The 57,244-nt window shown below is 67.7% G+C and carries 51 protein-coding genes (2 of these 51 cut by a window edge); 31 read left to right on the top strand and 20 right to left on the bottom strand.

Annotated features, from left to right (window positions below):
* The 4 genes from ACYQML_RS01210 to ACYQML_RS01195 all read left to right on the top strand — a co-directional run.
* Positions 1-594, top strand: the 3' portion of a protein-coding gene (locus ACYQML_RS01210; protein WP_419951353.1) for an ABC transporter ATP-binding protein. Its footprint begins 1,272 nt before the window's first position; only the last 594 of its 1,866 coding nucleotides appear in the window; its start codon lies off the left edge, out of view; its stop codon occupies positions 592-594.
* A 203-nt stretch (positions 595-797) separates the two neighbouring features.
* Positions 798-1,934 (top strand): S-(hydroxymethyl)glutathione dehydrogenase/class III alcohol dehydrogenase, encoded by a 1,137-nt coding sequence (locus ACYQML_RS01205; RefSeq protein WP_056454333.1) that lies wholly within the window; start codon positions 798-800, stop codon positions 1,932-1,934.
* Positions 1,935-2,127: 193 nt separating this feature from the next.
* On the top strand, positions 2,128-2,961 hold the full coding sequence (gene fghA, locus ACYQML_RS01200) for an S-formylglutathione hydrolase (protein WP_461234440.1): 834 nt from the start codon (positions 2,128-2,130) through the stop codon (positions 2,959-2,961).
* Positions 2,962-3,386: 425 nt separating this feature from the next.
* Complete coding sequence (locus ACYQML_RS01195; protein WP_461234439.1) at positions 3,387-5,576, top strand: TonB-dependent siderophore receptor; 2,190 nt, start codon at positions 3,387-3,389, stop codon at positions 5,574-5,576.
* A gap of 72 nt (positions 5,577-5,648) precedes the next feature.
* On the opposite strand, the gene ACYQML_RS01190 is transcribed toward ACYQML_RS01195, so the two are convergent.
* The 9 genes from ACYQML_RS01190 to ACYQML_RS01150 form a co-directional block, all read right to left on the bottom strand.
* Positions 5,649-6,611, bottom strand: coding sequence for an aliphatic sulfonate ABC transporter substrate-binding protein (locus ACYQML_RS01190; protein WP_056454323.1), 963 nt, complete (start codon positions 6,609-6,611; stop codon positions 5,649-5,651).
* 29 nt (positions 6,612-6,640) lie between these two features.
* Positions 6,641-7,180 (bottom strand): cupin domain-containing protein, encoded by a 540-nt coding sequence (locus ACYQML_RS01185; RefSeq protein ID WP_056434591.1) that lies wholly within the window; start codon positions 7,178-7,180, stop codon positions 6,641-6,643.
* A 26-nt stretch (positions 7,181-7,206) separates the two neighbouring features.
* Positions 7,207-8,148, bottom strand: a complete 942-nt coding sequence (locus tag ACYQML_RS01180; protein WP_156467945.1) for an ABC transporter substrate-binding protein — start codon at positions 8,146-8,148, stop codon at positions 7,207-7,209.
* The gene (locus tag ACYQML_RS01175) at positions 8,148-9,251 is read right to left on the bottom strand and encodes an LLM class flavin-dependent oxidoreductase (RefSeq protein WP_056434586.1); all 1,104 of its coding nucleotides are present in this window, start codon (positions 9,249-9,251) and stop codon (positions 8,148-8,150) included. The genes ACYQML_RS01180 and ACYQML_RS01175 overlap by 1 nt, the downstream gene beginning before the upstream one ends.
* A 33-nt stretch (positions 9,252-9,284) precedes the next feature.
* Complete coding sequence (locus ACYQML_RS01170; protein WP_056434583.1) at positions 9,285-10,442, bottom strand: acyl-CoA dehydrogenase family protein; 1,158 nt, start codon at positions 10,440-10,442, stop codon at positions 9,285-9,287.
* A gap of 222 nt (positions 10,443-10,664) precedes the next feature.
* Positions 10,665-10,937, bottom strand: coding sequence for a hypothetical protein (locus tag ACYQML_RS01165; RefSeq protein ID WP_461234438.1), 273 nt, complete (start codon positions 10,935-10,937; stop codon positions 10,665-10,667).
* Positions 10,938-11,038: 101 nt separating this feature from the next.
* A complete protein-coding gene (ada, locus tag ACYQML_RS01160; protein WP_461235634.1) occupies positions 11,039-12,136 on the bottom strand; it encodes a bifunctional DNA-binding transcriptional regulator/O6-methylguanine-DNA methyltransferase Ada in 1,098 nt (365 codons plus the stop codon).
* 134 nt (positions 12,137-12,270) lie between these two features.
* Positions 12,271-13,833: a PepSY-associated TM helix domain-containing protein gene (locus ACYQML_RS01155; protein WP_056434574.1), complete on the bottom strand. Its 1,563-nt coding sequence runs from the start codon at positions 13,831-13,833 to the stop codon at positions 12,271-12,273.
* A 71-nt stretch (positions 13,834-13,904) separates the two neighbouring features.
* Positions 13,905-16,205 (bottom strand): TonB-dependent siderophore receptor, encoded by a 2,301-nt coding sequence (locus ACYQML_RS01150; RefSeq protein ID WP_461234437.1) that lies wholly within the window; start codon positions 16,203-16,205, stop codon positions 13,905-13,907.
* Positions 16,206-16,715: 510 nt separating this feature from the next.
* Between ACYQML_RS01150 and oxlT the strand changes: the two genes are divergently transcribed.
* Together oxlT and ACYQML_RS01140 are read left to right on the top strand one after the other, a co-directional pair.
* The gene (gene oxlT / locus ACYQML_RS01145; protein ID WP_461234436.1) at positions 16,716-18,023 is read left to right on the top strand and encodes an oxalate/formate MFS antiporter; all 1,308 of its coding nucleotides are present in this window, start codon (positions 16,716-16,718) and stop codon (positions 18,021-18,023) included.
* Between the two features lie 90 nt (positions 18,024-18,113).
* Positions 18,114-18,299, top strand: coding sequence for a hypothetical protein (locus ACYQML_RS01140; RefSeq protein WP_461234435.1), 186 nt, complete (start codon positions 18,114-18,116; stop codon positions 18,297-18,299).
* A gap of 78 nt (positions 18,300-18,377) precedes the next feature.
* On the opposite strand, the gene ACYQML_RS01135 is transcribed toward ACYQML_RS01140, so the two are convergent.
* The 7 genes from ACYQML_RS01135 to ACYQML_RS01105 form a co-directional block, all read right to left on the bottom strand.
* Positions 18,378-20,051, bottom strand: a complete 1,674-nt coding sequence (locus ACYQML_RS01135) for a methyl-accepting chemotaxis protein (protein ID WP_461234434.1) — start codon at positions 20,049-20,051, stop codon at positions 18,378-18,380.
* Positions 20,052-20,423: 372 nt separating this feature from the next.
* Positions 20,424-21,248 carry a 3-methyl-2-oxobutanoate hydroxymethyltransferase gene (gene panB, locus ACYQML_RS01130; protein WP_207413419.1) on the bottom strand — a complete coding sequence of 275 codons (825 nt, stop codon included), beginning with the start codon at positions 21,246-21,248 and terminating at the stop codon, positions 20,424-20,426.
* Positions 21,249-21,590: 342 nt separating this feature from the next.
* On the bottom strand, positions 21,591-22,310 hold the full coding sequence (locus ACYQML_RS01125) for a cytochrome c biogenesis CcdA family protein (RefSeq protein WP_461234433.1): 720 nt from the start codon (positions 22,308-22,310) through the stop codon (positions 21,591-21,593).
* 67 nt (positions 22,311-22,377) lie between these two features.
* Positions 22,378-22,758, bottom strand: coding sequence for a thioredoxin family protein (locus tag ACYQML_RS01120; RefSeq protein ID WP_461234432.1), 381 nt, complete (start codon positions 22,756-22,758; stop codon positions 22,378-22,380).
* Between the two features lie 266 nt (positions 22,759-23,024).
* Positions 23,025-23,630, bottom strand: coding sequence for a rhodanese-like domain-containing protein (locus ACYQML_RS01115; RefSeq protein WP_311276631.1), 606 nt, complete (start codon positions 23,628-23,630; stop codon positions 23,025-23,027).
* A gap of 8 nt (positions 23,631-23,638) precedes the next feature.
* Entirely contained in the window at positions 23,639-24,484 is an 846-nt protein-coding gene (locus ACYQML_RS01110) for a quinoprotein dehydrogenase-associated SoxYZ-like carrier (RefSeq protein WP_419951366.1), read from the bottom strand.
* Between the two features lie 35 nt (positions 24,485-24,519).
* Positions 24,520-25,467 (bottom strand): quinoprotein relay system zinc metallohydrolase 2, encoded by a 948-nt coding sequence (locus ACYQML_RS01105; protein ID WP_461234430.1) that lies wholly within the window; start codon positions 25,465-25,467, stop codon positions 24,520-24,522.
* A 189-nt stretch (positions 25,468-25,656) separates the two neighbouring features.
* Here ACYQML_RS01105 and ACYQML_RS01100 point away from each other — a divergent pair, with 189 nt between their 5' ends.
* From ACYQML_RS01100 to ACYQML_RS01020, 17 genes are all read left to right on the top strand, one after another.
* The gene (locus ACYQML_RS01100) at positions 25,657-26,232 is read left to right on the top strand and encodes a TetR/AcrR family transcriptional regulator (protein WP_419951368.1); all 576 of its coding nucleotides are present in this window, start codon (positions 25,657-25,659) and stop codon (positions 26,230-26,232) included.
* A 90-nt stretch (positions 26,233-26,322) separates the two neighbouring features.
* On the top strand, positions 26,323-27,309 hold the full coding sequence (locus ACYQML_RS01095; RefSeq protein ID WP_461234429.1) for a CobW family GTP-binding protein: 987 nt from the start codon (positions 26,323-26,325) through the stop codon (positions 27,307-27,309).
* Between the two features lie 74 nt (positions 27,310-27,383).
* The gene (locus ACYQML_RS01090; protein WP_461234428.1) at positions 27,384-27,620 is read left to right on the top strand and encodes a hypothetical protein; all 237 of its coding nucleotides are present in this window, start codon (positions 27,384-27,386) and stop codon (positions 27,618-27,620) included.
* 89 nt (positions 27,621-27,709) lie between these two features.
* Entirely contained in the window at positions 27,710-27,937 is a 228-nt protein-coding gene (locus ACYQML_RS01085; protein WP_461234427.1) for a hypothetical protein, read from the top strand.
* A gap of 178 nt (positions 27,938-28,115) precedes the next feature.
* Positions 28,116-29,282: an FtsW/RodA/SpoVE family cell cycle protein gene (locus tag ACYQML_RS01080; RefSeq protein WP_056434546.1), complete on the top strand. Its 1,167-nt coding sequence runs from the start codon at positions 28,116-28,118 to the stop codon at positions 29,280-29,282.
* Entirely contained in the window at positions 29,279-30,388 is a 1,110-nt protein-coding gene (gene murG, locus ACYQML_RS01075) for an undecaprenyldiphospho-muramoylpentapeptide beta-N-acetylglucosaminyltransferase (RefSeq protein ID WP_461234426.1), read from the top strand. The genes ACYQML_RS01080 and murG overlap by 4 nt, the downstream gene beginning before the upstream one ends.
* 55 nt (positions 30,389-30,443) lie before the next feature.
* A complete protein-coding gene (gene murC, locus ACYQML_RS01070; RefSeq protein WP_056434542.1) occupies positions 30,444-31,850 on the top strand; it encodes a UDP-N-acetylmuramate--L-alanine ligase in 1,407 nt (468 codons plus the stop codon).
* 7 nt (positions 31,851-31,857) lie between these two features.
* The gene (locus ACYQML_RS01065; protein WP_419951371.1) at positions 31,858-32,394 is read left to right on the top strand and encodes an endonuclease domain-containing protein; all 537 of its coding nucleotides are present in this window, start codon (positions 31,858-31,860) and stop codon (positions 32,392-32,394) included.
* Positions 32,391-33,326, top strand: coding sequence for a UDP-N-acetylmuramate dehydrogenase (gene murB / locus ACYQML_RS01060; RefSeq protein ID WP_461234425.1), 936 nt, complete (start codon positions 32,391-32,393; stop codon positions 33,324-33,326). The genes ACYQML_RS01065 and murB overlap by 4 nt, the downstream gene beginning before the upstream one ends.
* A gap of 129 nt (positions 33,327-33,455) precedes the next feature.
* The gene (locus ACYQML_RS01055) at positions 33,456-34,379 is read left to right on the top strand and encodes a D-alanine--D-alanine ligase (RefSeq protein WP_419951373.1); all 924 of its coding nucleotides are present in this window, start codon (positions 33,456-33,458) and stop codon (positions 34,377-34,379) included.
* Entirely contained in the window at positions 34,346-35,320 is a 975-nt protein-coding gene (locus tag ACYQML_RS01050; RefSeq protein WP_056434534.1) for a cell division protein FtsQ/DivIB, read from the top strand. Before ACYQML_RS01055 ends, ACYQML_RS01050 begins: the two co-directional genes overlap by 34 nt.
* Positions 35,321-35,392: 72 nt before the next feature.
* Complete coding sequence (gene ftsA, locus ACYQML_RS01045) at positions 35,393-36,715, top strand: cell division protein FtsA (RefSeq protein WP_056434532.1); 1,323 nt, start codon at positions 35,393-35,395, stop codon at positions 36,713-36,715.
* 124 nt (positions 36,716-36,839) lie between these two features.
* The gene (gene ftsZ, locus ACYQML_RS01040) at positions 36,840-38,594 is read left to right on the top strand and encodes a cell division protein FtsZ (protein ID WP_311276642.1); all 1,755 of its coding nucleotides are present in this window, start codon (positions 36,840-36,842) and stop codon (positions 38,592-38,594) included.
* 316 nt (positions 38,595-38,910) lie between these two features.
* Positions 38,911-39,858 (top strand): UDP-3-O-acyl-N-acetylglucosamine deacetylase, encoded by a 948-nt coding sequence (gene lpxC, locus ACYQML_RS01035; RefSeq protein WP_056434528.1) that lies wholly within the window; start codon positions 38,911-38,913, stop codon positions 39,856-39,858.
* A 221-nt stretch (positions 39,859-40,079) separates the two neighbouring features.
* Positions 40,080-40,958, top strand: coding sequence for an outer membrane protein assembly factor BamD (locus ACYQML_RS01030; protein WP_056434527.1), 879 nt, complete (start codon positions 40,080-40,082; stop codon positions 40,956-40,958).
* Between the two features lie 164 nt (positions 40,959-41,122).
* Positions 41,123-42,796, top strand: coding sequence for a DNA repair protein RecN (recN, locus tag ACYQML_RS01025; RefSeq protein ID WP_056434525.1), 1,674 nt, complete (start codon positions 41,123-41,125; stop codon positions 42,794-42,796).
* Positions 42,797-42,894: 98 nt separating this feature from the next.
* The gene (locus ACYQML_RS01020) at positions 42,895-43,104 is read left to right on the top strand and encodes a hypothetical protein (RefSeq protein ID WP_056434523.1); all 210 of its coding nucleotides are present in this window, start codon (positions 42,895-42,897) and stop codon (positions 43,102-43,104) included.
* A 22-nt stretch (positions 43,105-43,126) separates the two neighbouring features.
* Here ACYQML_RS01020 and ACYQML_RS01015 read toward each other — a convergent pair whose 3' ends face one another.
* Positions 43,127-43,360, bottom strand: coding sequence for a hypothetical protein (locus ACYQML_RS01015; protein WP_056434520.1), 234 nt, complete (start codon positions 43,358-43,360; stop codon positions 43,127-43,129).
* Positions 43,361-43,668: 308 nt separating this feature from the next.
* Between ACYQML_RS01015 and pstS the strand changes: the two genes are divergently transcribed.
* The 6 genes from pstS to phoB all read left to right on the top strand — a co-directional run bounded on the left by pstS (position 43,669) and on the right by phoB (position 49,195).
* Entirely contained in the window at positions 43,669-44,703 is a 1,035-nt protein-coding gene (gene pstS, locus ACYQML_RS01010) for a phosphate ABC transporter substrate-binding protein PstS (RefSeq protein ID WP_056434518.1), read from the top strand.
* Positions 44,704-44,842: 139 nt separating this feature from the next.
* Complete coding sequence (gene pstC, locus ACYQML_RS01005; RefSeq protein WP_056434516.1) at positions 44,843-45,817, top strand: phosphate ABC transporter permease subunit PstC; 975 nt, start codon at positions 44,843-44,845, stop codon at positions 45,815-45,817.
* Positions 45,818-45,834: 17 nt separating this feature from the next.
* Positions 45,835-46,728: a phosphate ABC transporter permease PstA gene (pstA, locus tag ACYQML_RS01000; RefSeq protein WP_461234424.1), complete on the top strand. Its 894-nt coding sequence runs from the start codon at positions 45,835-45,837 to the stop codon at positions 46,726-46,728.
* 46 nt (positions 46,729-46,774) lie between these two features.
* Positions 46,775-47,593, top strand: a complete 819-nt coding sequence (pstB, locus tag ACYQML_RS00995) for a phosphate ABC transporter ATP-binding protein PstB (RefSeq protein ID WP_056434512.1) — start codon at positions 46,775-46,777, stop codon at positions 47,591-47,593.
* An 86-nt stretch (positions 47,594-47,679) separates the two neighbouring features.
* A complete protein-coding gene (gene phoU / locus ACYQML_RS00990) occupies positions 47,680-48,405 on the top strand; it encodes a phosphate signaling complex protein PhoU (protein ID WP_056434510.1) in 726 nt (241 codons plus the stop codon).
* An 88-nt stretch (positions 48,406-48,493) separates the two neighbouring features.
* Positions 48,494-49,195 (top strand): phosphate regulon transcriptional regulator PhoB, encoded by a 702-nt coding sequence (gene phoB / locus ACYQML_RS00985; protein ID WP_056434508.1) that lies wholly within the window; start codon positions 48,494-48,496, stop codon positions 49,193-49,195.
* A gap of 470 nt (positions 49,196-49,665) precedes the next feature.
* Here the strand turns inward: phoB and ACYQML_RS00980 are convergent, their stop codons facing one another.
* Complete coding sequence (locus ACYQML_RS00980) at positions 49,666-50,118, bottom strand: winged helix-turn-helix transcriptional regulator (protein WP_461234423.1); 453 nt, start codon at positions 50,116-50,118, stop codon at positions 49,666-49,668.
* 105 nt (positions 50,119-50,223) lie between these two features.
* Here ACYQML_RS00980 and ACYQML_RS00975 point away from each other — a divergent pair, with 105 nt between their 5' ends.
* Positions 50,224-51,441, top strand: coding sequence for an MFS transporter (locus ACYQML_RS00975; RefSeq protein ID WP_461234422.1), 1,218 nt, complete (start codon positions 50,224-50,226; stop codon positions 51,439-51,441).
* A 166-nt stretch (positions 51,442-51,607) separates the two neighbouring features.
* Here the strand turns inward: ACYQML_RS00975 and ACYQML_RS00970 are convergent, their stop codons facing one another.
* A complete protein-coding gene (locus tag ACYQML_RS00970; RefSeq protein WP_461234421.1) occupies positions 51,608-51,853 on the bottom strand; it encodes a hypothetical protein in 246 nt (81 codons plus the stop codon).
* 205 nt (positions 51,854-52,058) lie between these two features.
* Between ACYQML_RS00970 and ACYQML_RS00965 the strand changes: the two genes are divergently transcribed.
* Positions 52,059-52,229: a hypothetical protein gene (locus tag ACYQML_RS00965; protein ID WP_311276291.1), complete on the top strand. Its 171-nt coding sequence runs from the start codon at positions 52,059-52,061 to the stop codon at positions 52,227-52,229.
* A 16-nt stretch (positions 52,230-52,245) separates the two neighbouring features.
* Here the strand turns inward: ACYQML_RS00965 and ACYQML_RS00960 are convergent, their stop codons facing one another.
* Positions 52,246-57,244 carry the 3' portion of a DUF3320 domain-containing protein gene (locus ACYQML_RS00960; protein ID WP_461234420.1) on the bottom strand. 884 nt of this gene lie beyond the right edge of the window, so 4,999 of the gene's 5,883 nt are visible here — the last part of the coding sequence; the start codon falls outside the window, past its right edge; the stop codon is at positions 52,246-52,248.

Below are 57,244 nucleotides of genomic sequence, written 5' to 3'. Positions count from 1 at the left end.
CTCTACGACCCCACCGAGGGCCGCGTGCTGCTCGATGGCCGGCCGCTCTCCGATTACGACCTCGACGACCTGCGCGCCCGAATCGGCGTGATCTTCCAGGATTTCGTCCGCTTCGATTTCACCGCCGCCGAGAACGTCGCCGTCGGGCGCATCGAGGAGCGTGAGGACGCCGCCCGCATCGCCCGCGCCGCCGGGCGCAGCCTCGCCGACGGCGTGATCGAACGCCTGCCGCTGGGCTACGACCAGCCGCTCGGCAAGCGCTTCGCCGACGGTGTCGACCTCTCGGGCGGCCAATGGCAGAAGATCGCGCTCAGCCGGGCCTATATGCGCGAGGCCGAGATCCTGATCCTCGACGAGCCCACCGCCGCCCTCGACGCCCGCGCCGAGTTCGAGGTGTTCCAGCGCTTTCGCGATCTCAGCCGTGGCCGCAGCTGCGTGCTGATCTCGCACCGCTTTTCCACCGTGCGCATGGCCGACCGCATCCTCGTCCTCGACGGGGGCAAGGTCATCGAGGCCGGAACGCACGAGGAACTTCAGGCGAGGGGCGGGCGCTACGCCGAATTGTTCGAACTGCAGGCCGCCGGCTACCGCTGAGGCGCCGGCGGGTATGCTTCCGCGACAACACAGGGGCGACGCGACCTCCCGCGCGGCCCGAGGGCGTTGCATCTCGTCTCCAGAACCATCATTGCACGAAACAGATTTTCGGGCCGTTCGGCTTGCCCTCCCCTGGATGAGGCGAAGTCGAAGAGTCGGCAGTTCGACACCGTCCGTGATCGTCCAGACATGAGAATAGAGATATGAAGACGCGCGCTGCGGTCGCGTGGGAGGCCAAGAAGCCCCTCACCATCGAGACCATCGACATCGAAGGCCCCAAGGCCGGCGAAGTCCTCATCGAGTTGATGGCCACCGGCATCTGCCACACCGATGCCTATACCCTGTCGGGCCTCGATTCCGAGGGCAAGTTCCCGGCGATCCTCGGCCACGAGGGCGCGGGCATCGTCCGCGAGCTCGGCGCCGGGGTCACGGACCTGAAGGTCGGCGACCACGTCATCCCGCTCTACACCCCGGAATGCCGCAGCTGTAAGTCCTGCCTGTCGCAGCGCACCAACCTCTGCACCGCGATCCGCTCCACGCAGGGCCAGGGCGTGATGCCGGACGGCACCTCGCGCTTCTCCTGCGTCTCCACCGGCGGCAGCCCGGGCGGCTCGAACACCCTGTTCCACTACATGGGCTGCTCGACTTTCTCGAACTTCACGGTCCTGCCGGCCATCGCGCTCGCCAAGATCCGCGAAGACGCTCCCTTCGACAAGATCTGCTACATCGGCTGCGGCGTCACCACCGGCATCGGTGCGGTGATCTACACCGCCAAGGTCTGGCCCGGCGCGAACGTCGTGGTGTTCGGCCTCGGCGGCATCGGCCTCAACGTTCTCCAGGCCGCCCGGATGGTCGGTGCCGACAAGATCATCGGCGTCGACATCAACCCGGACAAGCAGGAGATGGCCCGCAAGTTCGGCATGACCCACTTCATCAACCCGAAGGAGGTCGGCAACGATCACGTGGTCGCGGCGATCCTCGACGTCACCGGCGGCGGCGCGGACTTCTCGTTCGACTGCACCGGCAACGTCCACGTCATGCGCCAGGCGCTGGAATGCTGCCATCGCGGCTGGGGCGAATCGATCGTCATCGGCGTGGCCGAGGCCGGCAAGGAGATCTCCACCCGTCCGTTCCAGCTCGTCACCGGCCGCGTCTGGAAGGGCTCGGCCTTCGGCGGCGCCCGCGGCCGCACCGACGTGCCGAAGATTGTCGACTGGTACATGGAGGGCAAGATCAACATCGACGACCTGATCACCCACACCATGCCGCTCGAAGACATCAACCACGGTTTCGACCTGATGCACGAGGGCAAGTCGATCCGCTCGGTGGTGGTTTACTGATCCCATCTAGACGAAACGCCTCGACCCTCCCCCCTCTGCGGGGGAGGGTGCCTGCGGAGCAGGCGGGAGAGGGGCCCCCTCTCCGGATACGGCGCTCCCCTCTCCCGACCCTCGCTGACGCGAGGCCCACCCTCCCCCGCAGAGGGGGGAGGGAAGAGCCCGCACCGACCATCGCCCATCAGGAGATCACCGCATGGAAACCATCTCGAAGGCCCGCGCCCATGGCGGCACGCAGGGCGTCTACAAGCACGATGCCAAGACCACCGGCTGCCCCATGACCTTCGCGGTGTTCGTGCCGCCGCAGGCCGAGAATGGCCCGGTGCCGGTGCTCTGGTACCTGTCCGGCCTCACCTGCACCCATGCCAACGTCATGGACAAGGGCGAGTATCGCCGCGCCGCCGCCGAGCATGGCGTGATCATCGTGGCGCCGGATACCAGCCCGCGCGGCGCGGATATTCCCGACGAGGCCGGCAACTGGCAGTTCGGCTCGGGCGCCGGCTTCTATGTCGACGCGACCGAGGCGCCCTACGCCACCAATTACCGGATGTGGAGCTACGTCACCGAGGAGCTCCCCGCCCTCATCGCCGAGAACTTCCCGGCGGACATGTCCCGCCAGGGCATCTTCGGCCACTCCATGGGCGGCCACGGCGCGCTGACTATCGCGCTCACCTATCCCGACCGTTTCAAGTCCTGCTCGGCCTTCGCACCCATCGCCCAGCCCTCCACGGCCGGATGGTCGAAGCCCGCCTTCGAGAAGTATCTCGGGACCAACGAGGCGGCCTGGCGCGCGCATGACGCCACCGCGCTGATCGAGGACGGCAAGCGCTTTTCGGAGTTCCTCGTGGATCAGGGCACGGCCGACAGCTTCCTCGATGACGGCCTGCGGCCCTGGCTGCTCGAAGAGGCTTGCAAGACAGCCGGCATCCCGCTGACCCTCAACATGCGTGAGGGCTACGATCACTCCTACTTCTTCATCTCCACCTTCATGGACGATCATATCGCCTGGGCCGCCGACCGCCTGAAGTAAGGCCCCAGCCACTCACCCCATCCCCGGCCAACCGCGCCCGGGGATGGGTCCATCCGCCGTCGTCCGAGACGGGCCGCACTCCGCCACGCAAAGCGTCGCGTCGAGAACGGGCCCCGGCCCTCATCCGGTTCCACCGCTTCGATCCGCTGGCTCACGCCCCGATCCCGTAGCATTCCTGCCTGTGACATCTCCGGCAGGCTGAGTGCGCACAAGCATTACAACCTGCGCGGCCTGTGTCGAAGCAGCAACGGCGAACGACGAAGAGTGTTCGGTATCTTGCCACCGACCGAGGCGAAAGCTACGGCGGAAGGGCGAATACATGTTGTATTACAGTAGTTTATCATAATTCTAAAGAGCACTGCAGGCCACGTCTCGCCACTTGCGCGAGCCCGTTCTGCTGCCCGTCATCCGGAGCCAGGCCGTCCATGCCGTCGTCCCCATTCGCCCGTTCCGCCGTCCTCGCGGCCGGGGTGTCGATCACGGTGCTCGCCCTGACGGGAGCCGGTTCGGCACAGGAACGGGCCGTAACCCTCGACACGTTGAGCGTCGAAGGGTCGGGCGCGGGGAACGGCACGGGAGGGGGGAATGGCCGCGGCGCACCCGAGACCGCCCGTGGCCCGGTGGATGGCTACGTCGCCACTCGCAGCGCCACGGCGACCAAGACCGACACGCCGATCATCCGCACGCCGCAATCGATCAGCGTCGTCAGCGCCGATCAGATCAAGGCGCAGGGCTCCCAGACCCTGTCCGAGGCCGTGCGCTACACGCCGGGCATCTACGCCAACCAGTTCGGCCCGGACACGCGCCTCGACTGGTTTCTGATCCGCGGCTTCTCGGCCACGGAATCCGGCCTGTTCCGGGATGGGCTCCAGCTGTTCCAGACCGGCTTCGCCAATTTCCGCATCGACCCGTTCGGCGCCGAACGCATCGAGCTGCTGCGCGGCCCCGCCGCCACCCTTTTCGGCGGCAGCCCCGTGGGCGGTCTCATCAACATCGTCTCGAAGCGGCCGACCTTCACGCCCCTGCGCTATCTCGAGCTCGGCGGCGGCTCGTTCAGCCAGCGCTACGCCGCCTTCGATCTCGGGGGGCCGGTGGACGAGTCCGGCCACTGGTTCTACCGCCTGACCGGCCGTTTCCAGAACGGCGACGCCCAGGTGAATTTCGCGCCGGAGGACCGCTACTACATCGCGCCGAGCTTCACCTATAAGCCCGACGGCGCCACCACCTTCACGGTGCTGACGAGCTTCCAGCGCGACGAGACCGGCGGTGCCGGCCAGTTCCTTCCATATTTCGGGACCGTGCGCACCAACGCTTCCGGTCTCAGGATCGACCGCAAGCTCAACGCCAGCGATCCGCTGGTGGACCGCTACGCCCGTAACCAGGCCAATCTCGGCTACGATTTCGAGCACCATGTCGACGACGTCTGGACCGTGCGCCAGAACTTCCGGTTCTCGTTCACGGAAGTCTCGGATTCCCGCTACGTCGCCAACGGCTACAACAATGCCGCTCAGACGGAGTTGGCCCGCTACGGCTTCCTGACGACGCCCCGCGCCGGCATCTTTACCGTCGACAATCAGGCCGAGGCCCGGTTCAACGACGGGACGTTCGGGCATACCGTGCTGATGGGCGTCGATTACAAGCGCTACAGCTTGTCGGACAACCAGGCTTCGACCTTCCCGGCCCCGCCCCTGAACATCCTCGCTCCGCGATACTTCCAGGCCGCCGCCGCGCCCGCCCCCTATCGCGTGCTGAACCAGCAGCTCCAGCAGGTCGGCCTCTACGCGCAGGATCAGATCGCGCTCACCGAACGCCTGACCTTCCTCATCGGCGGTCGCCAGGACTTCGTCGACAACAACATCGACAGCAAGATCCCGGCCGGGACATCGACCCAGATCAGCGAGAGCGCCTTCACCGGCCGGCTCGGCCTCATCTACAATCTCGACAACGGGCTGGCGCCCTACATCACCTACGGGACATCGTTCAACCCGACGGCGGGCGCCGACGTGAACAACCGTCCGTTCAAGTCGGAGACCGGCGAACAGGTGGAAATCGGAACCAAGTTCCAGCCCGTCGGCTGGAACACGCTCTTCACCTTCGCGGCCTTCGATCTCGTCCGCAACAACACGCTGACGCCGAACCCGGACAACATCTTCACCAACCTGCAGATCGGTTCGGTGCGCTCGCGCGGCTTCGAACTCTCGGCCACGGCGACCCTCGCCGAAGGCCTGAACCTCACGGCCGCCTATACGCTCTACGGTCTGCGCACCATCGAGGGAACGGTCCTCGACCTCGGCAAGGTCCCGGTGGGCATTCCGCAGACCCTCGCCTCGCTCTGGGCCGATTACACGATCCCGGTCGGCACTTTCAAAGGCTTCGGTTTCGGTGGCGGCGTGAACTATGTCGGCCAGTCCTACGCGGACGTCGCCAACACCCTCGTCGTGCCCGAATACGTCACCTTCGACGCGGCGGTGCATTACGATTACGCCGGATGGCGCGCCGCCGTGAACATGATCAATGTCGGCGACAAGCGCTTCGTCTCGTCCTGCTCGTCCGCGACAGCCTGTTTCTACGGCACGCAGCGCAAGATCGTGGCGAGCGTCTCGTACAAGTGGTGAGCCCGCCCCTCCTGCGATGAGGGACGTTTCGATCCCGATGAGCCTGGCTCATCGGGATTTTTCGTTCGCCAATCAGGACTTGGTCGGCGCCCAGATGCCGAGCGTCGAGGCATCGACGGCGCGCGGCAGCAGGCCCTCGGCGCGGAACGCATCCGCGATGGTCTGTTGCTCGGCGAGACCGTCCCGGGTCACCGGCTCCACCGCGTAGGTGCGGCGGGCATTGGCCTTCGCGACGATGGCGGGATCGAGCTTCCACAGCGCGCCGAGGCGGTTCGCGGATTCGTCGGGGTTGGCCTTCACCCAGGTTCCGGTGTCGCGCAGCTTGGCGAAGACGATGTCGAGGATGTCGCCGTGCTTGGCCGCGTACTCGTCCGAGGCGAGGTAGTAGCGCTTGTAGAGCGACAGGCCGGTTCCGTCCTTCAGGACGCGGGCGCCCGTCTGCAGCTCCGCCGCCGAGAGGAACGGGTCCCAGGCGACCCAGGCCTCGACCCCGCCGCTGGCCAGCGCCGTGCGCCCGTCGGCCGGGGTGAGGTAGGCGGGCGTGATCGCCTTGAACGGAAGGCCTTCGGCCTTCAGGGCGGCGAGCAGGAGGTAATGCGCGCCGGCGCCCTTCGTCACCGCGACCTTGCGGCCCTTCAGGTCCGCCACCGTCTTGATGGGTGAATCGGCCCCCACCAGGATGGCCTGCGCGGCGGGGGAGGCGGCCTCCTGCGCCACATAGGTGATCCGCGCATTGGCGGCCTGGGCGAAGATCGGGACCGTGTCGGCCACATCGGCCGACAGGTCGATCTGGCCTGCGTTGAGCGCTTCCATCACCGGCAGGCCGCTGGTGAATTCGTGCCAGGTGAGCCCGACCTTGAGGGGCTCCAGCGCCTTCTCGAGGCTGCCATCCTGCTTCAGCAGGGCGATCAGGGTCGAGGATTTCTGGTAGCCGATGCGCAGCGTCCTCGGCTCGGCGGCGAGCACGCGTCCCGGAGCGAGGGCGAGAAGACTCAGCGCGGCGGCGGCCCGCAGCGCGTGGCGACGATGGATCATGGGACGGCGTCTCTCGGTATGGCGCGGAATCAGGGATGCTTGTGGATCGGGTCGACCCAGTGGACCGTCTCGGGACGCTCTACGGGTTCCACATCGGTGATGTTGACCACCACCGCCTCGTTGTCGGAGCGCACCAGGACGCAGTTCAGCGGCTGGTCCGGATCGGCGTTGATCTCCTGGTGCGGCACGTAGGGCGGCACGAAGATGAAGTCGCCGGGTCCGGCCTCGGCCACGAATTCCAGCTTGTCGCCCCAGCGCATGCGGGCGCGGCCGGAGACCACGTAGATGACGCTCTCCAGCGCGCCGTGATGGTGCACGCCGGTCTTGGCGTCGGGGGCGATCGCCACCGTGCCGGCCCAGATCTTCTGCGCGCCGACGCGGGCATGGTTGATCGCCGCCTGCCGGAACATGCCCGGTGTCTGGGCGGTGTTCGAATCGAGCTTGTCGCCCGGGATCACCCGCACGCCGTCATGCTTCCAGCGTTCGGCGGCGGGCGCCGCCTCGTGGTCATGCGCGTGGTCGTGGTCGGAATGGGCATGATCGTGGCTGTGGTCGGAAGGGTCGTGCATGGGTCCGGTCCTCGGCGGCGGTCTGTTCAACGTACCGCGATCGCGGCCGGTTCGAAGCTCCGATCGAGGATGATGTCGGCGCGCGGCGCCCGCGCGGCGGGGATCAGCCCGGAACGGACGTAGAGGTCGATGTTGCGCTGCTCGTCGGCGATCACCGCGTCGTCGATGGGCACCGCCCGATATTCCGCCCGCGAGAACCAGCGCAGGGGCACCGCCTCCGGCAGGCCGATGAGCTTCGACCAGACCGCTGCGTAGGGCGCGGGATCCTTGAGCGCCCATTCGCGCGCGCTCACGAGGCGCCGACCGAAATCGGCGAGCTGCGCGCGCTTGGTCTTCAGGGCGGCGTCGCTCGCTACCGCGAAGCTCAGGCCCGGCGTGATGCCGTTGCCGTCGCGCACGACTCGGGCGAGGCCGGCGAGTTCGGCCGTGGAGGTGTAGGGCTCCCAGGTCGCCCAGGCATCGACGCTGCCGCCCGCGAGCGCGATCTTGGCATCCGCCGGGGGCAGGAAGCGCAGGGTCACGGCATTGGCCGGCAGGCCCGCCTCTTCCAGCGCGGCCAGCACCACCTGATGGCCGATGGAGCCGCGATTGGTGGCGATGCTCTTGCCCTTCAGGTCGGCCACCGTCTTGAACGGCGAATCCTTGGCGACGAGGATCGCCAGGCCGTCCTGCTTGTTGCGGAAGGCGACGAAGGCCTTCACCGGCACCCCGGCGGCGGCCGCGAAGGTGAAGGGGGCGTCGCCGACGCCGCCGGCATCGATCGCCCCGGCATTGAGGGCTTCGAGAAGAGGGGCTGCGGCGGGAAACTCGCTCCATTCGAGCCGGTAGGGCAGGTCGGCGAGGACGCCGGCCGCCTCCATCAGGGCGCGGGCATTGCCGCGCTGGTCGCCGACGCGAAGCACCGTCTCGTCGGCGCGGGCGATGCCGGCGAACGCCAGCACGGCGAGGAGAGTGATAAGGGCGCGCATCAGGCTGCCTCCGCCCGTGTCCCACGCCGGGCGAGGAGCCGCTTGAAGGTGGGGATCAGGTCACGGCCATACGCGATGGCGTCTTCCAGCGGGTCGAACCCGCGGATCAGGAAGGTCCGCACCCCGAGGTCGTGGTAATCGAGAAGGGCGTCGGCCACCTGCTCCGGCGTGCCGACGAGGGCAGTGGAATTGCCCGAGGCGCCCGTCTCCCTGGCGATGGCGGTGTAGAGCCGCTTGTCGAGGCGCGAGCCCTGGGACGCCGCCGCGAGCAGGCGGCGCGAGCCCTCGTTCTCCGGCACCGGCGCCGGCCCGAGACCCCTGGCGGCGCGGGTGGCGCGGGTGCGGGCCAGGATGTCCTCGGCCCTGGCCCAGGCTTCCTCCTCCGTCGCAGCCAGGATCGGCCGGAACGACAGGCTGAACCGGGGATCGCGGCCATGGGGGGCAGCTGCCGCTCGCACCCTGGAGATGGCCTCCCGGACCTGATCGAGGCTCTCGCCCCACAGGGCGTAGGTGTCGGCGTGACGCCCGGCGACAGTGATGGCGGCCGGGGAGGCCCCGCCGAAGAAGACCGGGATGCCGCGCGGGTCCACCGGCTTCACCTCGGAGAAGCCCCGGTCGATCCGGTAATGCGCGCCGGCGAAATCGAACGGCGCTTCGGCGGTCCAGACCTGCCGGGCGATGGTGAGGAATTCGTCGGTGCGGGCGTAGCGCTCGTCCTTGGTCAGGTGGTCGCCGTCCTGCGCCAGCTCCCTGTCGTCGCCGCCGCTGATGGCGTGGATGGCGACGCGCCCGCCGGTCAGCTGGTCGAGGGTCGCGAATTGGCGCGCGGCCACCGTCGGCGCGGTGAATCCGGTGCGATGGGCGATCATCAGGCCGATCCGGTCGGTCACCGCCGCGATCTGGGCGGAGAGCAGCAGCGCGTCGGGCTGGGTCGCGTAGAAGGCCACCAGGATGCGGTCGAACCCGCCCCATTCATGCGCCTGGGCGAGCAGCCGGAGATAGTCCCGGTCGATGGCGGGGCCCGAGGCCGCATGGGTCTCGGAGGTGTAGCGCGGGGCGGCGAAGCCGATGAATTCGACGGCATCCGGCGACGGAAAGCTCATCGCGATCTCCTTGAGTCCGTAACTGGGAAGGGGTCAGAGGCCGAGGGCGGCGCGCCCGGCGGCGATGCGGACCGCATCGGTCTGCGGCCAGTGGATGCGCCCGCACAGGACGTCGCGCAGGTGTCGTTCCAGCGGGTTCGCCCGCGACAGGCCGGGATTGCCGGCGAGTTCGACGGCGCGCTGCACCAGCTGGATCGCGTTCTCGGTGACGGTGGTCTTGAGGAAGCCGGATTCGGCGACCGAGGGGCAGGCGCCTCCGTCGACATCCGCGGCGAAGCTCCGGATCAGGCGGGCATTCACGGCGAGCAGTCGCTCGTTCTCGCCGATGGCCTCCTGGAAGCGCGGCAAGGTCGCGAGGCTCTGGCCGAGGCTTCCGGGTTTGCGGTCTTTCGCGAAGGCAATGAACCAGGCCTGGGCCGAGCGCGCGACGCCGTCATAGAGGGCGGAGAGCATCGCCGTGCTCCAGGCCTGCTGCTGGAGATCCGGCTTGCGCCAGCCCTCGGGCGGGCGAAGGTCCACCGCATGCTCGGCGGGCACCGCCACATCCTCGAAGATCACGTCGTGGCTGCCGCTGGCGCGCAGGCCGAGATGGTCCCAGGTCTCCTCGATCCGCACGCCATCGGAGGCCATCGGCACCAGGATGTTGCCGATGCGCGGCTCCGCCTCATCGGTGCGGACAAAGACGAGGCCATGGGTGAGGGCCGGGCTGCCGGTGGAATAGATCTTCCGGCCGCTGATGCGCCATCCGGTGGAGGTCGCCCGAGCCACCGTCTCCGGCATGCCGCCCCTCGAGGGGGTTCCGAGTTCGGGCTCGACCCGCAGGGCGTTGATGAGCGCGCCGTCCTCCACCGCCGCGCGGCCGAGCCCATCGGCGATCGCCTGGGGCCAGCTTTCCTCCGGCGAGGCCGCGCGCGCATGGATCAGCCCATGCTGGAGAAAGTGCATGGTGAGGACCAAGGCGGTGGAGGGCTCGCCTCGCGCCAGGGTGCCGATCACCATCGCTGCCTGCCCGAGACCGGCGCCGGCGCCGCCCAGCCTGCGCGGCACGGTCAGCCCCGGCAGGCCGGCATTCCGGCAATCGGCGATGTTGTCATGCGCGAATCGACCGGCGCGGTCGTGACCGTCGGCCCGTTCGGCGAAAAGCCGGGCGAGCCCATCGGCGGTGTCGCGCAGAGGCGGGGAGAGGATCATTCGGAAAAGACAGGATTCTTCGGACGCGTCGGATCGCCGGGCTCACGGAACACGCCGCGAAAGCCCCTCACCAAGTGCCGCAATGGTCCTGCCGAAACCCCGTCCTGTCAACGGGAACGTTCTTTTTTAAGAACAAAGGATCGGAGAAGGCTCTTACCGTTCATCCGTCCCGATAGCGAAAGTCCTTTCCCGTTGGCTCAAAGCAGAGGGGGAATGCGAATCTCACCCCCGGTCGGCCTTCATCCGTCCGGCGCTCGTCCGGGTCGGTTCGTTCGACAAAACAAACGTTTCTGCGGCTCGGCGCGGCGGCTCGATCTCATCGCGATCGTCGAGGTCGGGACTGGCGGCGGAGGCGAACTTGGCGAATTCCCAGCCGTCGATCCAATCCAGTCGGTCGGCGGAATCCTCGCCGCCCGGGGCGTGATCGATGGTCTGGCCCTGCCCGTAGGCTTCGAAACCCATCCAGTAGAAATCCGGCGTCTCGGCGGTCGTCACGGCATTCTCCCTCTCCGGGACGGTCATGCCATGGGACGGGCCGCGCCACATCCTCCGGATGGGGTAGCGCGGTGATTGGTATCGGTCGGGCGTCTTGAGATTCAGACGACGACGCCCTCGCGGGTCAACAGGGCGCGCTTGCGCACCACGCCCCAGCGGTAGCCGGACAGCGACCCGTCCGAACGGACCACCCGATGACAGGGAATCGCCACGGCGATGGAATTCGCACCGCAGGCCAGAGCCACCGCACGGCTCGCCGCCGGAGCGCCGATGGCGCGGGCGATGTCCGCATAGGTCGCGGTGGTGCCGATGGGGATCTTGCGCAAGGCGTCCCAGACCCGCTGCTGGAAAGCGGTGCCGCCGATATCGAGCGGCAGGCCGAGACCGCGCGCGGGCGTGGCGACGAACCCCACCGCCTGGGCCATCCAGGCCTCGAAAGCCGCGTCGCCCCCCAGCAGGTCGGCCTTCGGAAACCGGTCCTGGAGGTCGCGGGACAGTTGGTCGGGATCGTCTCCGAGCAGGATGGCGCAGATCCCCTTGACTGTCGCCGCCACCAGGATAGCGCCGAGGGCGCATTGGCCGATCCCGAACCGGATCGCGACGCCTTCGCCGCCCCGGCGGTAGGTCTCGGGCGCCATGCCGAGGCGGTTCGTCGCCTCCGCGTAGAAGCGGCTGGGTGAGGCGTATCCGGCCTCATAGATCGCCTGCGTGACCGACGCCGCCTTGCTCAAGCCCGAGGCGAGAGCCTCCGCGCGTCGCGCCGCCGCGTAGGATTTCGGCGTCACGCCGGTGACTGTCTTGAACACACGGTGGAAATGGAACGCGCTGAGACCGGCCGCCTCCGCCAGCGCCCCGAGGTCAGGCAAGGTTTCGGCTTCGTCGATGAGGCGGCAGGCGCGGGCGACGGCCTCCGCCCGGCGCGCGGCGAGGCTGGGCGCGTTGGGGAGGCAGCGCTTGCAGGCGCGAAAGCCGGCTTCTTCCGCCTCGGCGCAGGTGGCGTGAAAGCTCACATTTTCGGGTCGCGGCGCGCGCGCGGCGCAACTCGGCCGGCAATAGATCCCAGTGGTACGCACCGCATAGACGAAGCTGCCATCGGCGGCCTCGTCGCGGGAGGCGAGGGCGGCCCATCGCGCAGCGTCGCCGCCTTCGAGGCGGCATCCTGCAGGATCGGCGATGGATGGGACGTCCTGACGGGCCATCGGTTCGGGGGCGGGCACGGCGTCGATCTCCTGATCGGGCGACGACGGCGCGGGCCGCCGCTTCAGGCCATCATACTGACCCCGAGGCTCGCCGGCCGCATCCCGGTTCTTGCTCCCGCTTTCGTCTCCTTGGTTCAGGCCGTCCTCGGCGCGCCGACGGGGGCGGCTTTCGCACGCTTGCGCGTCTGGAAATGCGCGACCTTGTGGGCGACCAGCGCGAACAGCCCCGCGAGGGCCACCATGGCGGCATCGAACCAGAGGAGGCCCGGATCGTGCCGCAGCAGGGCGCTCGGCGACGGCGCGGCGGCTGCCAGGAGGTCCGCCAGCGCCACGGCGAGGAACAGGATCGCGGTGACGACGGCCATCTCCCGCCAAGCGGCGCGATGAGGCCGGAACAGCGGAACCACGCTCATCACGATCCAGGCGCCGAAAAAGGCCCGGACCTCCCAGTCGAGGCGGCCCTCGAGGCCGGGAGGGAGCACGCGGTTGGCGAGGAAATACACCGCGATCCCCGCCGGCAGGCCGATGACGGTGCCGATATTGAGGGCCTGCACCACGCGAAGGCCGAGGGACGGGGCCTCGCCGGGTTTCGGCAGCCGGGCGACGGACCACAGGATCAGCCCGCTCGCCACCATGACGCATCCCATCAGGCCGCAGAGGAAGAACAGGATGCGCAGGGCCGGCCCGGCGAAATGAGCCTCGTGCAGGCCGACCATGGTGGTGAAGGTCTTGGCCGCCGGTTTCAGCCCGCCCTGCAGGATCTCGACGATCTCGCCGGTGGTGCCGTCGAAGGCGATCTGCGGATGCTGGTGGGCGAGTCCGTGCGGCTCCTCGAAGATCGCGATCACCGTGGATCGGGCATCGCCCGGATTGACGATGGACAGGCGCTCCAGCGGCTCGTGGATCGTCGCCACCGCGCGGGCGACCATCGGCCCGATCGGGGCCAGGGTTCCGGGCTGGCCGAGGGGCGGGCGCTGGGCCGTGATCTGGGCGGTCTCGGCGTAGAAGCGCGTCGCATCGCCGTTATACGCGGCAGTGACGCCCCAGGGCATGTAGATCATCGCCAGGGTGACGATGCCCGTATAGGTGATCATCAGGTGGTAGGGCAGCGCCAGCACGCCCGTGACGTTGTGCGCGTCGAGCCAGCCGCGCTGGGCCGACTTGTCCCGGCGCAAGGTGAAGAAATCGGCGAAGATCCGGCGATGGGTGATGATGCCGCTGATGAGCGCCACCAGCATCACCATCGCGCAGATGCCGACGATCCAGCGCCCCCAGAGCGGCGGCATGTGCAGCTCGAAATGGAAACGGTAGAGGAAGTCGCCGCCCCTGGTCTTCCTGAAGGTCGCCGGCTCTCCCGTCTGCCCGTCGAGCTGGACGATATTTGGGGGCGTGCCCGGCTTCGTCCGCCAGAACAGGTCGATGATCGGCCGGTCCGGCTGCGGCAGGCCGATGGACCAGGACCGCGCGCCCACGGCATGGGCCTGGAGATGGGCGAGCCCGATCTCCGCCGCGCGGGCGAGGTCGGGGACCGGCTCGGCCCGCGCCGCCTGCCTCAGCTCCGGCTGCATCCAGGCCGTGATGTCGGTGCGATAATAGCTCGCCGTTCCGGTGACGAAGACGGCGAACAGCACCCAGCCGACCACGAGGCCGGACCAGGTGTGCAACCAGGCCATGGATTGGCGAAGGCCGTTCTTCATGCCGCATATCCTTCTGGCATGTCGTTCTCAAGCGGTCTCGGTCGAGGCACCGACGGGCGCGCGGCCATTCTCTACCAGGGATACCGGAGCGTCGCGAGCACGGTGCGCGGTGCGCCGTACCAGCACCAGGCCTGGAAGGCGCAGGATTGCACGTAGGTCTCGTCGAGGAGGTTCTGGGCGTTGACCTGCAACTGCATGCCCTTCAGGCTCGGCGACAGGTAGCTGAAGTCGTAGGACGCGACGGCATCCACGACGAGGTTCGCCGGCACCTTGAAGCTGTTGGCGGCGTCGCCCTGCGAGCCGCCGAGATAGCGGAACCCGCCGCCGAAGCCGAGGCCGGCGAACATGCCCGTGCGGACCTGATAGTTGCCGAAGAGCGAGATCGTGGTGTCCGGCACCTGGATCGGACGCAGGCCGACGAGGCCCACGGTCTGGCGGGTCGTCTCGTTCAGCGTCGTGCCGGTGCCGGCGGAGTTGATGGCGTCGATGAGGGAGAAGCCGCCGACGACGGTGAGGTTCTCGGTGACGTTGGCCCGCGCTTCGAACTCGACGCCCTGAACGCTGACTTCGCCGTTCTGGATGGAGAAGCGCGGACCGTTGGCGATATCGGGAGACAGCGAGTTCTGGCGCTTGATGTCGAAGGCCGCCGCCGTCAGCAGGATATCCGTGCCGGGAGGCTGGTACTTTACGCCGGCCTCGAACTGCCGGCTGGTGATGGGATCGGGCAGGCGGCCGAAGCTCGGGTCGCCGGTGAAGATCTGCCCGGAAAATTGCGGCTCGAACGCTTCCGAATAGCTGACATAGGGAGCGATGCCGCTGTCGAAGAGATAGAGCAGGCTCGCCCGGCCCGTGAAGGCTTCGCTCGGCGCGTCCTGATCGCTGACGAGCTGGCCCGCCATGTCCCGGGTCGGGCCGCTCTGTCTCACCCAATCGTAGCGTCCGCCGAGGGTCAGGGTCAGGCGGTCGACCTTGACCTGATCCTGGAAGTAGATCCCGGTCTGGTGGGAGGTGATGTCGGAATAACCCGAGAAGGCCGGGAAAGAGATATTGGTCAGTCCGTAGACCGGGTTGAGCACGTCGAGGCTCTGGGGGACTGTCGGGAACGGTGTGCTGAACGTCTTCGTATAAAGCGTCTGGTGGTCGAGCCCGACGAGGACAGTATGGGCGAGCGGGCCGGTCTGGAAATCGGCCACGATGTTGTTGTCGTTGGTAAAGGCGTCGATGGCCACGTTGGTGCCGCCGATGGCCCGATTGAGGAATCGGCCACCCCAGGCGAGGTTGTTCGAGGTGGCGTCGTAGAGGCTGCGGTAATCGCCGAGGGTGCGCAGGAAGCGCCCCGACGAGTGGACGCGGATGCCCTCGTCGAAACGATGATCGAAGATGTAGGTCGCGGAAGCCTGTGTCCGGTCGGAGCGCTCGATATTCGGGTCGCCGTCATAGAAGTTGCGCGGCAGACGGCCGAGCGGTCCGTTGGCGACTCCGAAATTCGAGGGGAACAGCGTGCCCTTGGCGGGCAGGGCGCCGTAATAGCCGGAATAAGGGTCGCGCTGGTACAGGCCGATGACCGTCAGCGAGGTGTCGGCAGACGGGCGCCACGTCACGCTGGGGTTGATGAAGCTGCGCTCGATCGAGGTGGTCTTGGCCGGGCCGTCGGCGTTCCAGCCCGCCGCGATGATGCGGTAGGCGAACTGGTCGGCCAGCACGCCGTGGCCCTCGATCGGGCCGCCGACATCCACGCCGCCGCGCACGGTGTTGTAATCCCCGCCCTGGATGAAGATTTCGCCGTGGCGGACGAAGGACGGAACTTTGCTGACGAGGTTGACGATGCCGCCCGGGCCCGATTGCCCGTAGAGGACCGAGGCCGGTCCCTTGATGATGTCGACGCGCTCCAGCCGGAACGGATCGACGGACGGGCCAGCGTCACGGCTGCTTGGCAGGCGCATGCCGTCGAGGAAGAGGGGGGCCTGGAAGCCGCGGATCAGGAACTGTTCGAGGCGCGTCGAGCCGGAGCCGCCGCGCTGCTCGGTGGTGACGCTCGGCGTGTAGCGCAGGGCCTGGTTGACGGTGAGAGCGTTCTGATCCTCGATCTGCTTTCGAGAGATGACAGAAATCGACTGGGCCGTTTCAAGAATAGGCGTATCCGTCTTGGTGCCGACGACGCTACGCGTGGCAGTATAGCCGCGCACTGGACCGACGGGACCGCCGGCATCCGCGCCGGATGCGCTCGGACGTCCCGCGACACCATCGACCGACAAGGTATCGAGGGTCACCGCGTGGTCCGCGCCCTGCGCCATGACTGGTTTCGACAGTACAGCCAGTACCGCCACGCTCGATAGCAGGGCAAGGATGATTGGCGCGCGAACGGACGACATCGCAGAATGGCCGCGATAATTGAGCGAGGGCTGATGCACAGCGAAACCCGATTTGCCAGGATTTGATGAATTAGAAGCGTTGCAAAGAAAGACTGCTCTCTAATTCGTGTTGTGAAATCATCTGGCAAAGAAGCTATTCTGCACGCAAGTGCTATCTTCTAGAACTGTTTTAGATAAAAACTCCGATTTTATAATAGGTTACTCCTTCGCGGACGGCGTCGGCAGACGATTTTACCCTTCGCGATGGCGCTTGGCGTGAATCTCGCCCGCCCGCGCGGCGCAGTCCCGCAATGGAAGCATGGCCGTTCTGCCCTCCATTCTGGTGTGGATTGCGAGCGTGGCGAGGCGATCGACCCGCCCCGTGGTGGCCCCACCCGCACACAGACTAGCCATCGCGCCCTGCGCACGAACGAGCAGGAATTTTAATCCGTGGTATATTGTATGCCTTGAATTTTGATGCATGATGGAGTGGGGATTCAACGACACACCCAAACAAGAATGGATTCAGGGATGGAACGACAGGACGCACCATCCGCCAAATGGCGGCAACTCGCCTTCGGCGTTCTCTGCATGGCGATGATCGCCAACCTGCAATATGGCTGGACGCTCTTCGTCGATCCCATCGACGCCAAGTTCCACTGGGGCCGCGCGGCGATCCAGTTCGCCTTCACGATCTTCGTCGCCACGGAGACTTGGCTGGTGCCGGTGGAAGCCTGGTTCGTCGATCGCTACGGCCCGCGCATCGTCGTCTGTTTCGGCGGCGTGATGATCGCGCTCGCCTGGCTCATCAACTCCCAGGCCTCGTCCCTGTGGATGCTGTACGGCGCGGCGGTGATCGGCGGCATCGGGGCCGGGTCGGTCTACGGCACCTGCGTCGGCAACGCCCTGAAATGGTTTCCACATCGGCGCGGCCTCGCGGCTGGTGCCACGGCAGCCGGTTTCGGCGCGGGCGCCGCGGTGACGGTGGTGCCGATCGCCAAGATGATCGCCAGCAGCGGCTACCAGGACGCCTTCCTGTATTTCGGCCTCGGCCAGGGCGCCATCGTGGTCCTGCTGTCGTTCCTGTTGCGCAAGCCGTCCGTCGCCGTGCCGATCCAGCGCAAGAGCCTGCGCCTGCCCCAGACCAAGGTCGACCGCACGCCGCGCGAGGTGGTGCGCACCCCGGTCTTCTGGGTCATGTACGCCATCTTCGTGATGGTGGCCTCGGGCGGTCTGATGGCAGCGGCGCAGATCGCGCCCATCGCCCATGACTTCCGGGTCGCCGACGTGCCCGTCAGCCTGTTCGGCCTGCAGATGGCGGCGCTGACCTTCGCCATCTCCCTGGATCGGATCTTCGACGGGTTCGGGCGTCCGTTCTTCGGTTTCGTCTCCGACACGATCGGGCGCGAGAACACGATGTTCATCGCTTTCGCGACGGCGGCGGCCGCGATCGTCCTGCTTCTCGGCTATGGCACCAACCCGCTGGTCTTCGTCTTCTCGACGGCGATCTATTTCGGTGTCTTTGGCGAGATCTACTCGCTGTTCCCGGCCACCTGCGGCGACACGTTCGGCTCCACCTTCGCCACCACCAATGCCGGGCTGCTCTACACCGCCAAGGGGACGGCCTCGTTCCTCGTGCCGGTGGCGAGCGTCATCTCGGCAACCTACGGCTGGTCGGCGGTGTTCTCGATCATCATCGGGCTGAACGTGGCGGCAGCGGCGATGGCGATGTTCGTGCTCCGGCCGATGCGGGCGCGCTACCTCGCGCAAGGCCCGGCGCTGGCTTCGGACACGATCGAAGAAACCGGCCCCGCCCGCCTCGCGCGGACACCGGTCTGATCCGTCCGGATCGCGTCACCGGTCCGGCCTCAGAAGACCCGGCCTCCTCGGGGAGGGGCCGGGAATACCCCCGCCCCCTCGAGGATCGTCATGCACCTTCCCGCCATCCTGGCGCTCCAGACCGTTCCCTTCGCTGGCCTGATACTGGCCGGCAAAGAGGACAGGGACCTGTTCACGGTCGTCTATATCGCGGCCCTCGGGCTCATCCTGGCCCTCGACTTCCTGCTCGGCGGCACGTTCGAGATCGCCACGGCCTTCGGAGGCGGGGTCCGCTAGGGACACCCGCGCCCGGCCTCTCTCCGGAACGCCGCTCTTGGGGGGATGGGCGACGGTCCGCGTCCGATTCCCGTCGGGTCAGGCGGCGCGGATGGTCGAGAGGAAGCGAGAGACCTCCGCGCCGAGATGCTCGGACTGGCGCGACAGTTCGGAGGCGGCGGACAGGACCTGTCCGGCTGCCATCCCGGTCTCCTCCGAGGCCTGCGCCACACCGGCGATATTGCCGGTCACCTCGTTGGTGCCTGCCGATGCCTGGGCGACGTTGCGGACGATCTCCTGCGTCGCCGCGCCCTGCTGCTCCACCGCAGCGGCGATCGAGGCCGCCATGTCGTCGATCTCTCGGATCCGCCCGGTGATGCCGCCGATCGCCATCACGGCCTGAGCGGTGACGGCCTGCACCTCGCCGATCTGGCGGCCAATCTCCTCGGTCGCCTTGGCGGTCTGGGCGGCGAGGGCCTTCACCTCGCTCGCCACCACCGCGAAGCCCCGCCCCGCCACGCCGGCGCGCGCCGCCTCGATCGTGGCATTGAGCGCCAGCAGGTTGGTTTGGCTGGCGATGGTCGAGATCATGCCCACCATGTCGCCGATCCGGGCTGACGTGGTTTGCAGGGCCTGGACCAGATGCACGGTCTGGTCGGCCTCGCCCACGGCCGATTGAGCGAGCATGGCCGAGCCGGACACCTGGCGACCGATCTCCTGCACCGACGAGCCCAATTCCTCGGCGGCTGCCGCGACCGTGTTGACGTTGGTGGCAGCCTCCTCGGCGGCGGCCGCGACGGTGGAGGACTGAGCCGCCGTCTCGTGGGCGCTGGCGGTCATCTGCTGGGCAGTGGCCTGGAGTTCGGTGGCCGATGAGGACACGGTCCCGACGATACCGCCGACGGCACGCTCGAACCCGTCCGCCAGCTCGATCATCGTGCGCTTGCGCTCGGCTGCCGCAGCCTCGTCGGCCCGACGCTTGATCTCGAATTCCTCGGCGGCCTTGCGGGCGACCATGGCCTTGATGCCCTCGACGGCCTTGCCGACGGCGCCGATCTCGTCACCGCGGGCGGCTTCCTTGATCTCCGCATCGATCTCACCCCGGGCCATGCGCTGGAGAACGCCGACGAGGTTGCCGAGCGGGCGGGTGACCTGCGCGATGATCGTGTAGACGCCGTAGGCAACGGTGAGCGCGGCGAGACCGAGCGCGGCCAGCAGGGTGAGCCGCGTCCAACCGGACGTCGCCTCGGAGCGCCGGTATTCCGCCTCCGCTTCACGCACCTGCAGCGTGGCCAGTTTCGTCAGCATCGGGTTGGTGGCCTGCAAGCCTTTCAGCAAGTCCGCATGCGTCGTCTCGAATTCCGAACCGTCCCCGGCAGCGATGCGCTTGAGGATCTCGGCCATGACGCCGCCGTTCCCGTCGATCCGCCCCTGCAGGTCCTTGGCGACGGTGTCCTCTTCCGGTGTCAGGTAGGTCGCCAGATAGGCCGACCATTGCGTGGTGATGTTCGAAAGGTCGCGCTCGATCCTCTCCCTGGCCTGGGCCGGCTCGATCTGCCGGCCGCGCAACGCGCGCGAGACGTTGGTCAGATCGTCATAGGAATCCCGGATGACGATGAATTGCCGGAGGGGGATGACACGATCATCGAAGGTGGTTTTGAGGCTTTGGCTACTCCAATGCAGTGCAAGGTTAGCAATGCCTGAGGTTGCGAGGAGAAGCAGGCCGATACAAGCCAGAAGTGCTACAAGCCTCAGCTTGATCGTCGTCTTCATCAGTAATGCTTTCAAACTATGCAGATGAGGTGTCGCGGATCCATAAATCGGTCCACGTCCCATCATTCAAGACGCTTAATCTTTATGCAAAGTGCTTATAATCTTCTAAGAACTACCGTTCAGGCGACGAACAATTAGACTTCTGCGTCAATTTGGCGTCACGGAAAAACAGCGTCGGCACAGCCTGACGCCGTCTCCTTTCGAGCATGCGACAGCGGGGATCGAAGAGGACCGTCACGATACCGATCGAGGACCTGAACGACGCCTTTCGGGCGCTGCTCAAGCCGCGGTGGTCGACGGGTTCGGCGCGACATCGGCCCCGCTCGCGGGCGCTCGGCAACGGGCGAGCCCCAGGCGGCGCACCGGTCTCGCTCAGATGGGCTGGTAGGTATGCTCGTCCGCCGGGAAACGGCCGGCGCGGACTTCTTCCGCATAGGCTTCCACCGCGCCCTCGATCTGCCCGCGCAACGAGCCGAAGCGCTTCACGAATTTCGGCACCCGGTCGCTCAAGCCGAGCATGTCTTCGAGGACGAGGATCTGGCCGTCGCAGGCGGTGGAGGCGCCGATGCCGATGGTCACCGTGGTGATGGAGGGGTTCGTGGCGATGGCGCGGGCCACCGGCTCGACGATGCCTTCGAGCACGATGGCGAAGGCTCCCGCATCGCTGATCGCCTGGGCGTCCTGCATCAGCTTGCGCTCGCCCTCCGCGCCGCGTCCCTGCACGCGGAACCCGCCCATCGTGTTCACGGATTGCGGGGTGAGGCCGATATGGCCCATCACCGGAATGCCCCGCTCCACGAGAAAAGCGACGGTCTCGGCGAAGCGCGCGCCGCCCTCCATCTTGATCGCGCCGGCGCCGGTCTCCTTCAGCACGCGAGCGGCGCTCATGAAGGCCTGCTGAGGGCTCGCCTCGTAGGAGCCGAACGGCATGTCCACGACGATGAGGGCCCTGGAGGTGCCGCGGATCACGGCCTGCGCCTGGACGATCATCATCTCCAGGGTCACCGGCAGGGTCGTCTCCATCCCGTGCATGACCATGCCGAGGGAATCGCCCACCAGGATGAAGTCGCAATGAGGATCGAGGATGCTGGCGGTATGGGCGTGGTAGGCCGTCAGCGCGATGATCTTGGCGCCTTCGGCCTTGCGCTTGGCGAGGTCCACGGCACGGATGCGGCGTGACTGAACGACTTGCGACATCGATCTCAACCCGGTTTCGCCGGCGGCGCGAAGGCCGGAGGCATGTCGGGGATGTCTATACGCTCGGCATGCTGAAATCACCCGTCGTGATGACGGTCTTCGACGCTTGTAGGGTAAAGAACTGGAGCGGCTGACCGATATCCTGCTGACGATCTGGCGATGGCGTCGCCTGTCGTCGCAACCCTTGCCGGGCGTTTCCTCCCTAGACGTCGGGCCGTCTCCGGTGCCTTTATTCTGCCACAACCGGAGCCTTGTCAACGGGCTACTTCGTTTCATAAGCCCCTGACGTTGCTGATTTCGTCGGCTTTCTTCGCCGCTCAGCCCAGTGTCGCTTGGTATACCTTAAAAACGGGTGGTCAGAGCTGTCAGCCAGTCCGGCGAGGCCGAGACGAGAGCCGTCTCGAGACGCTTGTCGAGCCCGGTCAGAATCGCTGATCCGGTGAGGACGAGAACGATTCCGAGCGCCGCTTTGAGGCCCGCGCCGGCCCGCATCATCCGCGACCGCCACGCCATCAGCACCCGGCGCGACAGCAGGCCGAGGCCGAGCAGGGGCAGGGCGGCGCCGAGGCCGAAGACCAGCATGGTGAGGGCAACCTGCGCCAGATCCTTCCCCTGCGCGGCGAGGAGAGACGCGGCGCCCAGGGTCGGCCCCACGCAGGGGCTCCACACCGCGCCGAGCAGAAGACCGACGGTGAACTGGCCCGCGAGGCCGGTGGTCGCGATCCCGCCGAAGCGTCGCTCCACTCGGTCGCTGAGAGGCCCGCCCGCGGCGGCGAGGCGGACCTGCAAGGCGGGCACGATGAGGACGATTCCGACGAGAACGAGCAGGAGCGCCGCCACCGGGCGGAGCACGTCGCCGTCGATACCGAGGCTGAACCCAACGGTCGCCACGAACAGGCCGAGCGCCACGAAGGACAGGGCGAGCCCGGCCGCCAGGGCCGCCGGCCCCAAACGATGCTCGGAGGCCGCAGTCCCCAAAACGATGGGAAGTAGCGGCAGCACGCAGGGAGAGAGAACCGTGAGCAGGCCGGCGAGGAAGGCGAGGCCCAGGGACGTATTCATGTAAGGGACGTATTCATGGAAGGGACGTATGCATGACAGGGATGCCCGCTGGATTCCCGGCGCCGCTCTAAAGGGCCTTCTCCACCAGGGACTCGATCCATTCGCCCTGCGTCTCGCCCACGGAGCGGCCGACCTCCTCGCGTCCCTTGAAGACGATGAGCGTGCTCTGCATGCGCGCATCGAACCGGCGCATCAGTGCCTTCTGCGTGTCGAAATCGATCTCGTAGATCGCCAGATCCTTGAAGCGCGGTTGTTCTGAGAGAGCCTTCAGGAGCGGCCGCTGCGCCTTGCAGATCGGGCACCAGGGGGCCGTCACCTCCACGACGATCGGGCGTCCGGCACCTTGAGCGGCCGCGAAGGCCGCCTCGTCGAACGGTTCGGCGGCGAGGGCCTCGCCGGCGATGGCGAGAAGGGCCGTCGTGAGGAGGAGGGCGCGACGGCTGATCATCGGGAATGTCTCGACAGTGAGGTGTAGGCGGCTTGAAGCCGGCCGCGTTACCGAGGCTGGTTACGTCGGTAACTGCTGCTCTATCGCTGGGCCGAGACCCGAATTGGGGCTCATGTCACCTGACCCATGGAAACGTACAAACTGGCTTTGATACCCAAGTCGTCATTCCGGGCTCGCCTTCGGCGCCCCGGAATGACGGTGTGCCCTGTCCATCGTCATGCCGAACCCCTTGACCCGAGTTCGGGCGCTGCCTCGCCGGCGGGCGACTATCTCTGTGCCTCGCCGGCGGGCTTGGCGGCCCAGGCGGCATCGACCTTCAGGATCGTGGTGTCGTGCCTGTCCTGCCAGCCCTCGACCCCGTCGGCGAACCAGTAGACGCGGGTATAGCCGTTCTGGAGCAGGCGCTTGCCGGCATTCCAGCTGCCCCAGCATTCGGGATGGCAGAAGGTGACCACCGGCTTTGTCTTGTCGCCGCCGGTGAGGTCGGCGACGCGGGCGAGGAACTGCGCCTCCCGCGCCGGGGCCATTGGCGCCGCTCCCGCGCCCGGCATCCAGACGCTGCCGGGAATCGAGCGGTGGGCGGGCAGCCAGGGCCGGTCGGTGGGAAAGCCCACCGGCTTCTGGTCGGCCATGGCCACGTCGATCATCACCGGTTTCTCGGCGGCGACCAGCTTGTCGAGGGCGTCGATATCGACCACCGTCGCCCCCGTCAGGGTCTTGGGGGTGTAGGCCTTCGGCGGCCCGGTCCAGAACCCTTCGGGCTCGGGCACGTTCACGGGTGAATCGGCGGGGCTCGCCGCCCAGGCCGGGGCGCCCGACAGGACGGCGAGGGCGATGGCTGCGACTCCGATCGATCGAATCATGCGCGGCATCCTCATCGTCAGTTGCTCGGGGTCGGCGTGTTGAAGCTGTGTTCCCAGCGGCTCTGCTGGTTGTCCGTGGCCACCACCTTGATCGGGCCCTTGGCGTCGGGCGCGAGGGCGAAATTGATCACCGGGTTCGACGCGATGGAGATGTCGCCGTTCATGGAGAAGACGAGCTTCCCGTTCGAGGAGACGTCGAGCTTGTTGATGTAGCGCGCCGGCGTGTAATCGCGGGTGATCTGGTTCATCTGCATCCCGCTGAAATTCGGGTGACGGACCATCAGCGTCGCCTCCGTGGGCTTGCCCTGGCCGCCCTCGGCGAACTTCATCTTCATGTCGCCGGCCCCCTTCAGGGCCTCCTCGTCGCTCATCCCCATGGGGGCGGAACAGCCGCCCGAGGCTTTGACGAACTTCACGGCCTCGTAGAGCTTGCCGTCCTTGGTTTCGGCCACGGCATGGACGTTGGTGTAGTTGTTGATCCGCACCCGGAGCTTCACCTCGCTCGGGTCGGCGGCGGGGCCGAAGGTGATGTGGGCGGCATAGGGTGAGGGATTATCGTCGATGATGAGATGAACGGCGGCGATCCTGTCCTTCTCCGGCATCATCAGGGTGATCGGCACTAGGGAGGCGTCGAGGGCGCGCGGCGGGGCGTCGACCTTGATGAGCGCATCGGTCGGCTCGATCGTGCGGTCGCCGAAGATGGATTTGGCAATGTCCCGCCAGCGCTCCAGCCGCTCCGCATCGGTGTCGCTGGAGCCGGCGGCGAGGGCGGAGCCGCCCATCAGCATGGCGGCGGACAGGCACAGGGCGGCGGTGAAGGACCGTTTGGTCGCGGAGATCGGTGTCGGCGCGTAGGTGGTCATGGCGTTTCTCCTCGTCGTGATGATGTGACGCTGGCTCATTCCCACTCAAGCTCCTTGTAGGCCTGAGTGACGTTGCGGCCGTTATAGGTGTCGAACAGGACCCATTTCTCGCGCTCAGACTGGCCGATACTGTCGATCGCCTTGTCGATGGGTTGATCGGCGGCGATGGCCTTGCGGGTCTCGTCGCGGAGCATCGTGAGGTAGCGCGTCAGGTCGGCGAAGGCGGGCGCGGCATCGACCAGGGTCGGGCCATGGCCGGGCACGGCCTTCGTCGCACCCAGTCCGGTCAGTGTCTCGACCTCCTTCAGCCAGCCGAGCAGGCTGCCGTCGAGGGACGGGACCCGGGTGACGAACAGGAGATCGGCCGGGAACAGGATGCCCGTCCGGGTATCGACCATGGAGAGGTCGCAATTGGTATGGGCGGTGCCGTGCGCCGTGAAGCGCAGGCTCCGTCCGCCGAGGTCGATCTCGGCCGTGTCGGCCACCTCCATCGTCGGGTAGACCACCGATCCGGCCCTGTCGGCCCCGAGGATCTCGACGAGACGCGTCCTGTAGAAGTCGCCCCGCGAATCGAGGGCGGACCGCAGGGCGTGGTGGCCGATGAAGACCGGCTTGTCCTGCGCGAAGGCCTGCGCGCCGAAGCAATGGTCGGGGTGGACATGGGTCAGCGCCACGTGGCTGACTGGCTTCGACGTGCGTTTCCCGATCTCGGCGCGCAGCCATTCCCCATCGGCGAGGCTGCCGCCCGACTCCGTCACGAGCACGGATTTTTCGCCTACGATGAAGCCGATATTGGCGATGGCGTCGCCGTTCTCGGGCGTCGCCTCGGCATCGAGGCCGCGCCGCATGAAGATGCCCGGCCCGACTTCCTCCATCGTGAAGGATTCCGCCGCCCGGCCGAGGCTCGGCAGGCAGCACAGGCACAGCCCGCCGAACAGAGCGGCGCGGCGCGTGGCCAAGCTCCGCAGAGGCTGCGGGTTCATGGCATATCCTGCGAGGATCGCCCGGCGAAGCGACCTTTCATGAATTATCCTCCCGTTTTTATGGCTACCATCTAGTAGGTAGATTTTTGCTGCCGTCAACGGCATAAGTGCTGACGCGCGGAGTTGCGCATCACGCCTTCGTGCCTCCCTCCCCGGTTTCGCGAAGCCCCCGACCATGATCGACCGACCATGAGAGACACCAGAGCGGAGCTGCTGGCCCAGGCCGAGATCCTGGTACGGGGCCGGGGCTATTCCGGTTTCAGCTACGGCGACCTCGCCGAGGCGGTGAGCATCCGCAAGGCGAGCATCCATCACCATTTCCGCACGAAGACCGACCTCGCCCTCGCATTGGTGGAGGCCTACGACGCCCGCTACGACGCGGCGCTCGCCGCCATCGTCGCGGCCCAGCCGGACGCGATCGCGCGGATCGAGGCCTATGGCCGGCACTATCTCACCGGGGTCGAGGATGGGCTCGGCTGCCTCTGCGCCGTGCTCGCCATCGAGAGGGACACGCTGCCGGACGCGCTGCGCGCCGAACTCGCCCGGTTCTTCGACAAGCACATCGCCTGGCTGGAGCAGGTTCTGGCCGAGGGGTGTGCCGACGGGAGCCTGCGCCCCGGTCTCGATCCGGCCGCCACGGCCCGGATGGTGGTGGCGACCCTGGAGGGCGCGCTCATGCTGGAGCGGCTGCTCGCCGGATCGGCCGGCTTCCGCCTCACCCTGGCGGCGTTGTGCGACAGTCTCAGGCCAGCACGGACAGGGTGAGGAAACGCCCTTTCATCGCAGGGCGATGATACAATATAACAGGCGCCACACAGCCGACGCGGCCGATTACGCGAACCTGAAGAGCCTTGCATGTCCGACAGCCCGACACCCGCCTCCTCGAAGATCCCCGTGACCGTGCTCACCGGCTATCTCGGAGCCGGCAAGACCACGCTGCTCAACCGCATCCTCACCGAGAACCACGGCAAGCGCTACGCCGTCATCGTCAACGAGTTCGGCGAGATCGGCATCGACAACGACCTCGTCATCGGCGCCGACGAGGAAGTGTTCGAGATGAACAACGGCTGCGTCTGCTGCACCGTGCGCGGCGACCTCATCCGCATCATGGACGGGCTGGTGAAGCGGCGCGGCAAGTTCGACGCGATCATCGTGGAGACCACCGGCCTCGCCGACCCGGCACCCGTGGCCCAGACCTTCTTCATCGATGAGGATGTCGGCGCCGCCGCCCGCCTCGACGCGGTGGTGACGGTGGCCGACGCCAAGTGGCTGGCCGACCGCCTCAAGGACGCGCCGGAGGCCAAGAACCAGATCGCCTTCGCGGATGTGATCCTGCTCAACAAGGCGGACCTCGTGGAGCCCGCCGATCTCGACCGCGTCGAGGGCCTGATCCGCTCCATCAATCCCTATGCCAAGGTCCACCGCACCAGCCGCTGCGACGTCGCCCTCGACCAGGTGCTCGACCGCAACGCCTTCGACCTCTCGCGCATCCTCGATATCGAGCCCGACTTCCTCGAAGAGGGCCACCACCATCACCATGACGACGAGATGCAGTCCGTCTCCGCCAGGATCGACGGCCCGGTGGACCCCGAGAAGTTCATGCCCTGGATCTCGACCCTGACCCAGGTCCAGGGGCCGGACATCCTGCGCTGCAAGGGCATCGTGGCCTTCCCGAACGAGTCCCAGCGCTTCGTCTTCCAGGGCGTTCACCAGATCCTCGACGGCGACCTCCAGGGGCCATGGAAAGAGGACGAGGCCCGCGTCTCCCGCGTCGTCTTCATCGGCCGCAAGCTCGACCCTGAGGCGATCCGCGAAGGATTCTACGACTGCAAGGCGGCCTGACGGGCTTTGTCCGGAATCGGACCGATCGGGGGCGGGCGCATTGTCCGCCCGTCTCCCTCCGTCTGGATGTCCCGATGACCTTGCGCTTTGCCTTCGCGTCCCTCCTCGTGCTGACGGTGGCGGCGCCCCTGGGCAGTGTCGCGTTCTCCACGTCGGCGCAAGCGAAGTACACGATGGATCGCGAGAAGCGCTTCGGCGGCCTCTGCAAGCCGCCGCTGAAATTCGCGGCCGGGGCCTGCGTCAAGCGCTGCCCCGCCGGATATCGCGATACCGGCCGGGGCTATTGCCGTTTCAAGAACATGAACTGCTGAGATCCCGCCGTCATATCGATGAAGCGGCCTTGACCGAATCGGCGAGGTCGCGGCGGGATACGCTCACGTCTCGTCCATCGGAAACCGCCATGATCTCGCGTCTCGCCCTTCGCGCCGCCCTGTTGCTCGCCGCTTCCCTCACTCTCGGTGGAGAGGCGATGGCGGGTCCGGCACAGGATTACGAGTTCCGGCCGCGGAGCGTCCGCAACGCCTGCCGCCCGCCGCTGAAATTCGCGGCCGGCGCCTGCGTCCGACGCTGCCCCGCCGGCTACCGCGACAACGGCTCGACCTGCGGGTTCAAGTCGATGAGGCGGTAAGCGCGGCGCGTCCCGCCACGACCCAGGTTCGGCGACGCATGGCTGTCGTTCAGTCGAGCGTCGTGAAAGACTTGGTTTACCATTCCGGCACAGGATCGAATCCGAGCCGGCTTGATGCTGCCGGCGGCTGTCGGCTGCTCGTTCCGGGCGCCGTAAGGCTCACGGAGAGCGACGCCCCATGATGTCCCGCGCGGAACGCACGCCCCTGACCGACTGGTGGTGGACCGTCGATCGCGGCCTGCTTGCCGGCCTCACCGCCCTGATGGTGGCCGGCCTCGTCTTCCTCATGGGCGGCGGACCGCCGGTGGCGGAGAAGATCGGCCTGCCGACCTTCCACTTCCTCAACCGCCAGGCGATGTACCTCGCCCCGACGATCCTCATCATCGTCGCGGTGTCGTTCCTGTCCCTGCGCCATATCCGCCGCGTGGCCCTGGCCACCTGGATCGTCGGCGTCACCCTCTGCATCCTCGCCGGCAAGTTCGGGCCGGAGATCAAGGGCGCGCATCGCTGGATCCAGTTCGGCCCGTTCGGCCTGCAGCCCTCCGAATTCGTGAAGCCGGCCTTCGTGGTCGTCGCAGCCTGGGCCTTCTCGGAAGGTGCGCAGCGCCGTGACATGCCCGGCGGCCTGCTGGCGATCCTGCTCCTGCCCGTCACCATCGTGCCGCTGATCCTGCAGCCGGATTTCGGCCAGACCATGCTGATCACCATCGTCTGGTGCTCGCTGTTCTTTGTTGCCGGCCTGCATTGGTTCTGGGTCGCGGGCCTCGGTGTCGCCGGCCTCGTCGGCGTCGGCTTCGCCTACCAGTTCCTGCATCACGTGCGCGAGCGCATCACCCGCTTCCTCGACAAGGATTCCGGCGACAGCTTCCAGGAATACTGGGCGCGGGAATCGTTCAATTCCGGCGGCTGGTTCGGCACCGGCCCGGGGGAGGGCGTGGCCAAGCGCCACCTGCCCGACGCCCATACCGACTTCATCTTCTCCGTCACCGGCGAGGAGTTCGGCGTCATCGTCTGCCTCGGCCTCGTCTGCCTCTTCGCCTATATCGTCATGCGGGGGCTGAAGCTCGCCCGCCGCACCGACGACACCTTCTCGCGCCTGGCCATCACCGGTCTCACCACCCTGTTCGGCCTGCAGGCCTGCATCAACATGGCGGTGAACGTGCGGCTGATGCCGGCCAAGGGCATGACCCTGCCCTTCGTCTCCTATGGCGGCTCGTCGCTGATCTCGCTGGCATTGGGCATGGGCTTCCTCGTGGCGCTCACCCGCAAGCGGCCGCGCATGTCGACCCTGAGCCAGAAGCCCCCGGGCACCGCGCCCGCCACCGTCGCCGGAGTGATGCGGTGACCGTGATGACGCCGACGATCCTGCTCTGTGCCGGCGGCACGGGTGGCCATCTCTTCCCGGCCGAGAGTTTGGCCCATGCCCTGCGCGCGCGGGGCGTCCGCGTGATGCTCGCCACCGACGCCCGCGTCGATTCCATCGCGGGTGAGTTTCCGGCCTCTGAGATCGTCACCATCGCCTCGGCGACGCCGTCCGGCCGCTCCATCGTGAAGCGGGCGGGGGCGCTCCTCACCCTCGGGCGCGGCTTCGGCGTGGCCGCGCGCGAGATCCGGCGGATCAACCCGGCCGCCATCGTGGGCTTTGGCGGCTATCCGACCGTGCCGCCGGTTCTCGCCGGGCAGATCCTGCGTGTTCCGACCATCCTGCACGAGCAGAACGCGGTGATGGGGCGCGCCAACGCCTTCCTCGCGCGGGGTGCGCGCGCCATCGCCACCGGCTTCACGGAGGTGCGTGGCATCCCCCTGAAGGCCACTGCCCCGCGCACCCATACCGGCAACCCGCTCCGTCCCGCCGTGCTCGCCGCCGCGCGGACGCCCTACCCGCCCGTGGGCGAGGCGGATGAGCGCCATCTCCTCGTCTTCGGCGGCAGCCAGGGCGCGGCGGTGATGGGGCAGGTGGTGCCGAAAGCCATCGCCCAGCTGCCCGCCGACCTTCGCGCGCGGCTGATGCTGGTGCAGCAGGTGCGGGCCGAAGACCTCACCGAGGTCCAGAACCTCTACCTCTCCCTCGGCCTCGCCGGTCTCGAGACGGCGCCGTTCTTCAAGGACCTGCCGGCCCGCATGGCCCGCAGCCATCTGGTCGTCGGACGCTCCGGCGCGTCCACCGTGTCGGAACTCGCCGCGATGGGGCGGCCGTCGATCCTGGTGCCGTTGCCCGGCGCCCTCGACCAGGACCAGGCCGCCAATGCCGCGACGCTCAGCCGGATCGGCGCGGCGCTCGCCATCCAGCAGAGCGCCTTCACGCCGGATCGCCTCACGGCCGAGCTCCTCGACCTGTTCACCGATCCGGCAAAATTGACCGCGGCGGCCGCAGCCGCCAAAAGCGCGGGCATCCACGACGCCGCCGAGCGGCTGGCCGATGTCGTCCTCGAGACGGCGGCCCGCACCTGATTCCGAGCCGGGGCGCCCTCACGCGCTCCGCGACACGACGAGACTGAGTCACACCATGAAGCTGCCCGACAAGCTCGGCCCCATCCATTTCATCGGCATCGGCGGCATCGGCATGTCCGGCATCGCCGAGGTCATGTCGAATCTCGGCTACACGGTGCAGGGGTCGGACGCCAACGACAACGCCAATGTGCGGCGGCTGGCCGAGAAGGGCATGAAGACCTTCATCGGCCATGCCGCGCAGAACGTGGAGGAGGCCGCCCTCGTGGTGGTCTCCACGGCGATCCGGCGCGACAATCCCGAGCTCATCGCCGCCCGCGAGCGCCGCCTGCCGGTGGTGCGCCGCGCCGAGATGCTGGCGGAGCTGATGCGCTTCAAATCCTGCGTCGCCATCGCGGGCACGCATGGCAAGACCACGACGACGTCGCTGGTGGCGACGCTGCTCGATGCCGGCAACCTCGACCCCACCGTCATCAATGGCGGCATCATCAACGCCTACGGCACCAATGCCCGCATGGGCGAGGGCGAGTGGATGGTGGTGGAGGCCGACGAATCCGACGGCACCTTCCTGAAGCTTCCCGCCGACGTCGCCATCGTCACCAATATCGACCCCGAGCATCTCGACCATTTCGGCTCGTTCGAGGCGGTGAAGGACGCGTTCCGGCGCTTCATCGACAATATCCCGTTCTACGGCTTCGCCGTCATGTGCATCGACCATCCGGTGGTGCAGGACCTCGTGGGGCATATCGAGGATCGCCGCATCATCACCTACGGCGAGAACCCGCAGGCCGATGTCCGCCTCATCGACGTGGACCTGCGCGGCGGCCAGAGCCGCTTCCGCGTCATGATCCGCGACCGGCGCCCCGGCTTCCGCATGGAGATGGAAGATCTGGTCCTCCCCATGCCGGGCAAGCACAATGCGCTCAACGCCACCGCGGCCCTTGCCGTCGCGCACGAGCTCGGCGTCGAGCCGGAGGCGATCCGCAAGGCACTGGCCGGGTTCGGCGGCGTCAAGCGCCGCTTCACCAAGACAGGCGAGTGGAACGGCGCGCTGATCTTCGACGATTACGGACACCATCCGGTGGAGATCAAGGCGGTGCTGAAGGCCGCCCGCGCCTCCACCGAGGGCAACGTCGTCGCCATCGTCCAGCCGCACCGCTACACCCGGCTCGCCTCGCTGTTCGACGATTTCTGCACCTGCTTCAACGATGCCGACACGGTCATCGTCGCCCCCGTCTACGCGGCCGGCGAAGCCCCGATCGAGGGCATGGACCGCGACGGCCTCGTCTCGGGCCTGAAGTCGCGCGGCCACCGCGATGCCCTCGCCTTGGAGCGCACCGAAGACCTCGCCGGCCTCGTGGCCACCCGCGCCAAGCCCGGCGATTACGTCGTGTGCCTCGGCGCCGGCAACATCACGCAATGGGCCTACGCCCTGCCGGGCGAATTGGCGGCGTTGCAGGGGTGAGGATGGGATGCGTGCCGGCGATCCGAGACGAACTGGATTTCGCCGGCATCTGAGACGGGAGCAGACCGATGCGGAGCGCCGTCTCTGGCATCACCTTCGCGATCGACGCCTCGCAGGCTTCAAGTTCACGCGCCAGGAGAGCATCGGCCCCTACATCGCCGATCTCGCCTGTCGCGAAGCGAGGCTCATCGTCGAGGCCGATGGCGGCCAGCATGCGGATAGTCTGCCGGATCGCGTTAGGGATGCGTGGTTGTCTGCGAGGGGCTATCGCGTCCTGCGCTTTTGGAATGCTGAGATCATGAACAACATCGCTGGCGTCATGGACACGATCCGAGCCGCTTTGCCCCCCTCTCCCCGCTTGCGGGGAGAGGGTCGCGACGACCTCGTCGTCGGCGCGACGAGCCCGCAGGGCGAGGGTGAGGGGGCGATTCCCGGAGAGTCACTTCCGGTGGCGCCCCCTCACCTTCGCTCCGCTCGCCTCGTCCCCGACAAGGGGGACGAGGCCCTCTCCCCGCAAGCGGGGAGAGGGGAGGTGCTCCCATGACCGCCTTTCCCGACATCACCCCCGCCATCCGCGCCGCAGCGCCCGCCCTGCGTGGTCGGCTCTTGGCGAATCCGTCGCTCGCCGACCTCACCTGGTTCCGCGTCGGCGGGCCGGCGCAGGTGCTGTTCACGCCGGCCGATGAGGAGGACCTCGCGCACCTCCTGGGCGCCCTCGACCCGGAAACTCCGGTCACCGTGATCGGCCTCGGCTCGAACCTGATCGTCCGCGACGGTGGCATTCCCGGCGTCACGATCCGGCTCGGCGGCAAGGCCTTCGGGTCCGTGGAGATCGACGGCGAGACCCTGCGGGCCGGGACCGCGGTGCCGGACATGCGCCTCGCCAAGGCGGCGGCGGAGGCGTCCCTCGACGGATTGGCCTTCTTCCGGGGCATTCCCGGCTCCATCGGCGGCGCGCTGCGCATGAATGCCGGCGCGCATGGCGGGGAGACCACCGACGTGCTGGTGGAGGCGCGCGGCATCGACCGCTCGGGAGCGCTGCGGTGCTTCACCCATGCGGAAATGGGCTTCACCTACCGTCACAGCGCCTCGCCCGAGGACGTGATCTTCACGAGTGCGCTGTTCCGGGGCCGTCCCGGCGACCGCCACGCCATCGAAGCGGAAATGGACCGCGTCACCGCCGCGCGCGAGGCGGCCCAGCCGATCCGCGAGCGCACCGGCGGCTCGACCTTCAAGAACCCGCCGGGCGGCAAGGCGTGGAAGCTCGTCGATGCGGCCGGCTGCCGGGGGCTCACCATGGGCGGCGCCCAGGTCTCGGAGATGCACTGCAACTTCCTGATCAACCGCGACGGCGCCACCGCCGCCGATATCGAGGGGCTCGGCGAGGAGGTCCGCCGCCGGGTGCGCGAGACGTCCGGCGTCGAGCTGCATTGGGAGATCAAGCGAATCGGTGTCCCGGCCTCGACACCCGGCTAGAGGCGGCCCGAATCGCACGACGATTCTCGGCACAACGATTCTCGGAACCACGAGGCCGTCTGCCGAGCAGAACCAAGGTCGAGCGCGTCACGGCCATGGCCAACGGCGCGGCATCGGAAGGAATTGGAAATGTCCAAGCACGTCGCCGTCCTGATGGGCGGATGGTCCTCCGAGCGTCAGGTTTCCCTGAACTCGGGCAGCGCCTGCGCGGAAGCCCTCGAAGGGGAGGGGTTCCGCGTCACGCAGGTGGATGTCGGACCGGATATCGCGACGGTGCTCACCGACCTGCGCCCGGACGTCGCCCTCAATGCCCTGCACGGCCCGGCCGGCGAGGACGGCACGATCCAGGGGCTGCTGGAGATCCTGCGCATCCCCTACACCCATTCGGGCGTCCTGGCCTCGGCCCTGGCGATGCATAAGGAACGTGCCAAAACGATCATGAAGGCCGCCGGGGTGAGCGTACCGGAGGGGCTGATCGTTAACCGTCATGATGCCGCGAAGGCACACCCGTTAACTCCTCCCTACGTGATCAAACCCATCGCCGAGGGCTCCTCCATGGGCGTCATCATCGTCCGGGACGGTCGCTCCCATCCGCCCCAGATTCTCGCCTCGGACGAGTGGGTCTATGGGGAGCAAGTCCTTGCAGAGACTTACATTGCGGGCCGCGAGCTGACCTGCGCGGTGATGGGGGACAAGGCCCTCGGTGTCATCGAGATCAAGCCTGCCTCGGGGGAGTGGTACGACTTCGATGCGAAGTACGCCGAGGGGGGGTCGATCCACGTTCTCCCGGCAGAAATTAAACCAAAAATTTACCAGCGTGTCCAAGAGTTGTCGTTAACGGCGCATCAAGCACTTGGATGCCGGGGCATCAGCCGTGCGGACCTTCGATACGACGACACACCGGGTGGAACCGGTGCCCTCGTCGTCCTGGAGGTCAACACGCAGCCCGGGATGACCAAGACGAGCCTTGTGCCGGAGATCGCAGCCTACGCTGGCTTGAGTTTCGGTGAGCTCGTCCGATGGATGGTGGAGGACGCTACTCTGGGTCGTTGAACGCAGCCGGTCAGGCTGGCGTCGACGGAACCCCCGCGCCCGGTCCGGGCTCGCTCGTCGCCGGTCTGGCGGCGCGCTTGCCCCGGCTGGTACGCCCCTTCATGCGGTCGCGCCGTGCGCGGCTCGCCCAGCCGATCGAGCGGCGCATCCCGCGTCATGCGGGCACGCTGACCGTCACGGTGGCCTTCGCCGCCCTGTCGATCACCGGTTTCGTCGCCAGCGGCCGCTACGACCGCTTCGTGCTCGAGAACGGCCGTCCCTCCGACGTCCTCGCCCGCCTCGCCGGTTTCGGCGTCGAGCGCGTTACCATTTCGGGCATCTCCCGGCTCTATGAGCGGGAAGTGCTGCAGGCCGCCGGCATCGACGGTCATTCTTCCGTGGTCTTCCTCGACGTCGCCGAAGCGCGCCAGCGCCTCCTCGACGTGCCGCTGATCGCCAGCGTCTCGGTGCGCAAGGTCTATCCGAACGAGATCGTCATCAACCAGGTCGAGCGCGAGCCCGCCGCCCTGTGGCAGCGCAACGGCGAGATCTCGGTCATCGCCGCCGACGGCACCGTCATCGACGAGATGCGCGACGACCGTTACGCCACTCTCCCCCTTGTGGTGGGTGAAGAGGCCAACGAGCGCCTCAAGGATTACCTCGCCCTCATCGAGGCGGCGGGCGATCTCGGCGAGCGGGTCAAGGCCGGCACCTACGTCTCCGGCCGGCGCTGGACCCTGAAGCTCGACGGCGTCGACATCCGCCTGCCCGAGACCGGGGCCGCTGAGGCTCTCGCCCGCCTCGCCAAGCTCGAGCGCGACAGCCGCATCCTCGAGAAGGACATCATCGCCGTGGACCTGCGACTGCCCGACCGGGTGGTGGTGCGGCTCACGGAGGAGGCGGCCGCCACCCGCGCCGAATCCCAGAAGAAGAAGCCGAAGGGCAAGGGGACAGAGACATGAGCCGTACGATTCGTCCGGCGCCTCTCGCGTCCCGCCAGCCCGCCCTTCCCGCCTCCTTCGCCCGGTAATCCGATGCACGCGCAACACGGCCTGACGCCGCGTATGAAACCGCTCTCCGCGCGCCGGAGCACCATCCTCTCGGTGCTCGACATCGGCACGAGCAAGGTCGTCTGCCTCATCGCCGAGCTCCAGCCGGCCGAGGCTCTCACCACCCTGCGCGGACGGACCCATTTCGCCCGCATCATCGGCATCGGACATCAGCGCTCGCACGGCCTCAAGGGCGGTGCCATCGTCGATCTCGAAGCCGCCGAAGGGGCGATCCGCCAAGCGGTCCACGCCGCCGAGCGGATGGCGAAGGTCGAGGTCCAGTCGGTCATCGTCAACATGTCCGGCGGCCGCCTCGGCTCGCAGCATTTCGAGGCGCATGTCGGTGTCCGCACTGGCACCGTCATGAGCTCGGATGTCGAGCGCGCCCTGGAGACGGCGAGCGCCCATGGCGTCAGCCACGGCCGGACCGTGCTCCATGCCCTTCCCACCGGCTACGCCATCGACGGCCAGGGCGCGGTCATCGACCCCACCGGGATGATCGGCGAGTCGCTCGGCGTCGACCTCCACGTGGTCACGGCGGAGGCGGCCGCCGCCCGCAACCTGATGCTCGCTGTGGAGCATTGCCATCTCGGCGTCGAGGCGGTGATCGCCACCCCCTACGCCGCCGGCCTCTCCGCCCTCGTCGACGACGAGGCCGAGATGGGCGTCTGCGTCGTCGACATGGGCGGCGGCACCACCAGCTTCGGCGTGTTCGAGGGCGGGCACCTCGTCCATGTGGACGCCCTGGCGGTGGGCGGCCACCACGTCACCATGGACATCGCCCGCGGCCTCTCCACCCGCGTGGTGGCGGCCGAGCGTCTCAAGACCCTCTACGGTTCGGCGATCTCCACCGCCTCCGACGAGCGCGACATGATCGCGGTCCACGGCGTCGGCGAGGACGAGGGCGACGCACCGACCCACGTGCCGCGCTCGCACCTCGTGCGGATCATCAAGCCCCGGGTGGAGGAGATCGTCGAACTCGTTCGCGATCGTCTCCGCAACGCCGGCTTCGCCGCCCAGGCCGGCCGCCGGGTGGTGCTGACGGGGGGCGCGAGCCAGCTCGTCGGACTGCCCGAGGTCGCCCGCCGGGTGATGCAGGGTCAGGTCCGGATCGGCCGGCCGCTGGGCATCCGCGGCCTTCCCGAGGCCGCCAAGGGCCCCGCCTTCTCCGCCGCGGTCGGCCTGCTGGTCTACCCGCAGGTGGCGCATGCGGAACATTTCGAGCCGCGCGGGCACAGCGCCTTCGCGGGCACCGGAACCGACGGCTACATCCCCCGCGTGTACCGCTGGTTGCGCGAGAGTTTCTAGGAACGCCGGGACCGGTTGCCCGACGCCCCAGAAGGGGATCGGCGCCGGACCCGACACAAGCACATCGGCGGTCTCACCGAGAGGCCGTCAAATGAAACGTGAAAGGCACGAGAGGCTCGACACCATGGCCATCAGTCTGCAAGCGCCGGATATCCGCGAACTCAAGCCCCGCATCACCGTCTTCGGTGTCGGCGGAGCCGGCGGCAACGCCGTCAACAACATGATCGAATCGGGCCTCCTCGGCTGCGAGTTCGTCGTCGCCAACACCGACGCCCAGGCGCTCACCTCCTCCAAGGCCGAGCGCGTGATCCAGATGGGTCTCGGCGTGACGCAGGGCCTCGGCGCCGGCTCGCATCCCGAAGTCGGCTCGGCCGCCGCCGACGAGGTCATCGACGAGATCCGTGACCAGCTCTCCGGCGCCCACATGTGCTTCATCACCGCCGGCATGGGCGGCGGCACCGGCACCGGTGCGGCTCCGGTCATCGCCCGCGCCGCCCGCGACATGGGCATCCTCACCGTCGGCGTCGTCACGAAGCCGTTCCAGTTCGAGGGCGTGCGCCGCATGCGCACCGCCGAAGCCGGCATCCAGGAGCTCCAGGCCGCCGTCGACACCCTCATCGTGATCCCGAACCAGAACCTGTTCCGGGTCGCCAACGAGAAGACCACCTTCGCCGACGCCTTCGCCATGGCCGACCAGGTGCTCTATTCGGGCGTCGCCTGCATCACCGACCTGATGGTCAAGGAAGGCCTCATCAACCTCGACTTCGCCGACGTCCGCGCGATCATGCGCGGCATGGGCAAGGCCATGATGGGCACCGGCGAGGCCTCCGGCGAGAAGCGCGCCAACCGCGCCGCCGAAGCCGCCATCGCCAACCCGCTCCTCGACGACGTATCGATGAAGGGCGCGCGCGGCCTGCTGATCTCGATCACGGGCGGCAACGACCTCACCCTCTACGAGCTCGACGAAGCCGCGACGCGGATTCGCGAAGAGGTGGATTCGGACGCCAACATCATCCTCGGCGCCACGTTCGACGAGAGCCTCGACGGCATCATCCGCGTCTCCGTGGTCGCCACCGGCATCGAGCCGGCGCTGATCACCGCGCATTCGCAGAACAACCCCGAGATCGTCCAGACCGAGCAGCGGATCGCTGAAGTGGCCGAGCGCCTGCGTGCGGAAGCGAGGGCCAGGGCGGCACAGCCCGCCCCCACCTTTCGTGCCCCCGGACAAGAGCAGCCGCTGACCGGCAACGCCCCCGCGCCCCAGGCGCCGGTCCAGCCGCAGGCCCCGCGCCCGGTGGCGTCCGAGCCGGCGGCCATGGCCCCCGAATCCGTGCGCATGGAAGCTCCCGCCGCCCCGATCGTTCACGACGAGGTCGTCCTGACCCAGATGCCGTCGCGGACGGCCGTGGCCTACGAGCCGGCTCCGGCTCCGGTCCAGGCTCCGGCCCCGGTGCAGCAGGCCGCCGGCCCGTTCGTGCCGCCGCGTCCGGCGGTGGCGGTGGCCCGCGCCCCGCGCATGCCGCAGATCCAGGATCTGCCGATGCCCGGCCAGGCTCAGCTTCGCGCCAGGAACGCCGTGGAGCCGGCCGAGCCGGCAGGGGATTCAAAGCGGATGACGCTGCTGCGCCGCCTTGCCACCGTCGGCTTCGGCGGACGCCGCGAGGAGGCCGAGACCGCTCCGCTGCCGCAGATGCGCGCGCCTGCCCCGCAGCCGGCGCCCCAGCCGGAATACGCCAAGCGGGCACCCGTTGCGGCTCCTCCGGCCTACCGTCCGGCTCAGGGCAACCTCGATCCACAGGGACGTGTGGCTCCCCAGCCCCGTCTGATGGATGACGACCAGCTCGAAATCCCGGCCTTCCTCCGTCGTCAGGCGAACTGAAACGCCACGCTAAGCGTCCGTAGCGGTGTTTATGCAACAAGCCCGGGGTCTCAGGACCCCGGGCTTAACCTCGTTTTAAGTCCTTGACCGAAAACGGTTATCCAGAACGTCTCCGGAAAGCGTGTCTGTAACAGAGCGTAAGAAAGCGTGATTTGGCTAACGCTTCGGGCCCCGCGTATACGATTTTTGGAACGAAAAAGGCGCGGCGGTTTCGCCGTCAGCGCTCGCAGGGGCTTCAAGCAGCGGACGGATCGCAGAGGCGGCGCAATCCCGTAATCCAGGGAGAACGAGCCTGATCACGGCCGAGGGCTAGGGAATGCGGACGAACCAACAAACAACTCTCAAGGGCCCGGCCACGCTTCGTGGCATCGGCGTCCATTCCGGCAAGCCGGTGGAGATCACTCTCCATCCCGCTGCGGCCAATCACGGAATCTGCTTCCTCCGTACCGGAATGCCCACCGGTCACGACCGGCTCATCAAGGCCCACCACGCCTGCGTCTCCGCCACCGAGTTGTGCACCGTCATCGGTGACGTGGAGAGCGGCGCGGTCGCCACCATCGAGCATCTGATGTCCGCCCTCTACGGGCTCGGCATCGACAACGTCCTCGTCGAGATCGACGGGCCGGAAATGCCGATCCTGGACGGCAGCGCCCGCCTCTACGTCGAAGCCATCGACGCCATCGGCATCACCACCTGCGGGGCGCCCCGCCGCTGGATCAAGGTGCTCCGCACCGTCCGCATCGAGGTAGGCCGCGCCTTCGCCGAACTCCGCCCCATCGACCGCGGCTTCCGCCTCGACGTGGAGATCGACTTCGAGAACCCGGTAATCGGCCGCAGCCGCAAGGCGATGGACCTGAACCCCGCCTCCTACCGCCGCGAAATCGCCAATGCCCGCACCTTCGGCATGATGAAGGACGTGGAGCGCTACTGGAAAGCCGGCTTCGCTCTCGGCGCCTCCCTCGAGAACACCGTGGCGGTCGGTGACAACGCCGTCGTCAACCCCGAGGGCCTGCGCTACGCCGACGAGTTCGTGCGGCACAAGTATCTCGATGCCGTCGGTGACCTGGCCCTCGCCGGCCTGCCGATCCAGGGCGCCTACCGCTCCTATTGCGGCGGCCACCGGATGAATGTCGGCGTCCTCGACGCGCTCTTCGCCGACCGCGCCAACTACACGATCCTCGAAGCAGCCGGCGCCCGCCGCGAGACCTCCCGCCCGGAATTCGGCGTCGGTCTCGGCCTCGCCGCCTTCGCCAGCGACCTGTAACCTCTCAGCAACACCCTCGCTTCGATTGCGTCAGCCTCTCGGCCGCCGCTTTCACGCCCAAATCGGACGCCACTGGTAAAGCGTCCGTGACAAGAGGCGAGGTCGCGTGTGCCCCATAGAGGCACATGGGCCGTGGCACCGTGCCGTCAGCCGCTCGACCGACATTTGTATGGCTTGACGATGCGGCCCCCTTGCCGGGCGCATCTGTTGGGGGAACCGGAATGCGTCTCAACGATCGTAACCGCGGGGCGACGGCTTTCGTGCTCCTGGCGCTCTGCGGCCTCGGCCTCGGCGGCTGCGACACCCTCGACTCGATCAATCCCTTCGCCGAGAAGTACAAGCCCGAGGTCATTCCCGACGTCCCGGCCGACAAGCTCTACAGCGAGGGCTTGGCCAAGATGGAAGACAAGGATTTCGAGGGCGCGTCGAAGAAGTTCGGCGAACTCGACAAGGCCTATGCGTATTCGGACTGGTCGCGCAAAGCGCTGCTGATGACGGCCTACTCGAATTACGAGGGCCAGAAATACGACGACGCGATCAACGCCTCGAAGCGCTACCTGCAGCGCCATCCGGCGAGCAAGGATGCGGCATACGCCCAGTACCTGATGGCGATGTCGCATTATAAGCAGATCCCCGACGTGACCCGCGACCAGGACCGCTCCGAGAAGGCGCTGGCCGGTCTGCAGGAACTCGTCCAGAAATACCCGACCTCGGAATACGCGGCCGATGCCAAGGCCAAGATCCAGATCACCCGCGACCAGCTCGCCGGCAAGGAGATGGAAGTCGGCCGGTTCTACCTGGAGCGCCGCAACTTCCCCGCCGCGATCAACCGCTTCCGCGACGTGGTGAGCAAGTACCAGACGACCCGCCACGCCGAGGAAGCGCTGGAGCGTCTGGTGGAGGCCTACATGGCGCTCGGCATCACCGCCGAGGCCCAGACCGCCGCGGCCGTGCTCGGCCACAACTTCCCCGACAGCCCCTGGTACAAGGATGCGTTCGCGCTCCTCCAGAACGGTGGCCTGGAGCCGCGCGAGGAGAAGTCCTCCTGGCTCAGCAAGGTCTATCGCGGCGTCATCGGCCGTACCGCCGACGCGCGCTGAGCGCTCTACGCCGAAGCGGATACCGGTTCGGCGACAAACGAGCCCTAGCCGCTCGATCCGGCCCGCGACGACACGCTTTCATTCGCGGGCCATTTTTCGAGTGAAGCCGCCGCCGCTTCGCCGTAAGACGTGGCCACCGTATCCAACGAGGCCAAATCCGCGGCATGCTGAGTCAGCTCGCGATCCGCGACATCGTTCTCATCGATAAGCTCGCCCTGAATTTCCGCGAAGGCCTCAGCGTCCTGACCGGGGAGACGGGCGCGGGCAAGTCGATCCTGCTCGACGCCTTCGCGCTGGCCCTGGGCGGGCGCGGCGACGGCGGCCTGGTGCGCCATGGCGAAGGGCAGGGCGGCGTCACCGCCGTCTTCGATGTGCCCCTCGACCATCCCGCCCGCCGCCTCGCGGCCGAGGCCGATATCGACACCGAGGGCGACCTGATCCTGCGCCGGGTGCAGATGGCAGACGGCCGTACCCGCGCCTTCGTCAACGATCAGGCCGTCGGCGTGCAGGTGCTGCGGGCCATCGGCGCCACCCTCGTGGAGATCCACGGCCAGCACGACGATCGTGCTTTGGCCGATCCCGGCACACACCGCGCCATCCTCGACGCGTTCGGCGGCCTGCACGCCCCCCTGGCGGCGGTGGGGGAGGCGGCCAAGCGCGTGCGCACCGCCCGCTCCGCCCTGGCCGAGCATCGCGCCAGGGTCGAGGCCGCCCGCAAGGAAGTGGATTTCCTGCGCCACGCGGCCTCGGAGCTCGAAACGCTCGATCCCCAGGCCGGCGAGGAAACCTCGCTGGCCGAGCGCCGCATGGTCATGCAGCAGAGCGAGAAGGTGGCCCGCGAGCTGACCGAGGCGATCGAGGCGGCGGGCGGCCCGAATTCGGCCGTGTCCCACCTCTCCTCGGCGATGCGCAAGCTGGAGCGGCGGGCGAGCCAGATCCCGGCCCTGGTCGAGCCCTGCATCGCCGCCCTGGATGCCGCGCTCGCCGCCCTCGACGAGGCTCATTCCGTTCTCGACACGGCGTTGCGCGAATCGGAATTCGATCCGCGCGAGTTGGAGCAGGTCGAGGAGCGGCTGTTCGCCCTCCGTGCGGCCTCCCGCAAGTATCAGGTGCCGGTGGACGACCTCGCCGCCCTGCGCCAGCGCTACGAGGCGGATGTGGCCGCCATCGATGCCGGCGAGGAGGCTCTCACTGGCCTGGAGGCGACCCTCGCCCAGGCCGAGGCCGCCTATGCCAAGGCCGCGACCAAGCTCAGCGAGGGGCGTCGCAAGGCCGCCAAGGCCCTCGACCTCGCGGTGAAGGCCGAATTGCCGCCCCTGAAGCTGGAGCGCGCCCGCTTCATCACCGAGATCGTCACCGATCCCGAATCGCGGGACCCGGCGGGCTACGAGCGCGTCGAGTTCTGGGCCCAGACCAATCCCGGAACGCGGCCCGGCCCGATGATGAAGGTGGCGTCCGGCGGCGAGCTCTCCCGCTTCATGCTAGCCCTCAAGGTGGTGCTGGCCGACAAGGGCTCGGCCCCGACCCTGATCTTCGACGAGATCGATACCGGCGTCGGCGGCGCGGTGGCCGATGCCATCGGCGCCCGCCTCGCCCGTCTCGCCGCCGGAGTGCAGGTCGTGGCCGTGACCCATGCTCCTCAGGTCGCCGCGCGGGCCGAGACGCATTTCCTCATAGCCAAGGACCCGGTGAAGGGCCGCGACCGGGTCGCCACCCGCGTCTCGCCCCTCGAAGCCCCGGCGCGGCGCGAGGAGATCGCCCGGATGCTGGCCGGTGCCACGGTGACCGACGAGGCCCGTGCGGCGGCGGCGCGACTTCTTCAATCCACGGATGCGTGAGGCGAGATCTTAACCTTTGGTTAACCATCTTCGCCGATGATGCGAGCACGACGCAGGGAATCTTAGCGAAACGCGTCGGCACATCGGGAGATCGCGTGATGGATCTGGGTGACGGTGAGACCGATCCCCGGCCTGTGAACGAAGCGGATGGGATGCCGATCCTGTCGAGTCCGACCCGTCACCATCTCGGTGGCACTCTTCGGGCGATCTACGAAGACACGTTCGACACGCAGCCGATCCCCGACGGTCAGATCGACCTTCTCCTGCGCCTCCGGCACAAGGAACGCGATCGCCGCCGCGTGGGCTGATCCCGTTCTCCGGAGGTCGCCGCTACCAGCGGCGAGCTCCCGGCATGCGCTGATACTCGGCGCCGCGGATCAAGGTCATCACCGCGTCGAGCTCCGCCAGCAAGGCGCGCTCGTCCTGGCCCGCCTTCTCCACCTCGCCCGGATCGGTCCCGAATTGACGGCGCTGCTGGGCGAAAGCGAGGTCGCGTTCGAGGTCCTCCCTGCGCTCGTGCAGGGCGAGGAAATCGGCATCGCCATCACCCCCGGCGGGTGTCATGCTCGATTCGTTCTCCAAGATGCTGACCTTCCAGGACGGCTGGCGAGACGGGCTGCTCTGTCGTCGACATCGCCGAATCGTATAACGCACGAGCCCGTCAAACCGTGCCGCGCTCGTTCGAGCCCCGATCCATACCGTGTTTTCCTCCTGTCCTACAGCGCTCGAGCGGTCGCCGGCCGGCTCCTGTCATCGATCTGTCATGGCTCCGTCATAGAGCCAGCATGATCGGGCGGGTAACGGTGCGCTGCAGCAGGATTGCTCTTGCAGCGCGGCACGTACAGCGCCCGGACAGATTACGGAGAGCCACCGTGAAACCCTTCCATTTCGCCCTCGCCATCGGGCTCGCGACCGCACAGTTCGGCGCCGTCGCCCAGGCCGCCGACATCACCGGTGCCGGCGCGACCTTCCCATTCCCGGTCTATTCGAAATGGGCTGAAGCCTACCGCAAGGATACCGGCACGGGCCTGAACTACCAGTCCATCGGCTCCGGCGGCGGCATCAAGCAGATCCAGGCCAAGACCGTCGATTTCGGCGCCACCGACGCCCCGCTGAAGGGCCCCGCCCTGGAGAAGGACGGCTTCGTCCAGTTCCCCACCGTCATGGGCGGCGTCGTCACCGTGGTGAACATCGCCGGCGTCGAGCCGGGCAAACTCAAGCTCACCGGCGAACTCGTCGCCGACATCTACGCCAACAAGATCACCAAGTGGAGCGACCCCAAGATCGCTGCCCTCAACAACGGCCTGAAGCTCCCCGACGCGCCGATCACCCCGGTCTACCGTTCGGATGCCTCCGGCACGACCAGCATCTTCACCACCTATCTCAGCGCGGTCTCCGAGAGCTGGAAGAAGGAATTCGGTGCGGCCACCACGGTCAGCTGGCCCGCCGGCCAGGGTGGTAAGGGCAACGAGGGCGTTACCGCCACCGTCAAGCAGGTCGCGAACTCCATCGGCTACGTGGAATCGGCCTACGCCAAGCAGAACAAGCTCAGCCACACTCTGATCCAGAACAAGGCCGGCAAGTTCCCGGCCCCGGATGATAAGGCGTTCCAGGCCGCCGCCGCCTCCGCCGATTGGAAGGCCGCTCCCGGCTTCGGCATCTCCCTCGTGAACCAGGCCGGCGACGAAGCTTGGCCGATCACCGCGGCCACCTTCATCCTCGTCTACAAAGAGCCGGCCGACGCCGCCAAGTCCGCGGAAGTGCTCAAGTTCTTCGATTGGGCCTACAAGAACGGCGACAAGCTCGCCGTCGATCTCGACTACGTGCCGCTGCCCGACAACGTCGTCGCCCTCGTCCACAGCGAGTGGAAGGAAATCAAGGGCAAGGACGGCAAGCCCGTCTTCTAAGGCACGTCCTCACGGACCGAACCACCCTCTCAGGCCCGGCGAAAGCGTCGGGCCTGCTCCACGAGAAGACATGGCGACACACCTCGCCACCCGTCTCCCCACGCGATACGACCCCTCAAGGTGAAGAAGTAGACGTCGGATGGCCGCCTTGACTGAACAGATTTCGCTGGCCCGCACGGGCTCCCCCGCTCGCAAGAAGCCGGGCGGCCTCGGCGACCAGCTCTTCCGCGCCGCCTCCTACGCGTCGGCGCTGCTGGTCCTCCTCTTCCTCGCGGGCATCCTCGCCTCGATCGCCTATGGCGGCTGGCCGGCCTTCGCGGAATTCGGCCTCGGCTTCATCACCTCCAGCTCCTGGAACATCGGCCAGGAGCAGTACGGCGCTCTCGTCGCCATCGTCGGCACCCTGGTCTCGGCCGTCCTCGCCCTCCTCATCGGCGTGCCGATCTCCATCGGCATCGCGGTCTACCTCACGCAGCTCTGCCCCGGCTGGGCGCGCAAGCCCGTCTCGATGACGATCGAGCTCCTCGCCTCGGTGCCGAGCATCATCTACGGCATGTGGGGCCTGTTCATCTTCGCCCCGCTCTTCGCCCATTACGTGCAGATGCCGGTCTCGAGCGTAGTGGAGGGCATGCCCATCGTCGGCACGCTGTTCTACGCCCGCGTCCCCTCGGGCGTCGGCATTCTCACCGCCGGTATCATCCTGGCGATCATGATCGTGCCCTTCGTCGCCTCGATCACCCGCGACATGCTCGACCAGATCCCCACCGTGCTGCGCGAGAGCGCCTACGGCATCGGCTGCACCACCTGGGAGGTCGTGCGCCACGTGCTGGTGCCGCAGGCCTCGGTCTCGATCATCGGCGCGGTCATGCTCGGCCTCGGCCGCGCGCTCGGCGAGACCATGGCGGTGACCTTCGTCATCGGTAACGCCAACCGCCTCTCCGGTTCGATCTTCGATCCCGGCTCCACCATCGCCTCGCGCATCGCCAACGAGTTCAACGAGGCCGACGGCCTGCAGCTCAACTCGCTGATGGCGCTCGGCTGCATCCTCTTCATCATCACCTTCATCGTCCTGATCATCGCACGCCTGCTCGTCCGGCGCGTGAAGGTCGCCTGACCCCGGGAGCCCGAATCATGGACGCCGTCACCACTCTCCCCACAACCGCGGCCCCGCCGCGTGTCAGCCGGGTCCGGTCGAGCCGCCGGGTCGCCGACAAGCTCCTCATCGTCGGCAGCACCGTCGCCACGCTGATCGGTATCGTCGTGCTGGGCTCGATCCTGCTCATGCTCATCGTCGAGGGCATGAAGGGCTTCTCGCCGCTGCTCTTCACCGAGCCGACGCCGGGCCCGGGCTCCGAAGGCGGCGGCATCGCCAACGCGATCCTCGGAAGCCTGGTCCTCACCCTCATCGGCATCGTCATCGCGACGCCGGTGGGTGTCATGGCCGGCACCTATCTGGCCGAATACGGCCGCAACTCGAAGCTCGCCGACGTGATCCGCTTCCTCAACGACATCCTGCTCTCGGCCCCCTCGATCCTCATCGGCCTGTTCGTCTACACGCTGATGGTGCGACCGATGGGGACCTATTCGGGCTGGGCCGGCGGCGTGGCTCTCGCCATCATCGCCACCCCGGTGATCGTGCGCACCACCGAGGACATGCTGCGCCTCGTGCCCTCGACCCTGCGCGAGGCCGGCGCGGCCCTCGGTGCCCCGCCCTCCATCGTCATCAAGAGCATCACCTGGCGCGGCGCCAGCGCCGGCATCGTGACCGGCATCATCCTGGCACTCGCCCGCATCGCCGGCGAGACCGCGCCGCTGCTCTTCACCGCGCTCAACAACAACAGCTGGTTCTCGCCCAACCTCATGGGCGGCATCCCCAACCTTCCGGTGATGATCTACCAGTTTGCACTCTCGCCCTACTCGAACTGGCAGCAGCTCGCCTGGGCCGGCGCCCTCCTCATCACCGCTACGATCCTCGCCCTGTCGATCGTGGCCCGCTTCGTCATCAAGAGCGAGCGGGCGCGCTGATCCCGCGCCCCCGTCCCACCCCGTTTTCGACAAGGACACGCATCCGATGAACGCCGCTCCCGCGATCACGCAGGCCCAGCTGACCGGTCGCCACCAGGCCGACGATCAGGCCCCCATCCGCATCGCCGTGAAGGACCTGAACTTCTATTACGGCTCGTTCCACGGCCTGAAGTCGGTCAACCTCAACTTCCACGACCGCCAGGTCACCGCCCTGATCGGCCCGTCGGGCTGCGGGAAGTCGACCCTGCTGCGGACCTTCAACCGCATCTACAGCCTCTATCCGGAGCAGCGCGCCGAGGGTGAGATCCTCCTCGACGGGCAGAACGTGCTCGATTCGAAGGTCGATCTGAACGAGCTGCGCTCGCGCATCGGCATGGTGTTCCAGAAGCCGACGCCCTTCCCGATGTCGATCTACGACAACGTCGCCTTCGGCCTGCGTCTCTACGAGAAGCTGCCCAAGGCCGATCTCGACGTGCGCGTCGAGGAATCCTTGCGCAAGGCCGCCCTCTGGGACGAGGTGAAGGACAAGCTCAAGCAATCCGGCATGGGTCTCTCCGGCGGTCAGCAGCAGCGTCTCTGCATCGCCCGCACCGTCGCCCAGCGTCCCGAGGTGATCCTGTTCGACGAGCCGACCTCGGCCCTCGACCCGATCTCCACGGGCCGCATCGAGGAGCTGATCGAGCAGCTGCGCTCGGAATTCACGATCGTCATCGTGACCCACAACATGCAGCAGGCCGCGCGCATCTCGCAGTTCACGGCGTTCATGTATCTTGGCGAACTGGTCGAGTTCGGCCCGACGACACGGATCTTCATGAACCCCGAGAAGCGCCAGACCCAGGACTACATCACCGGCCGCTTCGGCTGAGCCCGCCGGGGCCGCGTTCCGCGGCACCGGTCCCGATCCTATGCGATGCGGGCTGCCAGGGGCGGCCTCGGTCGAGGAGTGCGAGCATGCCCAACCACATCGTCAGTTCCTACGACACGGAACTGGAAAACCTGCGCCGCTCGATTTCCGAGATGGGCGGGATCGCCGAGAAGATGATGACCGATTCCGGCAATGCCCTGGTGCGCCGGGACGTGCCCCTGGCGCAGGCTGTCATCGCCGCCGACAAGCGTCTCGACGCGATCCAGCACGAGGTCGAGGAGCGGGCGATCCTGCTCATCGCCAAGCGCCAGCCGCTGTCCATCGACCTGCGCGAGACGGTATCGGCGATCCGCGTGTCGAACGATCTCGAGCGGATCGGCGACCTGTCCAAGAACGTCGCCAAGCGTGTGGTCGCCATCGCCGATCAGATCCAGCCGCAGAAGATCGTCATCGGCGTCCAGCATATGGGCGATCTGGTGCAGGAGCAGCTGAAGGACGTCCTCGACGCCTATGGCAGCCAGGACGTGAAGGCCGCCCTCGACGTGTGGGAGCGCGACGATTCCATCGACGCCCTCTACAACTCGCTCTTCCGCGAGCTGCTGACCTACATGATGGAAGATCCGCGCAACATCTCGTTCTGCACGCATCTCCTGTTCTGCGCCAAGAACATCGAGCGGATCGGCGATCACACCACCAACATCGCCGAGACGATCCATTATCTCGTCACCGGCACGAACGAGCTCGCCGAGCGGGACCGCCCGAAGAACGACGCGTCGAACTACGCCACCGTGTCGATGCCCGCCAGCGCCTGATCGCTGCCCCTGCCGGCCGCTCCAGCACACGCTCGGCGCGGCCGTCGCGTCCATCCGGGACGGTCGCCATCACCCTGAAAACATCCGCATGAACACGCGCATCCTGATCGTCGAGGACGAGGAGGCCCTCACTCTCCTCCTCCGCTACAACCTGGAAGCGGAGGGCTTCGTCGTCGATTCCGCCGCGCGGGGCGACGAGGCCGATCTGCGCCTTCAGGAGCAGGTTCCCGATCTCGTCCTGCTCGATTGGATGATGCCCGGCCTGTCCGGCATCGAGCTGTGCCGCCGCATCCGCGCACGGCGGGAGACCGAGCGGCTGCCGGTGATCATGCTGACGGCGCGGGGCGAGGAGGGCGACCGCATCCGCGGCCTCGGCACCGGCGCCGACGATTACATCGTCAAGCCGTTCTCGGTGCCGGAGCTCCTCGCGCGGGTGCGTGCGCTCCTGCGCCGGGCCAAGCCGACCCATGTGTCGGACCTGCTGGTGGCCGGCAATATCGAACTCGACCGGGTCAGCCACCGCATCCGCCGGCAGGGCCGCGAGATCCATCTTGGGCCCACCGAGTTCAAGCTCCTCGAATTCCTGATGCAGAGCCCCGGCCGCGTGTTCTCGCGCGAGCAGCTGCTCGACGGGGTCTGGGGCCACGACGTCTATATCGACGAGCGCACGGTGGACGTCCATGTGGGCCGCCTGCGCAAGGCGATCAACCGCCCGCGCCAGAGCGACCCGATCCGCACCGTGCGCGGCTCCGGCTATTCCTTCGACGAGATGTTCTCCACGGACGAGTGAGGCCACGGCCGGCTTCTCGCCGCTCCGTCCGGAACGAGCATCCCCATCGTGACGATGGTGGGTGGCCTTGCCCGCGGGCGATCCTCGCGAACCGATGCCATTCCGGCCGCCACGAGATATCGCGTTCGATCTCGGACGTCTGTCCGTTCCGGCATGTGCTCGCCCCCGGAGGGGGCAGGCATTCACCCATCTGGCGGGCAGAATAAGCCCTCTTCCTTCCAGGGGAGGGGGAACGGTCACGCCTGTCGAATCCTCCTGAATAAGGGGAACAGTCGTCAGGCAGATGTCTGAATCCGTCAGCCCTGGGGGCGTAAATCCGACGTTTGGTGCCCGCTGCCGGGTCTACTTTCGGCCCAACGTCGACGGATCCTGCGGCCGCCGCCATCCGCTGAAAGCGGACATTGATCATGGGCGGAAACGACCGCTCCACTATGCGGTTTATCCGCTTTCGACGTCGCTACGTCACCTTGTCAGGTGACGTCGGGCTTCAGCACCCGCGTGTCATACCAACCGAGACGACGGTCATCGGCGGATCGCAAGGTGAGTTGAGCGACCGGAGCCCCGACTTCACGATCGACCAAGCGAGACCGGCGATCGGTCGGCTCATAGAGATGAGCCTCCCCCCATTGTCGAAGCGCGACGATGACGAGGAAAAGGCCGCGCCCCTTCTCCGTCAGGACGTATTCCCGGTAGGCGGTCCCGTCCGAGGCGGGCGCCGTCTCCAGAATTCCCCGTTCGGTCAGGTCGCGAAGGCGGGTCGCCAGCATACCTTTGGCGATGCCGAGACCAGTCTGGAACTCACTGAAGCGCCGCACTCCGTCGAAAGCATCGCGGATGATGAGGAGCGACCACCAGTCGCCAATGACATCGAGCGCACGCGCAACCGGGCACCCGGCGTTCCAGAGGCTGACGCGCTTTGCCACGAAGGTACGCTCCCGTTTCAAGCTGGTCTCAATTTAGAACTGGAATGAGCCGGTCACAAGTGGTCTCAAGATGAAACCAGATTGGATGTCATCGACAGGACCGCCATGACGCACGGAAGAGATGGGCAAACCTCCACCGAGCCGGAGGGGGCCTTGCCCAGGACGACGATCCTGATTTTCGCCGTCGCCGCCGGCTTGAGTGTCGCGAACATCTACTACGCCCAGCCCCTGCTCGATGCGATGGCGCAGGAGTTCGGCATCTCGCCTGCCGCGATCGGGCTCGTGGTGACCCTGACCCAGGTCGGCTACGAGCTGGGCTTGATCTTCATCGTGCCGCTCGGCGATCTCATCGACCGCCGTCGCCTCATCCTCGGCCAGGGGCTTCTGTCGGTGCTCGCGCTGGTGGCGGTGGCCACGGCCAAGTCCGGAGCGATCCTGTTCGCCGGCATGGCGGCGGTTGGGTTGCTCGCCGTCGTGGTTCAGGTTCTGGTCGCATTCGCCGCGACGCTCGCGACACCGACCGAACGAGGTCGGGTGGTCGGTACAGTCACGAGCGGCATCGTGATCGGCATCCTGGCGGCGCGCTTCGCGGCCGGGATACTGGCCGATATCGGTGGCTGGCGAGCGGTCTATCTGGTCTCCGCGATCCTGTCGCTCGCCCTCGTCGGCCTGCTCGTGCGCGTCCTGCCACGGCATCGGATCCCGGCCGGAACCGGCAGCTACGTCGCCGCCCTCCGCTCGGTCCCCATCCTGTTCCTCAGCGAGCTGGTCTTGCTGGTTCGGGGTGTTCTCGCGCTTCTGATCTTTGCGTCGTTCAGCACATTCTGGACCGCGCTGGTGCTGCCGCTGAGTGCGCCGCCCTTCTCCTACTCCCATACCTGGATCGGCCTGTTCGGCCTCGTAGGCCTGGCGGGAGCGATGGCCGCGACGGGGGCCGGGCGGCTCGCGGACCGGGGCCACGGTCAATGGACGACGGGAGCAACTCTCGTGCTTCTGCTCGTATCGTGGGCGCCGATTGCGCTGCTGCCGGTATCGATTCCGGCCCTGATCTTTGGCGTCGTCCTGCTCGATCTCGCCGTGCAGGCCGTTCATGTCACGAATCAGAGCCTCATCGTCTCCCTGCGTCCCGAAGCCAGCAGCCGGCTCATCGGCGGCTACATGGTGTTCTATTCAGTGGGCAGCGCCCTCGGCGCCGCTGCTGCGACGTCCATCTATGCCCGGGCTGGCTGGCCCGGCGTCTCGGCGCTCGGAGCGACGTTCAGCGCTGCGGCCCTGCTCGTATGGCTGTTCACCTTGCGCGCGGTGCGGACATGTCGAACGTAACTCGGTGATCCAACCGGAACGGCAGCTCCATCCTCGATCTTCGCGGAGAACGGCCGGTCCGCTCACCACCCATCTCGGACGCTCAGGGCGGGTACCAACCATCAAAGTTTGATGACGACAGGGCGCGGGTAACGGAGGAAGGCGCCAAGTTGCCGTCGATGCCGGCTCAGCGGTCGAGGCGGCGCATCGAACGGCTGTCCCGCTCGGCGTTGCGCCGAATCCTGTCATCCGCTCGGGCCCGGTCGCGCTGGACCGTCTCCATACGCCGGAGCGTCTCCGTCTGCTCGCGGTGGGCCCGCGCCAGGTCGCTCACCGCGTTCATCGCACGCACCCGGTTCGCATCCTGTGCTCGTGCGTCGAAGGACCATGCCGCGAGAAGTAGGGCGACGAGGGCTGTGGCGGGGCGGGGCATCTGGCTGGGACCTTCGGGTGGGGGAGGGGCGGATCGAGCTTGCGGCTCAGCATGCACCATAGTGCGTTAAATGCAGGGCTTCGCAGGATATCGTGCATTCCATGCGCGGACTGCATGAGTGGTATTTGGCGTTTGGTATACCAGCTCGGCCGGCGGCCTGTCATACATGCTGCAACGCAAACGCATCGCTTCGAGGAACACCGATATGACCGCTCTCATTCTCACCGCCGTCGCTGTCGCCGCTGCCGCCAACATCTCCCTGGTGGCCTTCGTCGCCGATCGCCTGACCCCCACGACCAGCCCCTCCACCATCACGGCGGGCGAGCTCGTTCTCGTCAACGACAACGCTCCCGAAGCCCTGAAGCTCGCAGCCTAATCGACGTCTCGCAGCTTCAACGCCACCGCCATCGGCCCCGCCTTACCAGGCGGGGCCTTTTCACGTCGCGTACCGCCGGAACCCCTGTCCCATGGCGGTCGAAACGGGGGTCGCGTGGCGGTCGATCCGCCCGTCTCATCCGACGGATTTCGGGGCCGATGCTTCGCTTTCCCGCGCCAGCGAGGCGGCCTCGGCGAACCGGGCGCGGACCGCCTCGCTCATCCGGCCGAGGCCCAGCTGCGCGGCCATCCGCCCCTCGACGCCGGGTGCCGGATCGAGTTCGCGGGCGAGGCCGGCGAGTTCCTGGAACGGGATGTCGGCGGGGGCTCGCCCATCCCCTTGAGCCGGCCGGAACCTCACCGGCCCGGCGGGTGCCCCCCCCCGGCCAGAGAACGATGCGCTCACCCTCGCTCGTATGAGGGCAGCGGGGATCGACGGCCACCAAAGCGCGCTGGCGCAGGCGGGCCGTGATCCGGGCAAAGCCGTGGGCGCGCAGCAGGCGTTCGGCGAGAACGTCAGCGAAAACAGGACCTTTGCGCAGGACCACCTCGCTCGCCATCGCCGCCAGGGTGGCCTCGTAAGCCACATCGTGGAAGCGCGCGGCATTGGGAGAGAAGCCCGACAGGTCGGCGGGTTCATAGAGGCCGGGGGGCTCCACCTGCGGGATATCGGGAGTGTCCGGCTCGGTCGCGACCGGCTCCGGCTTCGCCCTGTCGGCGTCGAGATCGGCCCGCAACGCCGTGTCGAGCCGGTCGAGGGCTCCTTGCGGATCGTTCCACCAATCGGTGCTCCAGACCCGGTGGATGCGCCATCCGAGATCGGTGAGCACCCATTCGCGCAGGCGGTCCCTGTCCCGCGCCGTCGCCGCCCGGTGATAGGTCGCCCCGTCGCATTCGACGCCCGCGAGGTAGCGCCCCGGAGCGTCGGGATGGACGATGCCGAGGTCGATTCGAAAGGCGGAAACCCCGACCTGAGGTACGATTGTCCAGCCTCGTGCGGCCAAAGCCGCCATCACCGCGCCCTCGAACGGCGATTCGATGTCACCCCCCGTCGGCGCGGCCGCCGTTTCGAGAGCGCGGGCGCCGTGTTCGGCGAAGGCGAGGAAGTGCTTGAAATCGCGCACTCCACGGGCGCTGCCGCGGCCGAGATCCACTTGGTCGGCCCGCATCGACGCGAAGACAACGAGCTCCCGCCGGGCCCGGGTGATCGCCACGTTGAGGCGTCGGTGACCGCCCTCGCGGTTGAGCGAACTGATCTGTCCGGTGATCCGGCCCGTGGCATCCGGCCCTGCCGCCACCGAGAACAGGATCGCGTCGCGCTCGTCGCCCTGCACGGTCTCGAGGTTCTTCACGAAGACCGGCTCTTTCCAGATCCGCCCGTCGAAGAACTGCTCCAGCTCCGGCCTACCCCGCCTCTCGGCATCGAGCAGGTTCTCGATCAGGCGCTGCTGCTCGCCATTGAAGGTGACGATGCCGAGTGAGCGCTCCTCCGCCGCGAAGGCGGGGTCCGAAAGGCGGGCGACCACCTCTGCCACCAGGGCGCGCGCTTCGGGCCGGTTCACCCGCGCCCCGCCGCGCTCGTAGAGCCCATCGGCCACGAGCTGGAGCCGCACCGCCCGGTCCTCGGTGACGGGGGAGGGGAAGGTGACGAGCCCGCCGCGATAATAGTGGCGGTTCGAGAAGGCAATGAGGCTCTCGTGCCGGCTTCTGTAGTGCCAGGCGAGGCGCCTCTGCGGCAGGTGCGCGGCCAGACACTCGTCGAGGATGCTCTCCTGGTCGGCGACGTCGAGGCCGTCCGAGATCTCGTCGACGCCGCGATCGCCCACATTGGTGGGCGGCAATTGTTCGGGATCGCCGACGATGACCACCTGCCGGCCCCGCGCGATGGCACCGATGGCATCCCACGGCGCGATCTGCGAGGCCTCGTCGAAGATGACGATGTCGAACGGCTTCGCCTCGGCCGGCCAATATTGGGCGATGGAGAGCGGGCTCATCATCAGGCAAGGCGTCAGGCGGGTCAGCGCGTTCGGCATCCGCGCGAAGAGCTGGCGCAGGGGTATGTGCCTGGCGCGCTTGGTGATTTCCCGCGCCAGGGTGCCCCATTCGGGGTCGGTGCCGAAGGCACCGGCGAGCGGTACGCCACCACCGATGCGGGCACGCACCGCCGCCCCGGTGAGGCCGGAGAGCCAGGAATCGGCCTCGCCGAAGCCCCGGATCGCCTCTTCGTGGCGCTGGCCCATGAAGTCGCGCAGGCGGATGTCGTCGGTGGCGGCATGGTCGATCCACCAGCGCGCATAGGCGCCCTCGAAGGCCGGAAGGATGGCGTCGTCCTGCAGCGTTCCCACCTCGATCGCGGCGACGAGCGGCCCGAGCCCCGCCTTCGTCGCCGCGCTCGCTGCCACCTGCCAACCTGCCCAGGCCTGCGCTTTGGGCAGCGCCCTCCGCCAGCCTTCCGCAACGGCGAGGGTGCCGGCCACCCAATCGCCCTCCGTCTCCACTGGGCGGTCGGGCTTGGCCCTGCCGGCCAGACGCCCGAGCGTCTCGATCGCCTTCACGGCAGCGCTTCTCCGCGTCGTGAAATCCTCCTTTGCCAAGGCCAGGCTGCCGCCAGGTTCGAGCCTGCGATCCTCGGTGTCGAGGAACGCGGCGAGCCTCGCGCGGACGATGTCCGGGCCTCCGACGAGCGGCGCCACGGCGGTGATGACCGGTGCGAGCCGCGTCGCCCAGGCTATCGGAGCGGTGAACAGGTCGGCGGGGGTCGCTGGATCCGACCAGGGATGCCCGAGTTCCGCGGTAGCGCTCTCTAGAACTTCCGTCAGAGCGGGTCTTGTCGCCTGCAGGGCCCTGATCTCGGCGAGGGTGACGAGGTCTGGCCCGATATCCTCCGGTGCGTTCCCTTGCGCGAAGGGGGCGAGGAGGTCGCGGACCCGGCCGAGGCGCCGCCCCCGCAGGAAGAAGTTCGAGGCTTTCGCTTCGCGCCAGTCGGCCAGCAGGCGGTCGAGGTCGTTGCCGAACACAGAGGAGGCGTAGGGGACGAAGAGCCGGGCGTTCAGCCGGGCGAGCTCGTCCTGTCGGATGCGACGCGCCTCGACGGCCTGACGCAAAGCCGCGCCTCCGGGGCCGAGGAAGCGCAGGCCCATCCGCGCCTCCGGCCGGAACAGGGCAATGGCGAGGGAGGACAGCGCGCGCAGGCCGTCATAGGTCTGGCCGAGGGGCGTCAGGCCCATCGCCTCGGCGAGACGCTGGCCGGATGTCGCGAAGTCCGGCAGGGTGCGGGCGAGTTCGGGAACAGCCTGCACCATCTCGGCCCGCCACAGGGGCGACCATGCGATGGCGCCGATGCCCCGGAGGGGATGGTTCGCGATGTCCCCGACGATGGGGCGAAGGGCGGCAAGCTCACCGCACTGGGCGCGCAGGCTATCCCGGTGGCCGGGCGCTGAAATCGCGTCCTTCGGCCAGACGAGGCTGAGACCCTCCCGGCCGGCCTGCCGGTCGGCGATGACCCGCGCCATGGCCGTATGGGCGCTGAGGCCGTTCGCCCGTGTGGTGTGCAAGCTCTCAACCACGCCGTTCAGGCCCTCTCGGCGGCGCTGAAGATCGGTGGCCGCGTCCTCCCAGGGGACGTTCTCGCCGCCCCTCGCGGTCCAGGCCTCGCGTAGCTGCGCGATGACGTGCGTCTTCTGGGCCTTGGCCGCATGGACTTCGAGGCAGCAGGCGCCCAGCCCCACCGCGTCGAGGCGCCGGCGCACCACCTCCAGGGCGGCGCTCTTCTGCGAGACGAACAGCACCGTGCGCCCGAGCGCCAGGCACTGCGCGATCATGTTGGCGATGGTCTGGCTCTTGCCGGTGCCAGGGGGGCCGAAGAGCACGAAATCCTTGCCCGAGGCCGCCGCGAGGATCGCCGAGAGCTGAGAGGAATCGGCGAGCAGCGGCGTAAAGATGCCGGAAGGCGGATGCTCCGCGTCGAGACGTTCCGGCACGGGAAAGCCCATGCCGTCGCCGTAAGACTGTTTCGGCGTATCGAGGAGGTGGCGCACCACCGGGCTGCGCTTCAGGAGGTCCGTCCGCTCGCTCAGATCCTTCCACATCAGGAATTTGGTGAAAGAGAAGACCGAGAGCACCACCTCGGTCGTGACCTCGAACCCCTTCAGGTTGCGGATATGGGTGCGCACGATGCGCCAGACGGCCTCGACATCGATGCCGGATTCATCGCCCGGCAAGCCCTCGGCGAAATCCGGCATGTCGAGGTCGAAATCCTGGCGCAGCATCTCCAGTAGCGTCGGGTTGAGGCGCGCCTCCTCGTCGTGCCGGACGAGACGGAAGCCGGCGCGGACGCTCGCGCGGGTCAGGGCCGCCGGTACCAGCAGCAGCGGTGCCCGGGCAGGCGGCATGCCGTTGCCACGGGTCCAGGTGAGGAAGCCGAAGGCGAGGAAGAGCACGTTGGCCCCGCCCTCTTCGAAACTGCCGCGGGCGAGCCGGAACAGGTCGGTGAGGCGCGCCTCCACTTCCTCCGATCCGACATCGACGGTGATCTCGCCGCGTTCCTGCCCCGACCCGTCGATTGGCGCCTCGGGGGCGGGCCGAGCGACGAGGCGGAAGGCACGGCCCGTCGTGAGGGCATCCTCGAAAGCGCCCGGCTCGGGACAATCGAGGGTCAGCGAGCCCTTGCCCGGTTTGAAGTTGAGGAGCTTGTTGCGCAGGGTCAGATCGAGGAGCCGCAGCTTCCAGGCTTCCAGCCGGTCGCGGGGCTCGCGACGGGGCAGATCGAGGCGGGGAGCGGGGATATCCTCGACGAAGGATGGGGGCGCGCCGAGCGCCTGGACGAGCGCAGCCGCCATCTCCGGAGCCGGCGCCTGTGCGCCGGGCTCGCCTGTGTCGAGGGGAGAGATGCCGGATAGACGGGCTCGCCGCAGATCGAGGACCATCTCCATGGGGGACTCGGCATCCGCATCGATCAAGCGCGCGCCGGCCGCCACCGCATCCGCGAAACTCCCTGGCGGATCGGCGGTGAGTACG

This window comes from Methylobacterium sp. CM6244, assembly GCF_054817885.1.
The sequence above is the reverse complement of the archived record's forward strand: the minus strand, read 5'-3'. Positions and strand labels throughout refer to the sequence as shown.

Bases quoted from the DNA above. Each gene is read 5' to 3' on its own strand.
- ACYQML_RS01205 (WP_056454333.1), top strand. From the start codon at position 798: ATGAAGACGCGCGCTGCGGTCGCGTGGGAGGCCAAGAAGCCCCTCACC.
- fghA (WP_461234440.1), top strand. From the start codon at position 2,128: ATGGAAACCATCTCGAAGGCCCGCGCCCATGGCGGCACGCAGGGCGTC.
- ACYQML_RS01195 (WP_461234439.1), top strand. From the start codon at position 3,387: ATGCCGTCGTCCCCATTCGCCCGTTCCGCCGTCCTCGCGGCCGGGGTG.
- ACYQML_RS01190 (WP_056454323.1), bottom strand. From the start codon at position 6,611: ATGATCCATCGTCGCCACGCGCTGCGGGCCGCCGCCGCGCTGAGTCTT.
- ACYQML_RS01185 (WP_056434591.1), bottom strand. From the start codon at position 7,180: ATGCACGACCCTTCCGACCACAGCCACGATCATGCCCATTCCGACCAC.
- ACYQML_RS01180 (WP_156467945.1), bottom strand. From the start codon at position 8,148: ATGCGCGCCCTTATCACTCTCCTCGCCGTGCTGGCGTTCGCCGGCATC.
- ACYQML_RS01175 (WP_056434586.1), bottom strand. From the start codon at position 9,251: ATGAGCTTTCCGTCGCCGGATGCCGTCGAATTCATCGGCTTCGCCGCC.
- ACYQML_RS01170 (WP_056434583.1), bottom strand. From the start codon at position 10,442: ATGATCCTCTCCCCGCCTCTGCGCGACACCGCCGATGGGCTCGCCCGG.
- ada (WP_461235634.1), bottom strand. From the start codon at position 12,136: ATGGCCCGTCAGGACGTCCCATCCATCGCCGATCCTGCAGGATGCCGC.
- ACYQML_RS01155 (WP_056434574.1), bottom strand. From the start codon at position 13,833: ATGAAGAACGGCCTTCGCCAATCCATGGCCTGGTTGCACACCTGGTCC.
- ACYQML_RS01150 (WP_461234437.1), bottom strand. From the start codon at position 16,205: ATGTCGTCCGTTCGCGCGCCAATCATCCTTGCCCTGCTATCGAGCGTG.
- oxlT (WP_461234436.1), top strand. From the start codon at position 16,716: ATGGAACGACAGGACGCACCATCCGCCAAATGGCGGCAACTCGCCTTC.
- ACYQML_RS01140 (WP_461234435.1), top strand. From the start codon at position 18,114: ATGCACCTTCCCGCCATCCTGGCGCTCCAGACCGTTCCCTTCGCTGGC.
- ACYQML_RS01135 (WP_461234434.1), bottom strand. From the start codon at position 20,051: ATGAAGACGACGATCAAGCTGAGGCTTGTAGCACTTCTGGCTTGTATC.
- panB (WP_207413419.1), bottom strand. From the start codon at position 21,248: ATGTCGCAAGTCGTTCAGTCACGCCGCATCCGTGCCGTGGACCTCGCC.
- ACYQML_RS01125 (WP_461234433.1), bottom strand. From the start codon at position 22,310: ATGAATACGTCCCTGGGCCTCGCCTTCCTCGCCGGCCTGCTCACGGTT.
- ACYQML_RS01120 (WP_461234432.1), bottom strand. From the start codon at position 22,758: ATGATCAGCCGTCGCGCCCTCCTCCTCACGACGGCCCTTCTCGCCATC.
- ACYQML_RS01115 (WP_311276631.1), bottom strand. From the start codon at position 23,630: ATGCCGCGCATGATTCGATCGATCGGAGTCGCAGCCATCGCCCTCGCC.
- ACYQML_RS01110 (WP_419951366.1), bottom strand. From the start codon at position 24,484: ATGACCACCTACGCGCCGACACCGATCTCCGCGACCAAACGGTCCTTC.
- ACYQML_RS01105 (WP_461234430.1), bottom strand. From the start codon at position 25,467: ATGAACCCGCAGCCTCTGCGGAGCTTGGCCACGCGCCGCGCCGCTCTG.
- ACYQML_RS01100 (WP_419951368.1), top strand. From the start codon at position 25,657: ATGAGAGACACCAGAGCGGAGCTGCTGGCCCAGGCCGAGATCCTGGTA.
- ACYQML_RS01095 (WP_461234429.1), top strand. From the start codon at position 26,323: ATGTCCGACAGCCCGACACCCGCCTCCTCGAAGATCCCCGTGACCGTG.
- ACYQML_RS01090 (WP_461234428.1), top strand. From the start codon at position 27,384: ATGACCTTGCGCTTTGCCTTCGCGTCCCTCCTCGTGCTGACGGTGGCG.
- ACYQML_RS01085 (WP_461234427.1), top strand. From the start codon at position 27,710: ATGATCTCGCGTCTCGCCCTTCGCGCCGCCCTGTTGCTCGCCGCTTCC.
- ACYQML_RS01080 (WP_056434546.1), top strand. From the start codon at position 28,116: ATGATGTCCCGCGCGGAACGCACGCCCCTGACCGACTGGTGGTGGACC.
- murC (WP_056434542.1), top strand. From the start codon at position 30,444: ATGAAGCTGCCCGACAAGCTCGGCCCCATCCATTTCATCGGCATCGGC.
- ACYQML_RS01065 (WP_419951371.1), top strand. From the start codon at position 31,858: ATGCGTGCCGGCGATCCGAGACGAACTGGATTTCGCCGGCATCTGAGA.
- murB (WP_461234425.1), top strand. From the start codon at position 32,391: ATGACCGCCTTTCCCGACATCACCCCCGCCATCCGCGCCGCAGCGCCC.
- ACYQML_RS01055 (WP_419951373.1), top strand. From the start codon at position 33,456: ATGTCCAAGCACGTCGCCGTCCTGATGGGCGGATGGTCCTCCGAGCGT.
- ACYQML_RS01050 (WP_056434534.1), top strand. From the start codon at position 34,346: ATGGATGGTGGAGGACGCTACTCTGGGTCGTTGAACGCAGCCGGTCAG.
- ftsA (WP_056434532.1), top strand. From the start codon at position 35,393: ATGCACGCGCAACACGGCCTGACGCCGCGTATGAAACCGCTCTCCGCG.
- ftsZ (WP_311276642.1), top strand. From the start codon at position 36,840: ATGGCCATCAGTCTGCAAGCGCCGGATATCCGCGAACTCAAGCCCCGC.
- lpxC (WP_056434528.1), top strand. From the start codon at position 38,911: ATGCGGACGAACCAACAAACAACTCTCAAGGGCCCGGCCACGCTTCGT.
- ACYQML_RS01030 (WP_056434527.1), top strand. From the start codon at position 40,080: ATGCGTCTCAACGATCGTAACCGCGGGGCGACGGCTTTCGTGCTCCTG.
- recN (WP_056434525.1), top strand. From the start codon at position 41,123: ATGCTGAGTCAGCTCGCGATCCGCGACATCGTTCTCATCGATAAGCTC.
- ACYQML_RS01020 (WP_056434523.1), top strand. From the start codon at position 42,895: ATGGATCTGGGTGACGGTGAGACCGATCCCCGGCCTGTGAACGAAGCG.
- ACYQML_RS01015 (WP_056434520.1), bottom strand. From the start codon at position 43,360: ATGACACCCGCCGGGGGTGATGGCGATGCCGATTTCCTCGCCCTGCAC.
- pstC (WP_056434516.1), top strand. From the start codon at position 44,843: ATGGCCGCCTTGACTGAACAGATTTCGCTGGCCCGCACGGGCTCCCCC.
- pstA (WP_461234424.1), top strand. From the start codon at position 45,835: ATGGACGCCGTCACCACTCTCCCCACAACCGCGGCCCCGCCGCGTGTC.
- pstB (WP_056434512.1), top strand. From the start codon at position 46,775: ATGAACGCCGCTCCCGCGATCACGCAGGCCCAGCTGACCGGTCGCCAC.
- phoU (WP_056434510.1), top strand. From the start codon at position 47,680: ATGCCCAACCACATCGTCAGTTCCTACGACACGGAACTGGAAAACCTG.
- phoB (WP_056434508.1), top strand. From the start codon at position 48,494: ATGAACACGCGCATCCTGATCGTCGAGGACGAGGAGGCCCTCACTCTC.
- ACYQML_RS00975 (WP_461234422.1), top strand. From the start codon at position 50,224: ATGACGCACGGAAGAGATGGGCAAACCTCCACCGAGCCGGAGGGGGCC.
- ACYQML_RS00970 (WP_461234421.1), bottom strand. From the start codon at position 51,853: ATGCCCCGCCCCGCCACAGCCCTCGTCGCCCTACTTCTCGCGGCATGG.
- ACYQML_RS00965 (WP_311276291.1), top strand. From the start codon at position 52,059: ATGACCGCTCTCATTCTCACCGCCGTCGCTGTCGCCGCTGCCGCCAAC.